This is a genomic window from Pseudomonas sp. Y3 TE3536, from assembly GCF_053629175.1.
In genome coordinates this window covers 5,040,616-5,098,286 of the sequence record NZ_JBRJHU010000001.1, presented here as the reverse complement: position 1 = coordinate 5,098,286, position 57,671 = coordinate 5,040,616, and the positions used below count along the sequence as shown (strand labels likewise).

The following is a 57,671-nucleotide window of genomic DNA, read 5'->3' as shown; positions in this document are numbered from 1 at the left end:
CGGGTCGGCGTAGCGGATGACCACGTCCAGGTCGGGCAGTGTGGCCAGCGCTGCGCCGTACAGCAGCGCTCGGCGGCCCTGGATGCGACCGAGCACAGTGCCCTGTAGGGCGGCGCCGAGTACGGCTTGGGTCAATGAGTCCAAGGCGGGATTTCCTGAGAGGATGACGCGTGAAAGCTAACCCCCTCTACCCTCTGGGTGCAAATGCGGCTCAGTGACAAAAGATGGCAGCTGGGTTTTCACAACAACTGCCAGGTGTACACCAGGGTCAAGCGATTCTCGTCGATATCACTGCGGTAGTTGGACCGTGCCATGGCATTTCTCACGCGAATGCCCAGGCCTTTCAACACCCCACTCTGCACCGCATAGCCGATATCCAGGTCGCGCTCCCGGTCACGGCCCTCGTAGCCCTGCCCGGTATCGACATTGTTGCCGGTGATGTAGCGCACCGTTGCCGTCAGCCCCGGCACGCCCATGGCGGCAAAATTGTAGTCATAGCGCACCTGATAGGAACGCTCGTCGGTGTAGGCGAACTCGTAGGTTGGCACCTCGTTGCCCAAGGGGGAGATGTTGGCAAATACCCGCGGGAACGGGCTGTCGCCATAAATGCCCTGATACCCGGCATGGAAGCTGTGCCCGCCATGGCGGGCGGTGAACAGCGAGAAGAATGCCTGGTTATCGATACTGCCCAGCAGGGCGTCGCCGTCCTCGCGGGCGGTGAAATAGCCAAGGTTGGCGCTCAGCACCCAGTCGCCGACAGGTTTGCTGTGTTTAAGGCCGACAAAGCCTTGCTCGTAGATATCTTCCAACTGCCCGTACCACAGGCTGACACTGCTTTGGTTCGCATTGAACGCGTAGTCGCCCCCCACATAGTTGAACGCATCACCTTCAGCCTGACGCATTGGCACGTGGCCGAGCATGGCATTCATCTTGCCGTCGCCGCCCTCGTTGCGCAGGTGGGTTGAGGTCAGGTGCCCGGCTTGCAAGGTCAGCCCCTGCAGCTCGGTCGACAACAGGCTGGCACCTTGGTAAGTCGGCGGCAGCAGGCGGATATCACTGAACGTCAGCACTGGCAGGTTGGGCTGCAGTTCGCCCACCCGCAGCTCGGTTTTCGACAGCCTGGCCTTGAACGTCGGCGCCAGGCGGCTGTATTCGTCTGCGGCGCGGCCATCGCCATGCACCGGCAACAGGCCGGTATTGACCCGGTCGGGGCTGCTGTCGAGTTTGATGCCCAGCAGGCCGAGTGCATCCACCCCGAACCCCACCGTGCCAGGCGTGTACCCCGATTTGAAGTCAAGTATGAAGCCCTGGGCCCACTCCTCGGCCTTGGACCGTTGATTGGCGCCGACAATGTCGGAGAAGTCGCGGCTGAAATAGTAATTACGGGCACTGAGGCTGGCCTTCGAATCCTCGAAGAAGCCGCCTTCAGCAGCCAGCAGCGGTGGGCTGAGCAATGTCAGGCCAATAGCGACGCAAGGGGTGTGGTTCATTCCGAAGCTCTCTTGATCTTGTTTTTATGGAATAAAGCGCTGGGAACACAGGCATCATGGGGTGCGGCGCATTACCTCCCGCGCTTGAGGCCGCCGCAGAACAAGCAGCGCGTGGGCCAGCAGGCCGAACAGCAGCCCCCAGAACGCCGCCGACAGGCCAAGGAAGGACACCCCCGAAGCGGTGACCAAAAAAGTGAACAGCCCGGCATCACGCTCAGCAGGCTCGGCGAGGCTGCGTGCCAGGGCTTCGCTGATTGCCCCGTACAGGGCCAGCCCGGCAAGGGCCGCGATCAGTGCCGCCGGAAATGCCGCGAACAGCGACATCAACGTGGCCCCAGCAACCCCAAGCAGCAGGTACAGCACACTGCCGGCGACGGCCGCGACATAGCGCCGGCGCGGGTTTTCATGGGACTCATGGCCTGTGCACAGGCTGGCGGTGACGGCCGCCAGGTTCAGGCCGTGGCAACCAAAAGGCGCGAGCACGGCGCCACCGATGGCGCTGGCACTGATCAGCGGGCTGGCCGGCGTGGCGTAACCGGCGTTGCGCAGCACGGCCATCCCCGGCATGAATTGCCCGGTGAGGGCCACCAGCACCATGGGCAACGCCAGGCTGAACACCGCCGCCAAGCTGAATTGCGGGGCAATCCATTGCGGCGAGGCCAGTTGCAGCACCAACGCCTCGCTGCGAAACGCCCCGCTGGCCACGGTCACGACGGCGCCCACGCACAGTACGGCGGCCACCGCATAGCGCGGCTGAAGCCTGCGCATCAGCACATAGGTGATGAACATGGCCACCACCAGCAGCGGCTGTACCGGCAAGGCGCGGAACACCTCGATGCCGAAACTGAACAAGATGCCGGCTTGCATGCCGGCGGCAATGGAGCCTGGCAGGCGCGCGATGATGCGGTCGAAGGCCCCGCTGATGCCAATCAGCAGCAGGACCAGGTTGGCCACCAGGTACGCCCCCACGGCCTGCTCCAAGCCGAGTTCAGGCAGGGCCGTGACCAACAGCGCCGAGCCTGGGATCGACCAGGCGATCACGACCGGCACTCGGTAGCGCAGGCTGAGTACAGCGCCGAGCACTCCGCTGCCCATGGAAACGGCCCAGACCCAGGAAGACAGCTGGCCATGGGACAACTGCGCGGCCTCGGCAGCGTGAAAGATGATCACCAATGGGCCGGCGTAGGAGATCATCGTCGCCAGGCAGCCGGCGACGATGGCGGACAGCGAGCTGTCCTTGATCAGGGTTTTCATTACGCTTGCGCCGCCGTGGCCAGGCCATGGCGCTTGCCACTGACCAGGTGCACGGCCATGGCCAGCGCGGCAATCGCGCCAGGGATGGCGAACGCGATGAAATTCAGTTGCAACGGCAGGTTGATGCCCATCAGCGCGCCACCCAGCAGCGGGCCGACAATGGCGCCATTGCGGCCAATGCCCGAAGCCCAGCCCAGGCCGGTAGAGCGCACCGCCAGGCCATACATCTGTGCCGCGCCGGCATACAACAGGATCTGCGTGCCGATGGTGGTGGCGCCGGCGATGAAGATCAGCAGGTACAGCACCGGCATCGGGCTGTTCACCCCCAACAGGCTGATCGACAGCGCAGCTGCAATGAAGAAACCGACCTTGACCTTGACCAGGTTGTAGCGGTCGCCCAACCAGCCCCCCAAAATCGCCCCGGCCATGCCACCGAAGTTCAGCGCCAACAGGAACGACAGGCTCGAACCCAGGCTGTAACCCGCGTTGGCCATCAGCTTCGGCAACCATGAACTTAGCGCGTAGACCATCAGCAGGCAGCAGAAGAACGCCAGCCACAGGGCCAGGGTGCGCACGGCCAGGCCGTTGCGGAACAGCTCGACGACCGAGCTGCCAGCCCCCTTGCGGTCGGTTGCCTGAAGCACGTCACCAGGCTGGATGTCGCACTCGGGGTCAAGCTGTTTGAGCAGCTTGCGGGCTTCTTCGGTGCGCCCTTTACGTACCAGGAAGCCAATGGATTCTGGCAGGTAATAGAGAATCACCGGCAACAGCAGCAGCGGTACCGCCGCAGCGAAGAACATCGACTCCCAGCCGAAACGCGGCAGCATGAAAATACCGACGCCTGCCGACAGCATGCCGCCCAGCGAATAACCACTGAACATGATCGCCACCAGCGTGCTGCGCAGGCGTTTGGGGGCGTATTCGTTCATCAATGCCACGGCGTTAGGCATCAAGCCGCCACACCCGAGACCGGCGATGAAGCGGTAGATGCCGAACTCGCTGGGGCTGGTGGCAAAGCCGTTGAGGATAGTCGCCGTGGAAAACAACGCGAAGCAGATGGCGATCCCCTTCTTGCGCCCGATGCGGTCGGCCAGGCTGCCGAATACCAGGGCGCCAAACATCATGCCGAACAGCGCATAACTGCCCAGGGCGCCGGCCTGCAGGGGCGTCAGGCCCCACTCTTTCATGATTACCGGCAGCACCACGCCGTAAATGAACAAGTCATAACCGTCGAAGATCAGCAGCAGGCCGCACCAGGCCATGACCATCCAGTGGAACGCGGTAAAGCGCGCATTATCGATGATCGGGTGCACGTCAAGGGTTCGCATGGCATCTGTCTCTGTTGTTTTTGTTGTGGAGGAAAACGGTTGCCGGGGGGGCTGGCTCAGCCGAGGTCGCCGCCCCCTACCGGCAGCGTTACGCCGGTGATGTAGGAGGCTTCGTCGGAGGCCAGGAAGAGGATGGCGCCGACCTGCTCGTCGATGCTGCCGTAGCGGTGCATCAAGCTGCTGTCGAGGGTCTGGTCGACGATTTGCTGGTACCAGGCCTTTTCCTGCGCGCTCTGCTCGGCGGCGTTGCGCTGCACGCGCCGTGGCGGTGCCTCGGTGCCGCCAGGGGCAGTGGCATTGACACGGATACCGCGCCCGGCGGTTTCGAAAGCCAGGCAGGCGGTAAGCGCGTTGACGCCACCTTTGGCCGCGCCGTAGGGCACGCGGTTGACGCCACGGGTGGCGATGGACGAGACGTTGACAATGGCCCCTGCCCCGTGTTCGAGCATGTACGGCAACGCGGCATGGCAACACCACAAGGTGGGGAACAACGAGCGGCGCACTTCGGCCTCGATCTGTTCCACTTCGTAGTGTTCAAAAGGTTTGGCCCAAATGGTGCCGCCGACATTGTTGACCAGGATGTCGAGGCGGCCGAACGCTTCGACCGCAGCGGCCATGACGCGGGCACAATCGCTGTGCAGTTCGAGGTCGGCGGTGAGGGTCAGCATGCCCTCGCCGGCCAATTCGTGGACCAGCTCTGAGCGGTCCACCGCCACCACCTGCGCGCCTTCGGCCTTGAGCCGCCAGCACACGCCGCGGCCAATGCCTTGAGCGGCGCCGGTGACCAGGGCGACTTTGCCTTGAAATCTTGTGTTCATCAGTATTTCTCCATGCTGACGCGGACGCTGTGGGAGCGGGCTTGCCCCGCTAGCAGACCCCACGGTGGATGGCACGGGCTGCGCCCGTGTTCGCGGGGCAAGCCCGCTCCCACAAGGGCGGCCCCAAGGAAACTCAGGCCGCGGCGGCGAACTTCTCGTAGTAGAAGTTCGCCGGCGTAATGCCCTGCTCGCGAACGTACTGGCTGACTGCCTCGACCATCGGCGGTGGCCCGCACAGGTACACGTCCACATCGCCGTCATTGAGGTGGCGCGGTTCGATGTGCTGGGTGACATAGCCTTTCTGCGGGTACTGGCTGTCTGGGTTGGCCACGCAGGCGCTGAAGGTGAAGTTTGCAATGCGCGCCGCCAAGGCCTGCAGGCGGTCCAGCTCGACCAGGTCGAAGTCGTTGGTGACCCCGTAGATCAGGTGCACCGGGTATTCGCTGCCCTGCTCGGCGATCTTCTCCAGCATCGCGGTGAACGGTGCCAGCCCGGTGCCACCTGCCAGCAACAGCAGTGGGCGCTGGATCGGCCGCAAGTAGAAGCTGCCCAGCGGCCCTGCCAGGCTCATGCTGTCGCCGGCCTTGGCCAGGTTGGTGAGGAAGCTGCTCATCAAGCCGCCCGGCACATTGCGGATCAGGAAGCTGACCTCGCCGTCCTTTTGCAGCGAGCTAAACGAGTAAGCGCGGCTCTGCTCGCTGCCGGGCACCTTGAGGTTGACGTATTGCCCTGGCAGGAATGCCAGCCGGCTCAGCGCCTCGCCCTTGATCGACAGGGCAATGGTGCTCGCCGACAACTGGCGCACGTCGCTGATGGCGGCTTCGAAACTGGCCTGTTCGGTCTTGCACACGTGCGAAGAGGCCGGAATGCGCACCACACAGTCGGATTCTGCCCGCATCTGGCAGGTCAGCACATAGCCTTCGGCGATTTCGTCCTCGCTCAGGGCGTCTTCGATGAAGTTGTCGCCCAAGTCGTAGCGCCCGGACTCGGCCTTGCACTTGCAGGTGCCGCAGGCGCCGTCGCGGCAGTCCAGCGGGATGTTGATGCCCTGGCGGTAGGCGGCGTCAGCCACGGTCTCATGGCCAGTGGCCTCGATGAAGCGGGTTACCCCGTCCTCGAAATTCAGTGCGATCTGGAAGCTCATGTTGCACCTCGCGGGCGAGCCTGCCCGCGGCGCGCCATGCGGCACACCGGGCGGCTCGCGTTACCTCGGTTCAGATGTGGTAGATGTCGATGACCTGACGCACGTAGTCGTTCTTCAGGACCACCTTCTTGGCCTTGATCAACGGCTGCTCGCCGCGCAAATCGAGGGTGTAGAAGCTGCTGCCGAAGTAGCTGTCGGTGGTCTTGTAGCGAAAGCTCAGGGTGTGCCAGTTGAAGCGCACCTGGCAGTAACCCTCGCCCTGCTCGACGATCTCGATGTTGCTGATGTTGTGCGAGGTACGGGTGTCCGGCACGGTCGCGCTGGAGCGCTCGGTCTTGATGCGGAACACCCGGTCCTCGAGGCCACCTCGGTTGCCGTACCAGATCAGCGATATTTCGCTTTGTGGGTCTTCGGTGAGGCGGTCGTCATCGTCCCAGGAGGGCATCCAGAAGCTGGCATCGGCTGCGTACAGCTCCAGCCACTGGTCCCATTCGGCGTCGTCCAGGTAGCGCGCTTCGCGGTAGAGGAAGTCGCGCACGGTTTCGTAGAGGCTCATTGCACGGCCTCCACGGGGATCAGTTGCTGCTCATCCTTGAGCGCCTGGATCATGGTGTCCTGCCAGTACTTGTGTTGCAGCACGAACAGGCCTTCGTCCTCGGTGCGCACGCCTGACAACAGCGGCTTGAGCTCGATTTCCTGGGCCGCCTCGTCAGCGCCCTCGACCCAGTGGGCAGCGCCGCGTGACATATCATTCCAGCCAGTGCCGCCGCCGTAGCCGGTCTGGCACGAGCGGAACTCTTCAAGGTCGTCCGGGGTGGCCATGCCGCTGACGTTGAAGAAGTCCTCGTACTGGCGGATGCGCTTGGCACGGGCGTCAGCGCTCTCGCCTTTGGGCGCGATGCAGTAGATGGTGATTTCGGTCTTGTTCACCGAAATCGGCCGGGCAATACGGATCTGCGAACTGAATTGGTCCATCAAGTACACGTTGGGGTACAGGCAGAGGTTGCGCGAGTTCTCGATCATCCAGTCGGCGCGTGCCTGGCCGTAATCGGCGGCCAGCTGGTCACGTCGCTCGTAGGCCGGGCGGTCTTCTGGGTTGGCCCAACGGGTCCACAGCAGCAGGTGGCCATGGTCGAAGGAATAGAAGCCCCCGCCCTGCTTGGCCCAAGCGCCTGCGCTCATGGTCTTGATCTCGTCACCCGCCTCGCGCTGTTTGCGCTGGTTCTGGGTGGCGGCGTAGTTCCAGTGCACGGAGCTTACGTGGTAGCCGTCGGCGCCGTTCTCGGCGGTGAGCTTCCAGTTGCCTTCGTAGATATACGAACTGGCGCCACGCAGCACTTCCAGGCCTTCGGGCGACTGGTCGACGATCATGTCGATGATCTTGGCCGACTCGCCCAGGTGCTCTACCAGCGGTTTCACATCGGCATTCAAACTGCCGAACAGAAAGCCCCGGTACGACTCGAAGCGCGCGACCTTGGTCAGGTCGTGGGAGCCGTCGCAGTTGAAACTGTCGGGGTAGCCGGCGTTGCTCGGGTCTTTGACCTTGAGCAGTTTGCCGCTGTTGTTGAAGGTCCAGCCATGGAATGGGCAGGTGTAGCTGGCACGGTTACCGCGCTTGTGCCGGCACAGCATGGCGCCGCGGTGGCTGCAGGCATTGAGGAAGGCATTGAGTACCCCGTCCTTGTTGCGCGCGATAAAGATCGGCTGGCGCCCCATGGTCAGGGTGAGGAAGTCGTTCTTTTCGGGGATCTGGCTTTCGTGCGCCAGGTAGATCCAGTTGCCCTCGAAGATGTGTTTCATCTCCAGGTCGAACAGGCGTGGGTCGGTGAACATCTCGCGCTTGCAGCGGTAGATGCCCTGTTCACGGTCGTCTTCGAGCATGGCATTGAGGTAGTCGAATCCCAGGGACATGGCCAGGGTCTCCATTGTTATTGTTCAGACCGGGTCAGGTTAGGGATTCGACGGGTGGGGGACTATCCGGATTGTGCAGAGTGCTATCCAGTCATTCAGGCCTTTCTAATCGCTGTATTTGCTTCTAGCCATTTTTCCCTATTGGCTTTTGCTCTGCTCTGAGCCTCCAAGGTTAATCCAATCCTTGTTTTGAGGGGTTCGAGTTTTTCCACTCCCTCAGCAAGCCAGTTTGCGGCGATAAATCTGGTATCGGTGTACGATTTGATTGGGTGAGTTTTCATATTGGAGATCAGCGCTAGCCCATCCCGATGAAGGGACACCGTCACACTTTGAACAAGCTGTAGATCCTCGGGAAGGAATTTATCGCGCGCAAACAGCTTGTCAATCCGCGCTCCAGTCCCCTTGCCCTGATAGGCAATGAGATCTGCAAATTTGTCTTTGTCGCGGCTTGTTATGTGATGCGCGAACGAATAACTATCTCTACTAGTATATTTGGTCGGTAGTTCATCTATTGAAAATGGGCCTTGATAGATGAGGTCCGGTATGGAGCTTCGCCGCGGCCGAACTCCAAAAAAAGACTTCCAATCATGCCCACTGGGGTCTGCCCTATTCACAGGATCGGCGCCACAGTAACAGTACGTATTCACTCCCCCCGCCCCAAATGGACTGAGACTGTCGGGGCTATTGAACCTCATCAACACAGGGTTGAACCCCCGGTATCCATCCCCCAACAAATAATGACCCGTCGTAGATTCTTTGCGCTGCCCATTGAATCGCAACAATGAGGAACCCGTGCTATCACCTTCATAGCCGTAACCCGTGTATTTCATCGACGATGCTTGCCCTCCCATACATTCCAAGACCGAGTCTTTTAGGTCAGTCAAGTAAAATGCAACATGTTCAGCACCCCGCTGACCGAGCACCTGGCCTGCCGCACGCAATAGCGTCAATGCCTGCGCACCAGGATATCTGACCATCGCCAGACCCTCCGGCGAGTAAAAATACAACTGCTGCAAAGTAGACATAAGTGCCACCATTTTATCCATGAAGGCAAATGGTGGATCCGCGCTAATCTGCTCGCAACTGGCAGAAATAACAGGTACAAAGTACGGCTCCGCTTAACCGCGTCGCTTGAAGGTCTGCGATGGCAGCTCACCAAACTGCTGCCGGTACACCTCGGAAAACCGCCCCAAATGCAGGAAGCCGTAATCCAGAGCAAGCTCCGTCACACTCCGCACCCCACACGTGGCATCACTCAAACACGCCTGCACCCGCGCTAGCTTGCGTTGCCGCACATACTGCTTAGGCGTGGTACCCAAGTGCCGATCAAACAAGGCATACAACGACCGCACGCTCATGCAGGCCTGCTCTGCCAGCACTTCAGCTGAAAGCTCAAGTTTCAGGTTGCGCTCGATGTAATCCAGAATCCGCTCCAGGCTAGCCGCCGGTGCACTCAGGCTTTCGCGCCGAATGTTAGTGCTCATCAAGGTCAGCAGTTTGCTGGCCACAATCTGGTTGTAATGCCCCTGCACCCGCGGCAACGACTCATTCACCTCGGCTTCATGGCACACCATTGCCAGCAGGTTTACAAACCCTTCCAGCTCTTCCAATCGGTAGTGGTTACGCAGGAACCGCACGCCGCCATCCGGGCGATGCCAGCGTTGTTCTTCGCAGATCGAGTCGAGCAGCCGGGTCGGTACCTTGAGGATAAATTTCTCGCAGTCTTCCGAGTAGGTCAGGTCAACCGGGTCGTCTGGGTTGATCAGCAACAACTCGCCCGGCACCAAGTGATGCTCACGCTGGGGCCCGCGCCACAGGCAGTTGCCGTTGAGCAACACTTGCAAGTGGTAGATGGTTTCCAACGCAGGCGAGGTGACGCGCACGCTGCCGCCGTAGCTGATGCGGCACAGGTCGAGTTCGGCGAACTTGCGGTGGCTGAGGCTGGCCTGGGGGTGGGTGGTGCGCGACAAACCGATGCAGTGCTGGCCCACGTGCTGGTTCACATAATCGGACACAGCATAAGGGTCGGCGTGGTGAAACACGCTACTGCGCTCGCTCAGCAGGCGGCTTTCCATAGGCAAGGCACTCGGTTTCGTTATTGTTCTGGGCGCCGCTTCCTACGGGCCTTGGGGCCGGTGGTTGCGGTCGATCACGGTTATTCTATCGGGCTGGTCGCTGGGTACAGAGGCAGGCGACAGCCGGTGAATAGGCACACACTAAGCAAAAAGGCGGGGATTGGGCAATGCGACCATTGGAATCGTGGGCGGATAGCGGACAATAGGGCACGGTTAACCGTGCGATTATCGAACACTATTTCATTTTTACGGTATCGCTATCTCCTGCCGCCCTGCCCACCCCTGGCTCCTCGCCCGAAACTGGCGCGGCGCAACGGCGAACAGCTCACGAAAACGCCGGTAGAAATGCGGAAAACTGACAAAGCCGCTGGCAACGGCCACTTCGGTCAAAGACTTGCTGGTGTGTTGCAGCAACTGCCGGGCATGGGTCAGGCGCAATTCCAGGTAGTAGCGCGGCGGTGTCGCCTGTACATGGCGGCGGAACAGCCGCTCCAGGTGCCGACGCGACAAGCCTGCATGTTCGGCGATTTCGTCGATGCCGATCGGGTCTTCGATATTCGCATGCATCAGCTCAAGGGCCAAGCGTATGCCCTTGGGCAGGCTGGGGTCGATGTCCGCTGCAGTGGCCGGGGCGTCGCTCATCACCCGTGCGCGATCGCACGCCAGCATCTGCTCCACCGCCCGGCGCAACCCGTTGCCACCCCTGTGTTCGAGCAAGGCCAGCATCATGTCCAGGGCACTGCTAGCCCCTGCGCAACTCAGACGCCGACCATCCAACACATGGGCTTGGCGGCTGACACGTACCTTGGGGAACAGCTCGCTCATCATTGCCCGACCATCGGGGTGGAAGGCGCAGGCGTGGTCATTGAGCAGGCCCGCTTCGGCCAGGAAGTAGGTGCCGTTCCATAGACCACCCAGCTGGCAGCCATGCTGGTCGGCCTGGCGCAGCTTGGCGCGCAGCAGCGGTGCGCTTTCCAGGCGCACTCGGAGCCCACCGCATACCAACAAGGTGGCTAGCACCTGCACATCGAGCTCGGCCAGTGGCGTGTTGACCGGCAAGGCGATGCCCAGGTCGCTCATGACCTGTGCTCCATCACCCACTACCTGGATCTGGAACAGTGGCGTGGCGCTCATCAGGTTGGCGGTGACCAAGGTGTCCATGGCCGCAGTAAAGGCCATCATGGAGAAATGCTCACGTAATACGAAGGCGACGCGTTGGCACGGCATCGACAGCGAGGTACGGCCTGCGGTGTCCAGGTGGGCCAGGTTGGCGTTCTTGAGGGTGCTTTCGAAATGGCTCATGGCTTTGACTCAACTGCAAAAATCGCGTTGGCTTCTTCGCGAGCAAGCGCGCGCCTACAGGCAGCGCGCAAAACCAACGCTGGCACGAACCCTGCGGGCTTGCCCGCGAAGAAGCGCTCACCGATGGAACAGGTTACTTGCTGGCCTGTGTCGCCGCCGCGCGCGACGCTTGCAGCCACGCGTCGAACTGCTGGCGATGCGCCGCAACCCATTCTTTGGCATGGCGGGTGATGTCAGCAGGCTTTTTCTCACCTTGCTGCATCTTGAGGTTCTGCGCGCTCTCGTCCGCCGTGGTGATCTGCATCAGCGACAGGAATTTGGTGGCTGCCGGGTTTTCCTGGGCGAATTCCTTGTTCAGCACCGCCTCGACCTTGTCGACCGCAAAGCCCAGGTTCTTGCCCTTGTACATCGTGTCGACATCGTTGTTGCCATCCGGCAGGTCGGTCTTCGGTACTTCCAGCCAAACCACGTCCTTGTCCTCGACCAGCACGGTGGAGATCCACTGTGGCACCCAGGTGAAGTACAGGATCGGCTTGCCTTCCTTGTAGCGGGTGATGGTGTCGGCCATCAGCGCGAAGTACGACCCCTGGTCGACGTGCACGCTGCTGTCCAGGTCATAGGCTTTGATGTGGTGCGAGATGATCAGCTCGCAGCCCCAGCCCGGGTTGCAGCCGGTCAGGTTGGCCTTGCCGTCGCCGTCAGTGTCGAACAGCTTGGCGATTTCGGGCTTCTTCAGGTCGGTGATGTACTTGATGTGGTACTGCTCGGCGGTCTTCTTGTCGATCAGGTAGCCCTGCAGCACGCCGGGCATGATGTCGCCGGCCTTGACCATCACGTCATCGCCGCCGGCCTGCTGGTAGAACTTGTCGTGCAGCTTGTCCCACAGGTGCACGGTGAAGTCGGCATCGCCGTTGGCCAGGGCCACCATCATCACGCCGTACTCGGTTTCCTTAGGCTCCTGGACCTTGTAGCCCAGCTCGCGCAGGCCTTCCATGGCGACTTCGCCACGGAAGCGTTCTTCGGCGATGGAGGGGAAGATCGGCGTTACCTTCACGCCCTCGCCCGGCTTGTCGGCCGAGGCGTTGGCGCACAGCGAGGCGATTACCAGGGCCAGCGCGCTGGCGCCTTGCAGGATGCTGCGGGAGAACTTGGATTCCAACATCGTCGCGTACCTTCTTCTGGTTTTTATGTCGTGTGCGGCAGTACGAATGTGTTTGCGTCAGGCGGTCTTGCGCCGCCCTGCAGCGTGCCCTGAGCCGCATAGGCGCAGCACCGCACCCACGGGCCCGGTGTGGTACCAGCGCAGGCTCGGGTCGGCATTGGTGCGCGCGCCCATGGCTTGGGTCAGGCGGTCGAGGAAGATCGCCAACAGCACCAGCCCCATCCCCCCGACGGTGGCCAGGCCCATGTCCAGCCGGCCGATGCCGCGCAGCACCATCTGGCCCAGGCCGCCGACCGAGATCATCGAGGCGATCACCACCATCGACAGCGACAGCATCAGGGTCTGGTTGAGCCCGGCCATGATGGTCGAGGTGGCCAGCGGCAGCTGTACGCGGGTCAGCATCTGGCGCGGCGTGCAGCCAAAGGCGCGGGCCGCTTCGATCTTGTCTTCCGGCACCTGGCGGATGCCCAGGTTGGTCAGGCGCACCAGCGGCGGCAGGGCAAACACGATGGTCACCAGCACACCCGGCACGTTGCCGATGCCGAACAGCATCACCACCGGCACCAGGTAGACGAACGCCGGCAGCGTCTGCATCGCATCGAGCACGGGGCGGATAATGCTTTCCAGGCGGTTGCTGCGGGCGCAGACGATGCCCAGCGGTATGCCGATCACCGCGCAGAAAAACACCGAAGTGAGCACCAGCGCCAGGGTGGTCATCGACTCCGACCACACGCCGATCAGCCCCAGCAAGGTCAGGGTGACGAAGCACAGCAGCGCCATGCGCTTGCCCGCCAGCTGCCAGCCGAGCAAGGACGACAGCAGGATGCCAATGGTGGGCGGGATGCTCTGCAGGGTGAACTCGATGCCATTGAGCACTTGGTCGATCGGCCAGCGGATGGCGCGAAACACCTCGCGGAAGTTGTGCACGAGGAAGTTGAGGGTAGCGGTGACCCAGTCGCCCAGGGGGATGGTGGCCGCCTGGAACGGGTCGAGCAGGCTGAATTCGGACATGGGGCAAACCTCGCGGGGGTCAGTGGCGGCTCAGGGACTGCAACGGCGTGCTGTTGGCCAGGCTGGAACACTGGCAGCGGCTGTTGAAGGTCTTGAAGAACGCGCGCACGTAATCGTTGGCCGGCTGGTTGATCAGCTGCTGCGGGGTGCCGATTTGCACCACCCGGCCGCCCTCCATGATCGCGATGCGATGGCCGATGCGGATGGCTTCCTCGATGTCGTGGGAAATGAAGATGATGGTGCGCTGCTGCTCGGCCTGCAGGCGCATCAGCTCGCCTTGCATCTCGTTGCGGATCAGCGGGTCGAGGGCCGAGAAGGCTTCGTCCATCAACAGGATGGTCGGGTCGTTGGCCAGCGCCCGGGCCAGGCCCACGCGCTGCTGCATGCCGCCGGACAGCTGGTGCGGGTAGCTGTACTCGTGGCCGGCCAGGCCGACCTGGCTCAGCGCCTCGCGGGCACGGCGGTGGCGTTCGGTTTCGGCAACGCCGGCGATTTCCAGGCCGAAGGCGGTGTTCTGCAGCACGCTCATGTGCGGCATCAGGGCGAAGGACTGGAACACCATGCCCATTTCCTTGCGGCGCACATCGAGCAGGGCTTTATCGGACAGGCCGGTGATTTCGCGGCCGTTGAGGTGGATGCTGCCGGCGGTGGGTTCGATCAGGCGGTTGAACAGCCGCACCATGGTCGACTTGCCCGAGCCCGACAGGCCCATGATGACGAAGATCTCGCCACGTTTGACGGAAAAGCTTGCATCGAACACGCCGACGACGTGGCCGGTCTTGCTGAAGATTTCGTTCTTGTCGGCGCCCTTGCGGAGCATCTCCATGGCCATGTTCGGGTTGGGGCCGAACACTTTGAAGATGTTGTTTACCGAAAGAATCTCATCGGCATGGCTCATACGACCCTCGTTATTATGCTTATTAACCAATCTATCAACATCGCACTGTTCGGTAAGGCGGGTAGATCAGAGCGAGTACGCTTGGCAGTCCGTTCAAGAGCGAACGTGAGTCAACACCGGCACGCAGAAAGTCCTGCTTCAAAAAGTTATTCGACATCGATGTCTCAATGTCGCGCCGTGGGATTTACGTTATGCCTTGGCCCAGGGTGGGTCCAACGACATTTGCAGGGCGCTAATCATTACCTGAAGTTATCAATCAAGGCCTGAACCCCACCCTGCACTTGTAGGAGCAGCCTTGTGCTGCGAAGAGGCCCGCTCATACACTGGCTATGGGTGCCTGTACGGGCCCTTTCGCAGCACAAGGCTGCTCCTACACAGGACCTGAACCCTACCGACATGGTCAGACACTCTGAACCCGATCAGACCTTGATCAAGATGCCTTCGCTGCGCGCGGTCAAAGTCTTCGTCGCGGCCGCCAAATACCAGAATTTCACCCGTGCCGCCGAGGCCCTGTGCGTCACCCAGGCGGCCGTGAGCCGGCAGATCCGTGAACTGGAAACCTACCTGGGCGCCGAACTGTTTACCCGTGTCGGCCGCGCGGTAGAGCTGACCGTGGCGGGTTCAATCTTCTTCGATGCGGTGCAGTTATCGTTCGTCAACATCTCCCAGGCGGCCGAGCGAATCCGCAGCAACATCAACCCCAAGCACGTGGTTACCCTGTGCTGCTCGCCAGCGTTTGCCGCCCTGTGGCTGGGGCCAAGGATGCCGAAGTTCTTCGAGCAAAACCCGGACATCGACATCAACCTGGTGACCACCCAGAACTTCCTGTCGATGGAGCCTGGCGTACGGCCGGACATCTACATCACCAAGCTGGGCAAGATCCAGGCCGGCTACAGCTGCCACCCGCTCAACCATGATGTGGTCTACCCGGTATGCAGCCCGCAGTACCTGGCGCAGCACCCACAGCTGGCTACCTTGGAAGGAATTCGCGATGGCTCGCTGCTCAACCTCAGCCCCTATGGGCGCTCACAGGTGGCCGAGCACGTCGACTGGAATGTCTGGTTGGCGTTCCATGACGTCGACCTGAAGAGCCGTGCCAGCACGGCGCCGCATTTCTTCAATGCCAATGACTACAACCTGCTGGTGCAGCTTGCCCTGAGTAGCCAGGGCGTGGCATTGGGTTGGCACCACCTGGTGGGCCCGCTGGTGGAGCAAGGCTTGCTGGTGCGGCCGGTCGAACAGCAGTTGGTGCTCAAGGACACCTTCCATTTCCTGGCCTTCAACGAAGACAAGGAGCATGACGCCAGTTGCCGACGGTTGCGTGACTGGTTGTTGGCGGAGTTTCAGCCGTTGCTGACGGCCGCCACTTAAGGCCCGGGTCACTGCACCGGCAAGAAATTCATCAACAGCAGGCTTTGCGCATAATTGAGCCCTATCCGCCGATAGCGCTCGTCCAGCAGCTCTGCCAGCAAATCCAGCCGCGCCACGATCTTGCCGAACTCGACGGCGAAACTCAGGTTGCTGCCCTCCTCCGAAATCTCGTTGGAGAACAGCAACAGCACGCCGTTGGCATCCTGCCGCTGGCTAAGCATCCAGGTGGCTTTCTCGATATTGCGTGCCGCGTTATTGACGAACAGCGGGTCGATGGTGTCCGTCATGTAGAACTCGGTGCGCCCGCCATGGGCGGTAATCAGCATGCTGCCGATGGCATAGATGAACGCGCCGACCCGGTCCCCGCGAAACTCCGGGCTCAGCGCGTAACTCAAGGCGGCAAGGTCGCGGCGATTGCCCAGTTGCGCCAACGGTTGGCGCTGTTCGATGGCGATGCGGATCTGCCGCTCGGCCGTGGCGGCATCGACGTAGCCAGACATCTTCCACTGGTTGGGGTTGCGCAGGTACAGCTTGTTCATCAGCAGGTACAAGCTCTGCAGGTTGTCGCGCATCGACAGTGTCGCCAGGCGGTCGACACTGGTCTGGAACAGCTCGCTGGGCTTGCCATTGCCGAACTGGCTGACGATGTCACGGCCCTGCTCTTGGGTACAGGCGCACAGGCACGTCAGTGCGCCTGCCAACAGCAGGCCGGGGACTATTCTGGAAGGGCTTGCAACCATCGGCACCGGGTCGATATTCGGCGGCCGCACCGGGGATCAGTGCAGCCTGGCCAAGCATAGAGCCCAAGAAACCGAAAAAGTGCGATGGTCACATGGCGTGACGCAACATCTCCACCACCTGCGCATGCAACGCCGGGTCACCACAGGCCACCACACACCCGCCATGCTGCGCCGAGCTGCCATCCCAGGCCGTGATCACACCGCCCGCCCCTTCGATGATCGGCATCAAGGCCTGCACGTCATACGGCTGCAGGCTCGCCTCCACAATCACATCGACAAAGCCCGACGCCAGCATGCAATAGGCATAGCAGTCGCCGCCGTAACGCATCAGCCGAGCCTTGCCGGCCACGGTCTCGAATGCCGCCTTGCGCGCTGCGGTGTCGAACATGTCCGGGGTGGTGCACATCAGCGTGGCCGAGGCCAGGTCGGCGCAGGCACGGGTTTTCAGCGGCGTGCCACTGCGCCAGGCCCCTTCCGGGGTGCCGACGAAGCGTTCGCCGGTAAAGGGCTGGTTCATCACCCCCACCCGCGGACGCGTGCCATCGTTCAAGGCAATCAAGGTGCCCCACAGCGGCAGGCCGGTGATGAACGCGCGGGTACCGTCAATCGGGTCGAGTACCCAGGTCAAGGGGCTGGTACCCACTGCCACGCCTTGCTCTTCACCCAAAATGCCGTGCTCGGGATAGCGCGCCTGGATCAGCGCGCGCATGGCATCTTCAGCTGCCTTGTCGGCCACCGTCACCGGGTCGTACAACCGCCCGCCTTTGTCCTCGACGTCCAGGCTGGCACGGAAATACGGCGTGATCGCCACAGCGGCGGCATCGGCCAACTGCTCGGCAAAGGCGCGGAATTCGCCAATCTGTTCAGCACTCAGGGACATGGGGCAGGCCTCTTGAAGATGATGGAGGCCAGCATCATACCCGACAACCCGCGCCACAGCAGTCGCCTGCCATAGAAGCCATTATTATGCCACTATCGCTACTTCATTTAACCGTCACTCAATCGTTGTACTAGGATACCCATCACCTCCCGAATGCGGCCCAGGATGCGGGCCAACAGCCAGACGGGAAATTGCACCACCGGACCTCATGGACGACACGATGAATTCGCACCTGCTCTACCCACAAATCGGCAAAGTCATTGCCAGCACCGGCAGCCGCCAATTCCCGCGCATGCTGCACGACCTGATCCAGGCCCACCTGACCATCGACGCCACGCACATACGCCTGCTGCCCGTGGCCCCGGCCGGCCCTGACGCCAACGCGCCCGTAATCAACGAGACTGTATTTTCCTCGGACGTGCAGCCAAGCAGGGACTGCAGCGACCCGACGCGCTTGCACCTGATTCGCCGCAAAGGCGACGCCCGCTACGAAATCCAGGTGCTGCGCGCTGACTCCACCTACGGCTTCTCCGCCTTCGAGCGCAACCGCCTGGACGACATCTCGCCCCTGCTGTTGCCGATGCTGGAAAAGCACATCGATGCCCTGCAACCCGCCGCCGAGCGCGCCACGCAAGAGAGCCTCGAACAGCGTTTTCTCGACCGCCTGGCGCAATCGGGGCTGAAGCTGTCCGAACGGGAGCGCCAGGTGTGCCTTGGCCTGCTGGCCGGGCATACCGCACCGGAGCAGGCCGAGCGGCTGGAGTTGAAGGTGAATACGGTCGAAAGCTATTTGCGCCGGGCGGCGATCAAGCTTGGCATCAGCGGGCGGCATTCGTTGATGCGCTGGATGTATACGGCAGTTTGATCTTGTAATCCCCACTGGGGCACGAATCGCCGTGTAGGAGCAGCCTTGTGCTGCGAAGAGGCCGGTGATAACACCGTGAATCTTCGTTGCTATTACCGGCCTCTTCGCAGCACAAGGCTGCTCCTACAAGGGTTGAGGTACAGGGCACCTCAATCCCGTGCCAGCGCTTCGATCGGGTCAAGCCGGGCCGCGTTGCGCGCTGGCACAAAACCGAACACCACCCCAATCAACGTCGAACAGGCAAACGCCATCACGATCGACGCCGGTGAGAACACCATCTCCCACTGTTTGACGAACAACTCGAACAGGTAGCCGATCCCATACGACAAGCCAATACCGACCAGCCCGCCAAACAGGCAGACCATCACTGCCTCCACCAGAAACTGCTGACGAATGTCCGACTGCCGTGCCCCCACCGCCATGCGAATGCCAATTTCGCGGGTACGCTCGGTCACCGACACCAGCATGATGTTCATTACCCCGATACCGCCCACCACCAGCGAAATCACCGCGATCAGCGACAGCAGCAGGGTCAGCGAGCGGCTGGTCTTTTGCACGGTCTGCATGATGCTGTCGAGGTTGTTGGTGAAAAAGTCCTTGGTGCCATGGCGTTGCAGCATCAGCTTGGTCACCTCCTCTTCGACCCGCTTGCTGGGTACGCCGTCCTTGATGCGCACGCTGATGCTGTCCAAGTGGCGTTGGCCAAGCACGCGGCCGGCAGCAGTCTCGTACGGCACCCAGATATTCAGCTGGTTGCTGGGGACGAACAGGTTCTTGTTCTCGGCGGTAACGCCGATCACCGTGCACGGCAGGTTCCCCACCAGGATCACCTGCCCCAGCGGATCTACGTTGGGGCCGAACAGGCGCTTGCGGGTGTTGTGGTCGATCACCACCACCTGGGCCTGGCGCCGTGCGTCCTCGGCACTGAACACGATACCGGCGGCCAGGGGAATGTTGCGCACCTGGAAGTAGTGTTCGCTGACGCCATTGAGCTGCACATCGACATCGAGGTTGCGGTAGCGTACCAAGGTACTTTGGCCGATCACCGGGGTGGCGCTGTCGACGTAGTACAGCGCGTTGAGCGCCGTGACGTCGGCGGGCACCAGGGTTTCGATGGTCTTCGCCCGGCTGTCTCCGAAGTTGCTACCCGAATAGATATCGATGGTGTTGCTGCCAATTGCCTGGATGTCCTTGAGCACGTAGCCCTTGGCCCCTTCGCCGATGGCCGAGATGGACACCACCGAGGTGATGCCAATGACAATCCCGAGCATGGTCAACAAGGTGCGCATGCGGTGCGAGATCAAAGCGATCCAGGCCATCTTGAAGGCCTCGCGGAACATCCCCAGGCTAGCGACCAGGCGCCTTGCTGGCGAAGCGGCCGGTGCTGGCTCGGCCACCGGGGTGGGCATGGCTGCGGTGCCCGTGCGCCGGTCGCTGACGATTTGACCGTCGCTGACCTCGATGACCCGTTCAGCATGCGCGGCGACCTTGGGGTCGTGGGTCACCAGGATCACCGTGTGCCCGGCTGCGTGCAGCTCCAGCAGAATATTCATCACCTCTTTTCCGCTGGCCGTGTCCAGCGCACCGGTCGGCTCGTCGGCGAGGATCACCTGGCCACCGTTCATCAGCGCCCGGCAGATACTCACCCGCTGCTGCTGCCCGCCGGACAACTGGCTGGGGCGGTGCTCCAGATGCCCGGCAAGGCCCAAGCGCGTGAGCAGCTCACGTGCCCGGTCGTGGCGTTGCCCGTGCGCAGTGCCGGCATACACTGCTGGAATCTCGACGTTGTGCAGGGCATCCAGGTGCGGCAGCAGGTGGTAGCGCTGAAAGATGAAGCCAAAATGGTCGCGGCGCAGCGCCGCCAGGGCATCGTCGTCCAGCGTGCGCGTCTCTTGCCCGCCGACCTGGTAGCTGCCACTGCTGGCGTTGTCCAGGCAGCCGAGGATGTTCATCAATGTGGACTTGCCGGACCCGGAGGCGCCGATGATCGCCACCAACTCGCCACTGTGGATCTGCAGATCGATACCCTTCAGCGCCAGGAACTCGCGGTCGCCGGCCAAGAAACTGCGGCTGACCCCCTGCAGGCGCAACAACGGCTCGCCGTTGCTGCAGGCAACGGCGCTGTGTGCGCTCAGCTCGACATTCATGTTCATGCTCACGCCCCTGCTTCGCCAGACACCGGTTCGCCGATCACCACACGGTCACCTTCAGCCAGGCCATCCTTGATCTGCACTTTGACGTTGTTGTTGATCCCCGCCTGCACGTTGCGCACCTGGGCGAAGCCCTTGGCATCGAGCACCCGCACCGGGAAGCTGCCGTCGCCATTGCGCGCGCCCAGGGCGGCCACCGGCACAGTGAGCACGCCTTCGGCCGTGTCGAGCACGATGTGCACCTGCGCGGTCATCGAGATGCGCAGGCGGTGCTCGGGGTTCGCCACCTCGAACAGGGCGTTGTAAAACACCGCGCCATTGGGTTTCGTGGCGCTGCCATCGCTGTTGTCGGTGCTTTGCGCGTAGTTCTGCGGGGCCGGTTCGGTGCCGCGCAGCTTGGCGTAGTAGCGTTTGTCTTCACCGAGGATGGTGAAGTACACCGGTTGGCCTGGGCTGATGTGGATCACATCGGCTTCCGACACCTGCGCCTTGACGGTCATGGTGTCGAGGTCGGCCAGCTTGAGCAGCACGGGCGCCAACTGGTTGGCGATCACGGTCTGCCCTTCTTGCGTGACGATGCCCACCACATGGCCGTTGATCGGTGCATTGATACGGGTGTAGCCCAGGTTGACCTTGGCCGTGTCGATCTCGACCCGGGCACTCTGGATTTGCGCATCGAGCGAGCGCACGGCGGCCTGCTGCACCTCGTATTCGGACTCGGCGTTCTCGAAGTCCTGGCGCGATACCGACTCGTCGGCCTGCAGTTCGCGATAGCGCTCATACACCCGCCTGGCCTGCTTGAGCTGGGCCAGGCTAGAACGGCGCTCGGCCTGCAATTTGTCCTCGTCGACCTCAGCCTGGCGCAAGGTATTGCGCAGCACCAGCGGGTCGATTTCGGCCAGCCACTGGCCCTCGGTGACCTTGTCACCCAGTTTGACCTTCAACGAGCGCAACTGGCCCGACACCTGGGCGCCGACGTCAACCTGCTTGATGCCCTGCAACGTGCCGGTGGCCAACACGGCGTTTTCGATGTCGCCACGCTCGACCGTGGCGGTGATGTATTGCGGCGGCTTGGCCGGGGCCTGGACGGCATACAGCGTGATGCCGGCGACCAGGGCCACGGCGATGCCGAGGCTGTATTTGCGGAATCTGGACTTTTCCATGAACACTCACTATCTCTTCGGATTCGCATAACCCGGCCCCAGTGGGGCCGGGAAGGCCCATCTTTAAGGGGTAACCTTGCCGTGGTGCAGCGCCTGCCCGTCGTGCCACCAGGCCGCCAGGCTGAACACATCCGGCACCTTGAGGATGCTGAAGTGGTCACCGGGCCCCTGCCACAGCGCAAGCTTGGGCATCAGTTGCTGCCAACCGGCCTGCATGGCGGCATGCTCGCGGGCATTGCCCAAGGCATCCAGGCCCGGGTCATCTACCAGCACCAGGCCGACCGGCCCGTGGTAGCTCAACGTTGGCCGGTAGGCCGTGCGCAACGCCGTGGCGAAGGTCCGTACGGTGCCGTCCAGCGCCCCTGGCTGCGACCGCGCCGGCAGTAATCCGACCCGCACCATGGCCGCGTGCAGCTGGCTCAACTGCTGGTCGTCGCTGGCCTCGGCAAAGGCGCGTGGGTCCATACCCAGGGTTTTGCCGGTGGACAGCTGCAACGCCTCGATCAGCCGCTGCAAGGCTGCGCCCAGGGTGTAGGGCTGGCCACAGGTGCCGCCCTCACCCGGCGCTTCGCTGTCGATCAGTGTCAATGAACGCACCTGCCGGCCCTTGGCCTCGAACCGGGCAGCCATGGCATGTGCCACCCAGCCGCCAAACGAATGCCCGACCAGGTTCAGCGGCCCTTGCGGATAAAGCGCCTCGATGGCCTGCACATGGCAATCGGCAGCAGCCTCCACCGAAGTGTGCGGCACCGAGCAGCCGTCCAGCCCCCGCGCCTGCAGGCCGTACAGCGGCCAGTCCGGGCCCAGGGCCTCGGCCAGGCCTATGAAGCTGGTGACGCTGTCGCCAGCCCCCGGCACGCAAAACAACGGTGCATGCCCGTGCTGACCGGTCTGGATCGCCACCAAGGGCTGATAAGCCGCTGCCTTGGTGCTGCTCGTGCTAGGCACAGTGTCCAATAGTTGGCCAAGCGCCTGACCGAGCGCGGCCACGTGGGGCGCCTGCATCATGCTGCGGTGGTCCCCCGGCACGCCCAGGAGGATCAGGGCCTGGGACGGCAAGGTCTCGCGCCAGCCCAGAGTCGACTGGCTGTCACTGCCCTGTTCGGCGCGCAGCAGGTGCACCGGCACGCTCAACGGTGAAGGGCGGTAATGTGCCAGCGCATGGCCGTGTGCCAGTTCACGGGTGAAGTAGTGCAGCAGTTGCGCGTCGCTCATGCTCGCCCACAGCCCATAGAGCAACTGGTGCTCGCGGCAGCTGGCGACCAGCGTGGCAAAATCGGCCTGACCGGCCTCCAGTTGCTGCAGGCGTGCCAGCTTGTCGGCGCCTGCCGAGTCTTGCGTGCGCCAGAACGTGCTGCAGTTCAACAGCAACTGCCGTTCGAGTGCACGTGGCCCCTCCCAGCGCGCCTTGCCCTGGTCGGCCAGGCGCGGCACATAGGTGTCGATCAAGCCGAGGAATTCGACCTCCTCGTCCACACCCAGCAATTGGTTAGCCATTTCGAAGGCCACTACCCCACCGAATGACCAGCCTGCCAAGCGATACGGCCCCTGTGGCTGCACGCTGCGCATCTGTTCGATCTGGTAGCGGGCCAGGCACTCGAGCGTCTGTGGCTGCGGTTGATCGGCCGGGATGCCGGGCAGTCCATAGAGCGCGAAATCACCGGGAAGGTGCTGGCCCAGCACCGGGAAGTAGAAATCCAGGCCGGTGAATTCGTGAACCAGGAACAGCGGCGTCTGGCTGCCCCCTGCACGCACCCGGATCACCCCGCGGTGCGCAGCGTCAGGGCTGCCGAGCCTGGCCGCCAGCAACGCTACGCTGGGGTGCTGGAACACATCGTTGATGGCCACCTTCAGGCCCGCCTTGGTCATCTTGTCGACCAGCCGGATTGCCGCCAGGGAGTGGCCGCCCAGCTCGAAGAAGTTGTCGTGCCGCCCTACCCGCTCCACGCCCAACAGTTCGGACCAGATCGTTGCCAACAGGGTTTCGGTTTCACCTTCTGGCGCTTGGTACTCGCGGTTCTGCAAGGCCTCGCTATCCGGTAATGGCAAAGCCTTGCGGTCGAGCTTGCCGTTGGGGCTCAAGGGCAGTGCCTGCAGGTGGACGAACAGCGCCGGCACCATGAAGGTCGGCAGGCGCCCGAGCAATGCCGAGCGCAGCGCCTCCACCGGGAACGACTCGCCCGTGTAGTAAGCGAGCAACTGCTGATCATGAGCGATCACCACGGCCTCCTTGACCCCCTCTATTCGCGTCAGGCAGGCCTGAATTTCGCCCAGTTCGATGCGCAAGCCGTGGATTTTGACCTGGTCATCGTTACGGCCCAGGTATTCGATGTTGCCATCGGCCAGGTGACGCGCCAGGTCGCCGGTGCGGTACAGGCGTGCACCAGGGCGGGTGCTGAACGGGTCGTCGAGGAAGCGTTCGGCGGTCAGTTCGGCGCGGTTGAGGTAGCCTCGGGCGACTTGCACGCCGCCGATGAACAGTTCGCCGGCCACGCCTTGCGGGACCGGCTGGCCTTGGCTGTCGAGTACGTACAGCGTCGTGTTGGCGATGGGTTTGCCGATGGGGGTGTTGTCTGGTGCGGTCACGCAGTGCCAGGCACTCACGTCCACCGCTGCTTCAGTCGGGCCGTACAGGTTGTGCAGTTCAACGGTTGGCAATTGCGCGTGGAAGCGTCGGACCAGGCTGCCCGGCAAGGCCTCGCCGCTGCACAGGACGCGTTTGAGGCCTTCGGCCGAAGCGTCGCCATGGGCCAGGAACACATCGAGCATCGAGGGCACGAAGTGCAAGGTGGTGACGTTTTCGCTGCGGATCAGCTGACGCAGGCACTCCGGATCGCGATGGCCGCCGGGACGCGCCATGACCAGGCGCGCGCCGGTTTGCAGGGGCCAGAGGAATTCCCATACCGACACGTCGAAGCTGAACGGGGTCTTCTGCAAGACCACGTCTTCAGCGCCGAGGTAATAGGCGTCTTGCATCCACAACAGGCGGTTGACCACGCCGGCATGCTCGTTCATCACACCCTTCGGCAAGCCGGTGGAACCTGAGGTGTAGATCACGTAAGCAAGGTGACGCGGGGTCAAGTTGGTGACAACTGGGTTGCTGGACGGCTGGGCGTTCCAGGTCGGCTGATCGAGGTCGATAACCTGGGCCGAATCCGGTACGTGCCGCGTAGCACTGTGCACCAGCACCGCCACCGGCGCGCTGTCGCTCAGCATATGCCGCACGCGCTCAGCTGGGTAATCCGGGTCAACCGGCACATACGCGCCACCCGCCTTGAGGATGGCCAGCAAACCAACCACCATCGACAGCCCACGCTCGACGCAGATCGCCACCCGATCATCAGGTTTAACACCCAGTTCAATCAGGTGATGCGCTAATCGGTTGGCCTGCTCATTCAGCTGGCAATAGCTCAGTACCCCTTCTTCGGCTTTAACCGCGATCGCATCCGGCGTACGCAACACCTGCGCCTCGATCATCCCGTGCAGGGTCTGCTCAAGGTCATAATCCACCGCCGTGTCGTTAAAGCCCTGCAACAACCGCTTGCGCTCATCGGCATCCGGCAAACCGACATGGCCCGGAATGGCCCGATCGCTCTCCACGAAGGCCCACAGCAGTTGTTGGAAATACCCCGCATAACGCGCGATGGTCGAGCGTTCGAACAGGGCTGTGGCAAACACGATACCGCCGGCAAAACCTTCGGCGCGCTCACCCAGGCTCAGGCTCAGGTCGAACTTGGCAATGCACGCAGGCCCACTCACTGCGCTCACCGACAGGTCGGCCAGTTGCAGCGCCTGGCGCTCCGGGCTGGCGTCCCAGTCCAGGGTGGCCTGGTACAGCGGCGTATGCGCAAGGCTTCGGCGCGGGCGCAGCAACTCGACCACCTGCTCGAACGGCAAGTCCTGATGCGCCTGCCCGCCCAGCACCACGGCCTTTACCCGGGCCAGCAGCGTGGCCACATCCGGTGCCCCCGAGGTGTCCACGCGCAACGCCATGGCATTGACGAACATGCCGACCAGGCCATCCACTTCAGCCTGCCTGCGGTTGGCTACCGGCGAGCCGATCACCACTTCATCCTGGCCGGCCAGCCGGCTCAATAGCACCGCCCAGGCCGCCATGAACAGCATGTAAGGCGTGACGCCATGGCGCCGGCACACGGCTTTGAGCTCGATACTCAGGCGCGGGTCCAGGCTCAGCGCGACACTGTCACCGGCATACTGCTGACGCTCTGGCCGTGGGTGATCCCAAGGCAAGCTGAGCAGCGCCGGTGCCCCGGCCAGCTGGCCAACCCAGTAATCCGCCTGTTGGCGCAGCGCATCGCCGCTCAGCCAGCGCCGCTGCCACAAGGCATAGTCGATGTACTGCACGGGCAAGGCCGGCAAGGGGTCGTCGCCACCGCAACTGAAGGCTTGGTACAACTCGCCAAGCTCGCGCACCAACACCCCCAGCGACCAACCGTCGGCCACCAGGTGGTGCAAGGTCAGCAGTAGCAGGTGGTGGTCCTCGGCCAGCTGCAGCAGGCGCCCACGCACCGGCAGGTCGCGGCTAAGCACGAAGGGTTGGCTCGCCTCCTGGCGGATCAACGCCGCAATAGCGGCTTCATCCAGGCCCTGGCAAAGGTCCCGGCCAAACAGGAAGCCTTCGCTGCCGGTTGCCAGCACCACCTGCGGCTCGCCTTCCTGTTCGACAAAATGGCTGCGCAAGCTTTCATGGCGCTCGACCAGGCGCCTTAACGCGCGCTCCAGCGCCCCAGAGTCCAAACGGCCCTCCAGGCGCAGGGCCAGGGGAATGTGATAGGCCGCGCTGGCCTCCTCCATCTGCGCCAAAAACCACAGCCGCTGCTGGGCGAACGAAAGCGGTAAAGCACCGTCTCGCAGGCCCGGCTGGATGGCCGGCAAGGTATCACCGTCACGCGCAAGGCAGGCGGCCACCGCTGCCAGGCTGTCATCGGCAAACAGGTCGCCCAATGCCAGCTCCAGCCCCAGGCGTTGGCGAACTTGGGCCAGCATGCGCATCGCCAGCAGTGAATGGCCGCCCAATTCGAAGAAGCGGTCGTGACGCCCGACGCGTTCCAGGTGCAGCAGTTCGCCCCACAACGTGGCCAGCGCCTGCTCGCGCTCGCCTTCCGGTGCTTCGTACGCTGTCACCGCCAAGTCCTGGGGTGCCGGCGCCGGCAAGGCCTGGCGATCAACTTTGCCATTGTTGTTCAGTGGCATCCGCGGCAATGCCACAAATGCGGTAGGCACCATGTAATCCGGCAAGCGCCCACGCAGGAAGGCTCGCAGGTCAGCGGCCTCCACTGGGGCCTCGTGCCGGGTAAACCAGGCCACCAGCCGCAGTGGGCCCTGCTCGTTCGGCACAGCCATCACCACGACTTCACCGACACCCGGTGCCAGTGCCAACTGCTGCTCGATTTCGCCCAGCTCGATCCGGTAACCGCGAATCTTGACCTGGTCGTCATTGCGCCCCAGGCACTCCAGTTGGCCGTCGGCCTGCCAGCGCACCAGGTCGCCGGTGCGGTACAGCCGAGCGCCCGGCTGCGGGCTGAACGGGTCATCGATAAACCGCTGCGCCGTCAGTTCTGGGCGGTTCAGGTAACCCAGGGCCACGCCGTCGCCGCCGATATACAGTTCACCGACCACGCCTTGCGGCACGGGCTGTTGCCAGGCGTCCAGCACATACACCTGGGTATTGCCGATCGGCCGACCAATCGGCACTTGGGCTGCATCGGGCGCCAATTCACGCACCTCGCAGGTAACCGCGAACGTGGTGGTTTCGGTGGGCCCGTAGCCATTGAGCAGGCGCAGCCCAGGTGCTTTGTGCAGCAGCGTGCGGAAGGCTGCAGGTTCGGCACGCTCACCGCCGCTGATCAGCACACGCAGCGCGGCCAGGGCCTCGGGGATCAACTGCACGTACTGGTTGAACAACGCCGTGGTCAAAAACAGAACGGTGATGCCCTGCTCCGCCAGCGCCTTCGCGAAAAGTGCCGGGTCGACCAGCGTGCGGTGGTCGATCACCCGCACCTGCCCGCCATTGAGCAATGCGCCCCACACCTCCAGGGTGCTGGCATCGAACGCCGGGTTGGAAGCGAAAGCGATGCGGTCGCTGGCCAGCAACCCGGCATACCGCTCGTTCAGCACCAACCGCGCAATACCCCGGTGCGGCACGCACACGCCCTTGGGTTTGCCTGTGGTGCCAGAGGTGTACATCACATAGGCCGCACTGCCAGCGTCCTGGGCCACCCCAGGGTTGTGGCCAGGCTGGTCATCGAGGACCAGTTGGTCCAGGTCGACCCGCGGCACCGCATACTCAACCGGTGTGCCAGCAAGCGTCAGCAGCGCGGAGGCCTGGCAATCCTCGACGATGAAGGCCTGGCGCTCGGTCGGGGCATGAATGTCGAGCGGTACATAGACCGCGCCACACTTGAGCACGGCCAGTTGCGCCACCAGCAAGTGCAACGTGCGCGGCAGCAGCACGGCCACATAGGCACCCGGTACCACACCTGCGCCCATCAGGTAATGGGCCAGGCGGTTGGCGCGTTCGTTGAGTGCCCCGTAGCACAGCGCCTGGTCGCCCTGCACTGCCGCCACGGCCAGGGGATGGCGCGCCACGCGCTGCTCGAACACCTGCTGCACGGCCAGGTCACGGGGGTAATCGCGTTGCGTGGCATTGAAACTGTGCAGCAAGGTCTGGCGCTCGGCGTCGCCAAGCAACGGCACCTGTGCCAGCGGCTGTTGATCATCGCCGATCATGGCCCAGAGCAAGGTCTCGAAGTAGCCGACATAGCGCCGCACGGTTGCTTCGTCGAACAGCGAGGTGGCGTAGTCCAGGCTGCCGGCCAGCGTGTCGCCGAACTCGCCGAGGTTCAGCGTCAGGTCGAACTTGGCGACCTGGCCAGCCTGGGCCACGGCCTCCAACTGCAGGCCCGGCAGTTGCAAGGCTGCACCTTCGATCGCCTGCCAGTTGAGCGTGGCCTGGAACAAGGGGGTGTGGCCGAGGCTGCGCACTGGGCGGACGATTTCCACCACCTGCTCGAATGGCAGGTCCTGGTGCGCCTGAGCCTCCAGCACGCGCGTACGGACCTGCTCCAGCAGGGTTTGCGCCGTCGGTGCGGCAGCCGTGTCGATGCGCACGGCCAGGGTATTGACGAACAAGCCAACCAGCGGCTCCAGCTCGGCACGGCCGCGGCCCGCCACAGGGCAACCGATGACGATTTCGCCCTGGCCGGACAGCCGCGTCAGCACGGCGGCCCAGGCGCTGAGCACGGCCATGTACAGGGTTACCCCGTGGCGCTGGGCCAGGCTGCGCAGGCCAGCCGCCAGGCGGGGCTGCAACTGCAGTGGCAGGCTTGCGCCGGCAAAGTCCTGGCGTTCGGGGCGTGGGCGATCACTGGGCAGCTTGAGCAGGCTGGGTGCACCGTCCAGGGCCTGGCGCCAGTAATCGGCCTGGCGCTGCAACTGGGCGCCGGCCAACCAGCGGCGCTGCCACACGGCATAGTCGCCGTACTGGATGTCCAGGGCCGGCAGCGGATTATCCTGGCCCTGGCAGCAGGCCGTATACAGCGCGCTCAGTTCGCGGGTCAGCACGCCCAGCGACCAGCCGTCGGAAACGATGTGGTGCACGGTCAGCGCTAGCACGTGATGCTCTGCGCTCAAACGCAGCAAACGCGCACGCAGCAGTGGCCCGTGGGCCAGGTCGAAAGGCGCGCTGGCCACTTCATGCAAGCGGGCCGGCAGCGCCTCGACGCTCAGGTCTTCACGCTGGAACCAATCGGCACCCGCAGTGGTAGCCAGCACCACCTCGGCACTGTCATCGCGTGGTACGAAGCGGCTGCGCAAGGTCTCGTGGCGCTCGAGGATGCCCAGCAAGGCCGCTTCCAGCGCATCGGCATCCAGTGCCCCGCGCAGGCCCAGGGCCAGCGGCACATTGTAAGCCTGGTTGCCGCCTTCCATTTGCGCCAGGAACCACAGCCGCTGTTGGGCGAACGACATCGGCAGCGGCGCATCGCGCGGCACCGGGCGTATCGCTGGCAGCTCACTGCGCCCGGCATGGGCCAGTACCTCGGCCACCGCGGCCAGCTCGGGGTTGGCGAACAGGTCGGCCAGGCTCAGTTCGACACCCAGGCGCAGGCGCACCTGGGAGACCATGCGCATCGCCAGCAGTGAATGCCCGCCCAAGCTGAAAAAATGGTCGCGACGGCCGACTCGCTCAACGTGCAGCAACTCGGCCCATAGTGTTGCCAGCGCCTGCTCCAACGCCCCTTCGGGGGCCTCGTAGCCCTGCTCGAACAGCGCCGAGCGCTCCGGGCGTGGCAATGCGCGGCGGTCGAGTTTGCCGTTGGCCGTCAGCGGCAACGCCGGCAGCTCGACATAGGCCACCGGCACCATGTATTCCGGTAAGTGCGCCTGCAATTGGCTGCGTAGGCCTTCTGGGGTGAGCGGTTCGACACCTGCCTGGGCGGTGAAGTAGGCCACCAGTCGCGGCTGGCCGGGCTGGTCCTCACGGGCCAGTACTACGGCTTCATCAATGCCAGCCAGGGCGTTCAGCCGACTTTCGATCTCGCCCAGTTCGATGCGCACGCCGCGGATCTTGACCTGGTCGTCGTTGCGCCCCAGGTAGTCCAGGGTGCCGTCCGCCAGCCAGCGCACCAGGTCGCCTGTGCGGTACATGCGCCCACGGGCGGCGAAGGGGTCGTCGAGGAAGCGCTCGGCGGTGAGCGCCGGGCGGTTCAGGTAGCCCCGGGCAACCCCCGCGCCACCAATGTACAGCTCACCTGGCACACCCAGCGCGACAGGCTGCAGGTGTGGGTCGAGTACGTACAGACGGGCGTTATCGACCGGCCGACCGATGTGCAGCGCCCCGCCCGCTTCCACCACGCCGGAGCTGGCCACCACCGTGGTTTCGGTCGGGCCGTAGTTGTTGACCACGGCAAAGCGCTGGGTGCGGTTGAACTGGCGCAGGCGGTCACCGCCGATCAACAGGGTGCGTAGGGTCGGGTGTTCGAGCTGATGGTTGAAGGCATACTCGGCCACCGGCGTCGGCAAGAAGCTCACGTCCAGGGGCTGCGCCTGCCACCAGGCAAGCATGGCATCCAGGTCGTCGTTGCCCTCCGACGCCGGCGCCAGGTGCAACGTGGCCCCGGCGCACAACGCCGGCCAGACTTCCCAGGCCATGGCGTCGAAACCAAAACCGGCCAGGCTCGAAGTGTGTCGGCCATGGCACAGGTCGAAGGCGCGGCAGTGCCAGTCGACCAGGTTGTTGACGGTCTGGTGCTCGACCATCACGCCCTTGGGCTGCCCGGTGGAACCGGAGGTGTAGATCACATAGGCCAGGTGGCACGCGCTCAGCCCCGGCACAACCGGGTCGCTCTCGCATACAGGCCAGTGCGGCTGGTCGAGCAGCACCACGGGCACCGCGACAGGCCCCAGGCGCTCACGCAGCGCCTGCTGCGTCAGCACCGCTACCGGGCCGCTGTCATTCAGCAGGTAGTGCACGCGCTCATCCGGGTGGGAGGGGTCTACCGGCACGTAACCGGCTCCGGCCTTGAGTACCGCCAACAAGCCGACCAGCGTCTGAAGGCTGCGCCGCGCCACCACGGCGACGCGGTCGTCAGGCCGCACGCCCAGGTTGATCAGGTGCTGCGCCAGGGCATTGGCCTGGCGGTTGAGCTCGGCGTAACTCAAGCGCGTACCGTTACAGGTGGCGGCGACGGTGTCAGGGTGCAGCTCGGCGCGGTGTGCAATGCGCTGGTGCAGGGTCAGTTGCCGCTCATACGGGGCCGGATAATCGTTGAACGCTTCCAGCAGCTCCGTGCGCTCGCTGTCGGGGAGCATGGCCAGCGCCAGGACCGACGACTGCGGTGCCTGCACCAGGCTTTCGAGGGTCTGCTGCAGGTAAGCACAGACGCGCTGCGCCGGCACTTCGGGGCTGGCCAGCAAGGTCAGGCGAAACGCTTCGCCCAAGTCGTCGACGCTGAGCGTCAAGGGATAGTTGGTAGCCTCGGCAGACTCGACGATGTCGATGCCGGCCAGGGCTGCGCGGCGTGGCTGGGTGCTGTCCACTGCGCTGTGGCGGTAGTTGAGCAAGGCATTGAACAGCGGCGCCGGCGCCGCCACGCCGCTGCACCGCTGGGCCAGGGCCAGTGGCGCGTGTTCATGGCGCATCAATGCGCTCAGCCGCTGGTGGGTGGCGCGGATCGCCGTCGGCAAGTCAGCACTGTCCAGGTCAACGCGTACCGGCAGGGTATTGATGAAAATCCCCAGCGCCCGGTCGGTGGCTTCGGCGCCCTGCAAGCGCCCCATCAGCACTGTGCCGAACACCACCTGCTCGCGCCCCGTCAGCCCGCCCAGCACGCGGCCCCAGGCCAGGTGGAAGAGGCTGGCGACGCTCACGCCCAGGCTACGCGCCTGGCTGCGTAGCTGCTGGCACAGCGCAAGTGGCAGGTCGAGCGCGTGCTCGTTGTGCACCTCGCCCACGCCTTGCACATCCTGGATGCCGTAGGCCAGGGTCGACGCGTCGATCCCACCCAGCATGTCGCGGAAAAACGCCTCGTGTTCGGCCTCGCTGATACCCAGCACGGCTTGTGCCACATAATTGCGAAACGGCACCGGGGTGCCCAGCCGATCACCCTCGCCGGCCAGAAACGCGATCAGTTCGTGACGCACCACTTCCAAGGCACTGTGGTCCATGGCGATATGGTGGAACTGCAGGGTGGCGGTCAGTGCGCCATCGGCTTGCTCGGCCTCACGCAGCAGGCGGATTAGCGGTGCCTGGGTCAGGTCGAGCCTGCTGCGCATGGGGTCGTTGTCGGGTAACGTCGCCACCTGCAGGTCAGCGCGGCGCCAGACCACCTGCACCGGCGTTTCCAGGCCTTCCCAGTGAACCGAGGTGCGCAAGATGTCGTGGCGGGCAATTACACCACGCAGCGCATCGGCAAACGCCTGCAAGCGGGCCTCGTTGGCAAACACGAAACGCGCCTGCATCACGTACGGGTCGCTGTCGGTGGCACTGGCGTGGTGGAACAGCATGCCCTGCTGCAGCGGTGCCAGTGGGTAGATGTCTTGCACGTTAGCCGCGCCGCCGGGGATGCAAGCGACGATGCGGTCAAGGGTGCCCTGGTCCAGGTCGATCAGGTTGAGGTGCTGCGGCGTAATGCGCGTGCAGCCCGGCTCGATGAGGTTGGACGGCCCGTGTACCGCGCCCTGTTTCACGGCCACGTACTCGCCGCGCTCGATCATCGCCACCAGCGTTGGCTTGTGTTCACGCAGTTGCGCCACCAACGCGGGGTCGGTCAGGGCCTGACGGTTGCCCTGGACGGCCAGTTGGCCGTCCTTCAACGCCAGTTGCACGTTTTTGGCCGTCAGTGTTGCCAGTAGTTGGTTGATGCTCACAGGACGATCTCCATTCTGTCTGTGATGGCTGCGTAGCCCGCCAAGGTCGGTTGGTCGAACAGGGCGCGCACGTCGGCTTCCAGGCCTTGATCACGCAGGCGGGAGGTGAGGGTCACCGCCAGCAGCGAATGGCCGCCCAGTTCGAAGAAGTTGTCGTGGCGCCCTACCCGCTCCACGCCCAGCAGCTCAGCCCATATCGTTGCCAGCAGGGTTTCGGTTTCGCCTTCTGGCGCTTCGTACACGCGGCTTTGCAGGGCGTCGGTATCCGGCAGTGGCAAAGCCTTGCGGTCGAGTTTGCCGTTGGGGCTCAGGGGTAGTGCGTCCAGGTGCAGGAACAGCGCGGGCACCATGAACTCCGGCAGGTGGGCCAGCAATGCCGTGCGCAGAACGTCTGCGGCTTGCTGTTCACCGGTGTAATACGCCACCAGACGCTGGTCGCGGGCAACAACGACGGCTTCCTTCACGCCTTCGATGGCCGTCAGGCCAGCCTGGATTTCACCGAGCTCGATGCGCAGGCCGCGCAGCTTCACTTGGTCATCGTTGCGGCCCAGGTATTCGATGTTGCCATCGGTCAGGTGCCGCGCCAGGTCGCCGGTGCGGTACAGGCGTGCACCAGGGCGGGTGCTGAACGGGTCGTCGAGGAAGCGTTCGGCGGTCAGTTCGATGCGGTTCAGGTAGCCTCGGGCGACTTGCACGCCGCCGATGAACAGCTCGCCAGCCACGCCTTGCGGTACGGGTTGACCCAGCGTATCGAGTACATACAGCGTGGTGTTGGCGATGGGTTTGCCGATGGGGGTGTTGTCTGGTGCCGTCACACAATGCCAGGCGCTCACGTCCACCGCTGCTTCGGTCGGGCCGTACAGGTTGTGCAGTTCAACGGCTGGCAATTGCGCGTGGAAGCGTCGGACCAGGCTGCCTGGCAAAGCTTCGCCGCTGCACAGGACGCGCTTGAGACCATCTGCCGATATTTGGCCGTGAGCCAGGAACACATCCAGCATCGAGGGCACGAAGTGCAAGGTGGTGACGTTTTCGCTACGGATCACTTGACGCAGGTACTCCGGATCGCGATGGCCGCCGGGGCGCGCCATGACCAGACGTGCGCCGGTTTGCAGCGGCCAGAGGAATTCCCATACCGACACGTCGAAGCTGAACGGGGTCTTCTGCAAGACCACGTCTTCAGCGCCGAGGTTATAGGCGTCTTGCATCCACAACAGGCGGTTAACCACGCCGGCATGCTCATTCATCACGCCCTTCGGCAAGCCGGTGGAGCCTGAGGTGTAGATCACGTAGGCCAGGTGACGCGGGGTCAAGCTGGTGACAACTGGATTGCTGGAAGGCTGGGCGTTCCAGGTCGGCTGATCCAGGTCGATAACCTGGGTCGAATCCGATACATGACGGGTAGCACTGTGCACCAGCACCGCCACCGGCGCGCTGTCGCTCAGCATATGTCGCACGCGTTCAGCTGGGTAATCGGGGTCAACCGGCACATACGCGCCGCCCGCCTTGAGGATGGCCATCAGGCCAACCACCATCGACAGCCCACGTTCGACGCAGATCGCCACCCGATCATCAGGTTTAACACCGAGCTCAATCAGGTGATGCGCAAGGCGGTTGGCCTGCTCATTCAGCTGGCGATAGCTCAGTATGCCTTCTTCGGCTTTAACCGCGACCGCATCCGGCGTACGCAACACCTGCGCCTCGATCATCCCGTGCAGGGTCTGCTCAAGGCCATAATCCACCGCCGTGTCGTTGAAGCCCAGCAGCACACGCTCACGCTCCTGCGCTTCCAGCACCGGCAAGCGCTGCACCGGCAGTTCCGGCGTCTGCTCCAGCGCCTCGACCATGGCCTCCAACACCTGGTTCATCTGCCCACAGATACGCGCCGCGCCTACGTCGGCCGGGGTCATGGCAACCAGGCGGAAGCCCTCCCCCAGGTCGTCAACGTTCAAGCCCAGCGGGTAGTTGCTGCGTTCCTGGCTTTCCAGGTTGTCGATACCTTGCGTCGCCTGCCGCTGGCTGTCAGTGACCTGCGTGCTGTGCCGGTAGTTGAGCATGGCGCTGAACAACGGCAAGGGCGCAGCCACGCCACTGCAGCGCTGGGCCAACGCCAGCGATGCATGCTCGTGGGCCAGCAAGGCACTGAGGCGCTGATGGGTAGCACGGGCCCCTTCACGCAGGCTGATACCGCCCAGGTCGAGCCGCAGCGGCAAGGTGTTGATGAACATGCCCAGCGCCCGCTCGGCGCCTTCACCGCCTTGCAGGCGGCCCAACAGTACGGTGCCGAACACCACGCTGTCCTGGCCACTGGCGGCCGCCAGCAGGCGCGCCCAGGCCAGGTGGAACAGGCTGGCGACGCTGATACCCAATTGCCGGCCTTGTTGGCGCAGCCGTTGTGCCAGGTCGTCACGCAGCCACAGCTGGGCCTCCTCGATGTCACGGCCGTCACCCTGCACATCGCTAAGGCCGAACGGCAGCGTTGGCGCGTCGATATCCGCCAGTTGCCCGCGGAAGAACGCTTCATGCTCGGCCTGGCTGATACCCAGCCGCGCCTGGGCCACGTAGTTGCGGTACGGCACCGGTGCCTGGGCCGGCTCGGCCGCACCCTGCAGGTAACCGATCAGCTCCTCGCCGACCACTTCCATGGCCGTGTGGTCGAGCACGATGTGGTGGAACTGCAAGGTGGCTTCGATGCGGGCCGCGCCCGGCTGCTGCGTGTACAGCAGACGGATCAGCGGTGCCTTGCTCAGGTCGAGCATTGCCTCGCTGTCGCGACCACGCGCCATGACCAACAACGGCGCCTGCCGCCAGACCACCTGCACCGGCTGCGGCAGGCCTTCCCAGAGTACCGCTGTGCGCAGCACGTCGTGGCGGGCGATGACCTTGTCCAATGCTGCCGCGAAGTTGTTCAAGTGTTCGCGGCTGGCGAACCCGAAGCGCGACTGCAGCACATAAGGGTCGTGCCCCTGCGCGCTGAGGTGGTGGTACAGGATGCCCTCCTGCAAGGGTGCCAGCGGGTAGATGTCCTGCACATTGCGGGCACCGCCGGGTACCTGGGCAACGATACGGTCGATGGCCGCCTGCTCCAGCGCCACCAGCGGCAGCATGCCGGGAGTGATGTGCGGGCAGCCGGCCGGGATCAGGTTGTCCGGCACCTGCACCTGTTGCACCTGGCCCAGGGTCGTCGCCAGTGCCGCCACCGTCGGCTGGCCAAACAGCGTACGCACATCCACCTGCACGCCCTCGCGGCGCAAGCGCGCGGTCAGGTTCACCGCCAGCAACGAGTGGCCACCCAGCTCGAAGAAGTTATCGTGCCGGCCCACTCGCTCAACGCCTAGCATGTCAGCCCACACCCGCTGCCAGGGCCATTTCCACTTCGCCCTGCGGGGCGACATAGGCCTGGCCTGCAAGCAGCGCCGGATCCGGGTCGGGCAACGCCTTGCGGTCGAGCTTGCCATGGCTGGTCAACGGCAGTGCTGGCAGGCAGGTGAAGGCCAACGGCACCAGGTGTGCGGGCAGGCTTGCCTGCAAAGCCTGGCGCAGTGTGTCCACTGCCACCGGTGTGGTTTCGGTGAACCAGGCCAGCAGCCGCTCGCCACGCACCAGCACCACCGCATCGCCGATACCAGGCTGCGCGGCAAGTACGCTTTCGATCTCGCCAAGCTCCACCCGTACGCCGCGGATCTTCACCTGGTCGTCGTTACGGCCCAGGTAATCCAGGGTGCCGTCAGCGTTCCAGCGCACCAGGTCACCTGTGCGGTACAGCCGCGCATGGGGTTGGGCGGCGAACGGATCGGCAATGAAGCGCTCCTCGGTCAGTGCCGGGCGGTTGAAGTAACCGCGGGCCACCCCGGCGCCGCCAATGTACAACTCGCCCACGGCGCCCACCGGCACCGGCTGGCGGCGCTCGTCGAGCACATACACCTGGGTGTTGGCGATAGGCTTACCGATATGCAGCGCCCCCGCGGGTAGCAGTTGCCCGGACGTGGCCACCACGGTGGCTTCGGTCGGGCCATAGTTGTTGACCAGGGCAAAACCTGGGTCGCGCTCGAACTGGCGCAGGCGATCGCCGCCGACCAGCAGCGTGCGCAGGGTTGGGTGCTGACGCTCGCGGCGCAGCGCCTGTTCGGCCACGGGTGTGGGCAGGAAGCTGACGGCCAGCGGCTGCTCCAGCCACCAGTCGAGCAATTCGTCGACGTGCTCACCGGCAATGCGAGCGGGCGGTACGTGCAGCACGGCCCCCGTGCACAGCGCCGGCCACACCTCCCAGGCCACCGCATCGAAGCCAAAACCGGCCACCGTGCTGGTATGGCTGCCGGCTTTCAAGGCAAAGGCCTCACAGTGCCAGTGCACCAGGTTGGCCAGGGTCGCATGCTCGACCATCACCCCTTTCGGCTGGCCGGTGGAGCCGGAGGTGTAGATCACATACGCCAGTTGGCGATCATCCAGGCCTGCCACGCAGGGGTTGCTGTCGGCTGCGCCCTGCCAGGCATCGCGGTGCAGCTCGACACGTGGGGTGTCCCCCACCAGCGCCAGGGTGGCCGCATCGACCAGCACCAATGCCGGCGTGCTGTCTTCAAGCAGGTAGGCGATGCGTTCGCTTGGGTAGGCCGGGTCGATCGGCACATAGGCCGCACCGGCCTTGAGGATGGCCAGCAGGCCGACCAGGCGCTCAAGGGTGCGCGGCAAGCACAATGCCACCCGGTCGCCGACCTTCACCCCGCGGCTGATCAGGTGATGCGCCAGGCGGTTGGCGCAGCGATTAAGCTCGCCGTAGCTCAGTACCTGGCCATCCTGCACCAGCGCTGCCGCTTGCGGTGCGCGGGCCGCCTGGGCCTCGACCAAGGCGTGCACGGCCTGCCCTTTCGGGTAGTCGCGTGCAGTGGCATTGAACGCTTCCAGCACCTGCTGCCGTGCCACCGGGTCCAGGATCGACAATGCCTCGACCGGCTTGGCCGCAGACTGCGTCAGCGCCTGCAGCAGTTCGACCAGGGCCTGGTTCATCCAGCCAGCGACCCGCTCGGCGCCAATGCCTGCCTGGGCCAGCACACTCAAGGCAAAGCCTTCGCCCAGGTCGTCGACACTGAGGGTCAGCGGGTAGTTGCTACGCTCCTCACCGCCCAGCAGGCGAACACCCTGGCTGTGGGTATCGCCGTCGGCAGGCACCCCTGCCGTGCTGTGGCGGTAGTTGAACAAGGCGCTGAACAACGGTGTGGACGCCGCCACGCCACTGCAGCGCTGGGCCAACGCCAGCGAGGCATGCTCGTGCGCCAACAGCGCCGAGAGCCGCTGATGAGTGGCGCGCACTGCCTGCGCCACCGGTGCAGTCAAGTCGATGCGCAGCGGCAAGGTGTTGATGAACACGCCCAATGCCCGGTCGGCCCCTTCACCGCCCTGCAAGCGCCCCATCAGCACGGTGCCAAACACAACATCGGTGCGGTTGGCGAGCACACCCAGCACCCGTGCCCAGGCCAGGTGCGCCAGGCTCGCGGCACTCACGCCAAGCTGCCGAGCCTGTTCGCGCAAGCCGCGCGCCACGATGGCGTCGATGACCAGGTGGGCTTCTTCGATGGCGTGGCCGTCACCCTGTACGTCGCTCAGGCCAAACGGCAAGGTCGGGGCATCAAGGTCCCCCAGCATCTCGCGGAAAAACGCTTCATGGCTGGCATCGTCGGCCCCAAGGCGGGCTTGGGCAACATAGGTGCGATAAGGCACTGGCGCCGGCAAGCGTTCGCCCTGGCCCGCCAGCAACACCTGCATCTCGCTGGCGATGACTTCCATGGCGGTATGGTCCAGTGCCAGGTGATGGAATTGCAGAATCGCCACCACGCGCTGGTTGGCCGGGTCATCGGCATGCAGCAGGCGCAGCAAGGGTGCCCGCGACAGGTCGAGGCGCTGGTGACGGGCGTCGAAGCGCGCCTGCAAGGCATCGATCACCGACCCGGTAGCCAGGCCTTCGATTGCGCTCACCTGCATCCTCGCTTCCCGCCAGACTACTTGTACTGCGTGCGCAAGCCCTTCGCTGACCACTGCGGTGCGCAGAATGTCGTGCCGGTCGATGACCTGCTGCAAGGCGCCCGCCCAGCGCTGCAAGTGCGCCAGGCTGTCGAAGGCCAGGCGCGACTGCAGCAGGTACGGGTCGCCCTGTGCGGCGCTCAAGTGGTGGTACAGGATGCCCTCCTGCAGCGGGGCCAGCGGGTAGATCTCTTGCACATTAAGAGCGCCGCCCGGCACCGTGGCGACGATACGGTCGATACTGGCCTGGTCGAGCTCGATCAGGCTGAGCATGTCCGGGGTGATGTGGCGGGCCGTGTGTGGCACACGGTTGGCGGGCACCTGCACCTCGCGACCGCTGCCCACCGCGGCGGCCAGCGCCGCCAGGGTGGGCTGGGCAAACAGCACGCGCACATCGGCGCTGAGGCCGGCCTTGCGCATGCGCTCAACCAGGGTCACGGCCAGTAGCGAATGGCCGCCCAGCTCGAAGAAGTGGTCGTGGCGCCCGACCTGCGCGACCTTGAGCAGGTCGGCCCAGATCGCCGCCAGGGTGGTTTCGACCTCACCCTGTGGCGCCTCGAAGGCACGGCTGAGTACCGCCTCGTTGCCGGGTTGCGGCAAGGCACGGCGGTCAAGCTTGCCGTTGGCGGTCAGCGGCAATTCATCCAGGCACACGTAGGCCGCTGGCAGCATGTAGTCCGGCAACTGGCCTTGCAGCTGTTGGTGCAGTTCGGCAATGCCAAGGGCCGGATTGTTGGCGGTGAAATAGGCCACCAGGCGCTTGTCACCGGGCACGTCCTCACGCACCACCACGGCCGTGTCACGCACACCGGCACACGCGCCCAGGCGCGCTTCGATTTCACCCAGCTCGATGCGGAAGCCTCGCAGCTTGATCTGCTGGTCGGCACGGCCCAGGTAACGCAACGTGCCGTCGGCCTGCCAGCAGGCCAGGTCGCCACTGCGGTACATGCGCGCACCCGGCTCACGGCTGAACGGGTCGTCGAGGAAGCGCTCAGCGGTAAGAGCCGGCTGTCCGAGGTACCCCAAGGCGACGCCAGCGCCGCCGATGTACAGCTCACCGACCGCGCCAACCGGCAACGGCTGCTGACGGGCGTCGAGCACATAGCAACGGGCATTGCCGATCGGCCTGCCAATCGGGATGCTGCCCTCGCCGACCGTGGCGATGAGGTGGGTGGTGCTGAAGGTGGTGGCTTCAGTCGGGCCATAGCCATTGAGCAGGTGTTGTGGGGCGCCTTCGCGCAGCACCCGGCCGACGATGGCCGGGTCCAGCACATCGCCGCCCACCATCAGGTAGCGCAGCTTGGCGAATGCCGGCAGCAGGTCATCGGCAAACTGATGGAACAGGCCGGCAGTCAGCCACAGCACGCTGACGCGCTGCGCCAGCAACACCTCACGCAATGCCTGACGCGACAGCACCTGATCCTGGTCGATGACCACCACCGTGCCGCCGTTGAGTAGCGGTGCCCAGACTTCCAGGGTACTGGCGTCGAACGCAGGGTTGGAGGCGAACGCGACACGGTCCTGGCAGGTAAATTCGGCAAAGCCGTTGTTGATCACCAGGCGCACGATGGCCCGGTGCGGCACTTGCACGCCCTTGGGGGTGCCGGTAGAGCCGGAGGTGTACATGATGTAGGCGGCGCTTTCGGCAGCTACCGCCAGGCCCGGCGACTGCTGCGCATACCCGGTGAGGTCGAGGCGGTCCAGCTCGACGCGCAGGGCATTGCCTACCCGCTGTTCGCTGCTGAAGGTGAGCAAGACACGCGCCTGGCTGTCTTCGATCATAAAGGCCTGGCGCTCGGCAGGCGCGTTGCTGTCCAGCGGCACGAACACCGCCGCGCATTTGCTCGCCGCCAGTTGCGCAGCCAGCAACTCGATGCTGCGGGGCAGCAACAGGGCCACACGATCGCCAGGGCGCACGCCCAGGGCGAGCAGGTGGTGAGCCAGGCGGTTGGCGTGCTGTTCGAGCTGCTCATAGCTCCACTGCCGGCCACCGTGAACCACCGCCGGTGCAGCCGGGCTGAGCGCGGCATAGGTGCCAAACAGGGTGTGCAGCGCATGTTCCCGTGGGTAATCGCGGCGGGTGGCATTGAAGCCTTGCAACACCAGTTCGCGCTCGGCAACTGCCAGCTGGCTCACCTTGTGCAGGGCCGTGGTCGGCGCCTGCGCAAGGGCCTGGGCCAATTGCTCAAGGGCGGTGCTGAGCAGGCGGCAGACCTGCGCGCCATCGACTTCCGGCACCGCTTGCACGGTCAGCACAAAGGCGTCGCCCACGTCGTCGACGTTGACCACCAATGGGTAGTTGCTGCGCTCATGCGCGGCCAGTTGCTCGATACCCTGCCAGGCCTGGCGCAGCTCGGCCTTGGCCGGTGCACTGTGGCGGAAGTTGAGCAGGCTGGTGAACAGCGCCTGAGACACCGGCACTGCGCTGCAACGCTGAGCCAACGCCAGCGAGGCTTGCTCATGGGCCAGCAGGCGGGCCAGCCGCTGGTGGGTCAGGCGTACGCCCTCGGTCACCGCCGTGGCACCCACGCTCACCCGCAGCGGCAAGGTGTTGATGAACATGCCCAGGGCCCGTTCAGCCCCCTCGCCGCCTTGCAGGCGACCGAGCAACACCGTGCCGAACACCACTTCCTCGCGCCCTGACAGTTGCGCCAGCACCTGCCCCCAGGCCTGGTGCACCAGGCTGGCGACGCTGATGCCAAGCAGGCGGGCCTGCTCGCGCAAGCGGCCGGCCAGCGCCGTGTCCAGGGCCAGACGGCTGTCCAATACACGGCTGCCGTCACTGAGCGCATCGCGTAGGCCGAATACCGTGATGGGTTCGTCGATGTCACCCAGCAGCTCGCGGAACAGTGCCTCGTCAGCCTGGGTATCGGCGCCCAGACGTGCCTGCGCCACATAGTTGCGGTAGGGCACGCTGGCCTGCGACAGGGCCTGGCCTTGCAGCACAGCGGTGATCTCGGCCACCAGCTGTTCGACGGCTGCGTGGTCGAGGATGATGTGGTGGATCAGCAGCGTGGCTTCCACGCGCCCCTCGCCGTGGCTAGGGAGCAGGCGGATCAAGGGGGCCTTGTTCAAGTCGAGCGTGGTGCTGCTTTCATCACCGCGCACGGCTGCGCCGACTGCCGGCACAGTGCGCCAGACGACCTGCACGGGCTCCTCAAGGCCCTGCCAGTGGATGCTGGTGCGCAGGATGTCGTGACGGGCGATGACCTGGTCGAGCGCTGCGGCAAAGGCATCGAGCTCGGCTTGCGTCGGGAAGGCAAAGCGTGCCTGCAGCACGTAGGGGTCTGCGCCTTCGCTGGCCAAGTGATGGTAGAGGATGCCCTGCTGCAGCGGGGCCAGGCCGTAGACATCCTGGACGTTAGCCACGCCACCGGGGATCTGCGCGACCAGGGTGTCGATGGCCGCCTGGGACAGCTCGGCGAGCGGTAGCATGTCCGGCGTGATGCGTGTGCCCTCTGCCGGAATGCGGTTGGCTGGCACGCTGATGCGGGTTTCACCGCCCACCGCAGCGGCGAGCGCTGCCAAGGTCGGCTGGCCGAACAGTACGCGGATATCGGCATGCAGGCCTTGTTGGCGCAGGCGCGAGGTCAGGGTCACCGCCAGCAGCGAATGGCCGCCCAGTTCGAAGAAGTTGTCATGCCGCCCTACCCGCTCAACGCCCAGCAGCTCAGCCCAGATCGCAGCCAGCAGGGTTTCGGTTTCGCCTTCTGGGGCTTCATACACACGGTTTTGCAGGGCTTCGGTGTCCGGCAGTGGCAAAGCCTTGCGGTCGAGTTTGCCGTTGGGGCTCAGGGGCAATGCGTCCAGGTGCAGGAACAGCGCGGGCACCATGAACTCCGGCAGGTGGGCCAGCAATGCCGTGCGCAGAACGTCTGCGACCTGCTGTTCACCGGTGTAGTACGCCACCAGGCGCTGGTCGCGGGCGACAACAACTGCCTCCTTCACGCCTTCGATGGCCGTCAGGCCAGCTTGGATTTCACCCAGCTCGATACGCAGGCCGCGCAGCTTCACCTGGTCATCGTTACGGCCCAGGTATTCGATGTTGCCATCGGCCAGGTGCCGCGCCAGGTCGCCGGTGCGGTACAGTCGTGCACCAGGGCGGGTGCTGAACGGGTCGTCGAGGAAGCGTTCGGCGGTCAGTTCGATGCGGTTGAGGTAGCCTCGGGCGACTTGCACGCCGCCGATGAACAGTTCGCCGGCCACGCCTTGCGGGACCGGCTGGCCTTGGCTGTCGAGTACGTACAGCGTGGTGTTGGCGATCGGTTTGCCGATGGGGGTATTGTCCGGCGCCGTCACGCAGTGCCAGGCACTGACGTCCACCGCTGCTTCGGTCGGGCCGTACAGGTTATGCAGTTCAACGGTCGGCAGTTGCGTGTGGAAGCGTCGGACCAGGCTGCCCGGCAAGGCTTCGCCGCTGCACAGGACGCGCTTCAACGAAGCCGCGGAGGCGTCGCCATGGGCCAGGAATACATCCAGCATCGAGGGCACGAAGTGCAAGGTGGTGACGTTTTCTCTACGGATCACCTGACGCAGGTACTCCGGATCGCGATGGCCGCCGGGGCGAGCCATGACCAGACGTGCGCCGGTTTGCAGCGGCCAGAGGAATTCCCATACCGACACGTCGAAGCTGAACGGGGTCTTCTGCAAGACCACGTCGTCAGCGCCGAGGTTATAGGCGTCTTGCATCCAAAGCAGTCGATTGACCACGCCGGCATGCTCGTTCATCACGCCCTTCGGCAAGCCGGTGGAGCCTGAGGTGTAGATCACGTAGGCGAGATGACGCGGGGTCAAGCCGGTGACAACTGGGTTGCTGGACGGCTGGGCGTTCCAGGTCGGCTGATCGAGGTCGATAACCTGGGCCGAATCCGGTACGTGCCGCGTAGCGCTATGCACCAGCACCGCCACCGGCGCGCTGTCGCTCAGCATATGCCGCACGCGCTCCGCTGGGTAATCGGGGTCAACCGGCACATACGCGCCACCCGCCTTGAGGATGGCCAGCAAACCAACCACCATCGACAGCCCACGTTCGACGCAGATCACCACCCGATCATCGGGTTTAACACCCAGACCGATCAGGTGATGCGCCAGCCGGTTGGCCTGCTCATTCAGCTGGCAATAGCTCAGTACCCCCTCTTCGGCCTTAACCGCGATCGCATCCGGCGTACGCAACACCTGCACCTCGATCATCCCATGCAGGGTCTGCTCAAGGTCATAATCCACCGCCGTATCGTTGAAGCCCAGCAGCACACGCTCACGCTCCTGCGCTTCCAGCACCGGCAAGCGCTGCACCGGCAGTTCCGGTGTCTGCTCCAGCGCCTCGACCATGGCCTCCAGCACCTGGTTCATCTGCCCACAGATACGCGCCGCGCCTACGTCGGCCGCGGTCATGGCAACCAGGCGGAAGCCCTCCCCCAGGTCGTCAACGTTCAGGCTCAACGGGTAGTTGGTGCGCTCCTGGCCTTCGAGCACGTCGATGCCTTGCCACGCCTGCCGCTGTTCGGCGCTGGCTTCTGCGCCATGGCGGTAGTTGAGCATGGCGCTGAACAACGGCAACGGTGTAGCCACAGCGCTGCAGCGCTGGGCCAACGCCAAGGACGCGTGTTCGTGCGCCAGCAGTGCACTGAGGCGCTGATGCACGGCCTGCGCCCCTTCGCGCAGGCTCACCTCGCCCAGGTCGACCCGCAGCGGCAAGGTATTGATGAACATGCCGAGCGCCCGCTCGGCGCCCTCACCGCCTTGCAGGCGCCCCAGCAACACCGTGCCGAACACCACGCGGTCCTTGCCGCTGGCAGCGGCCAACAGGCGCGCCCAAGCCAGGTGGAACAGGCTGGCGACGCTGATGCCCAGGTGCCGTGCCTGGCGCCGCAGCCCTGCGGCCAGCTCGGCCGACAGCGCCAGCTTGGCTTCTTGCATGCCAAGGCCATCGCCTTGCACATCGCTAAGGCCGAACGGCAATGTCGGCTCGTCGACATCCGCCAACTGCTCGCGGAAGAACGCCTCATGCTCGGCCTGGCTGACACCCAGGCGCGCCTGGGCCACGTAGTTGCGATACGGCACGGGGGTTTGGACCGGCGGCGTGCCCTGCAGGAAGCCAATCAACTCCTCACCGACTACCTCCAGGGCGGTGTGGTCGAGGACGATGTGGTGGAACTGCAAGGTGGCTTCGATGCACTCGCTGCCCGGTGCCTGGCGATGAAGCAGACGAATCAGCGGCGCTTGGCTCAAGTCCAGGCCAACGGTAGCCGCATCGTCGTCGCGCAGGACCTGCAGCGGTGCGTGACGCCAGACCACCTGCACAGCCTGCGGCAGGCCGTCCCATAGCACAGCTGTGCGCAGCACGTCGTGGCGGGCGATGACCTGGTCCAGCGCGCTGGCGAAGGCTTGCAGGCGTTCGCCGTTGTCAAAACGCAGCCGGGAATACAGCACATAGGGATCGTGCTCGGCGCTCAGGTGATGGTAAAGGATACCTTCCTGCAGCGGGGCCAGCGGGTAGATGTCCTGCACATTGGCCGCACCGCCCGGCACGCGCGCGACGATGTGATCGATCGCGGGTTGGTCGAGGTCGATTAGGCTCAGCAGGCCCGGGGTGATATGAGTACAACCGGCAGGGATGCGGTTTTCAGGTACCAGCACTTGCTGGTTGCGACCCAAGGTCTCGGCCAGGGCCGCGACGGTAGGCTGGCCGAACAGGGTCCGTACATCGACTTGCAGCCCTTCCAGGCGCAGCCGCGCAGTCAGGCTTACCGCCAGCAGCGAGTGGCCACCCAGCTCGAAGAAGTTGTCGTGACGGCCCACGTGCTCGACGCCCAGCAGTTGCGCCCACAGTTGGGCCAGCAGGGTTTCGGTCTGCCCCTGCGGCGCCTGGTAGGGGCGTTCATGCAGGGCGGCATCCGGCGCGGGCAGCGCTTTACGGTCGAGCTTGCCATTGGGCGTCAACGGCAGCTGGTCGAGGTGGATGTACTGTGCCGGCAGCATGTATTCCGGCAGGTCGTGCAGCAGCGCCTGACGCAGGCTGTCCGCCACGGGCGGCTCACCGGTGAGGTAGGCGACCAGGCGCGGCCCACTGGCCGGGGCATCGTAAGCCAGTACCACGGCCTCGCGCACACCGGGCACACGCACCAGGCAGGCTTCGATCTCGCCCGGCTCGATGCGCAGGCCGCGGATTTTGACCTGGTGGTCGTTACGGCCGAGGAAGACCAGGTTGCCATCCTCGCGCTGGCGCACCAGGTCACCGCTGCGGTACAGGCGATCGCCGTCAACGAAGGGGCTGGCGATGAAGCGTTCGGCCTGCTGTTCGGGCAAACCCAGGTAACCCCGCGCTACGCCCGCGCCGCCGATATGCAGGTGGCCGACCACGCCCCACGGCACGGGTTGGTCGTAGTGGTCGAGTACATACAGCCGGGTATTGTCGATGGCGGTACCAATCGGCAACGCCCCGTGCGGCAGGTCCGCGCCCGGTTCCAGCGTCCAGGCGCTGCAATCGACGGTGGTCTCGGTCGGGCCATATACGTTGTGCAGGCGCACACCCGGCAGACGCTCGCGTACCTGGGCGGCCAGCGCCTGGGTCAACTCACCGCCACCGCAGACGATATCGCTGAGGCTGGCGCAGCGAGCGCTGGCAGGTGCTTCAAGGAACTGCTGCAGCAACGCCGGCACGAATTGCACCACGCTGACCTGCTGCGCCTCAATCAATTGCGCAAGGTAGTGCGGGTCACGCTGGCCGTGCGGGCGCGCCAGTACCAGGCGTAGGCCGCTGCACAACGGCCAGAACAGTTCCCACACCGAGGCATCGAAGCTGACCGGGGTCTTGTGCAGCACAGCGCCTTTGCCAGGTAGCTGGCAAAGGCGCTGGCTCCAGCGCACCAGGTTGACCACGTTGCGGTGTTCGACCATCACCCCTTTGGGTTGGCCTGTGGAGCCGGAGGTGTAGATCACGTACGCCAGGTGGCTCGCGTTCAGCGCGGCTACGCGAGGGTTGCTGATCGGCTGGGCTTCCCAGCAAGGCTGATCGAGGTCGATCAACTGCACCGGGGTGCCGTGTAGGACCTCACGGGTAGCGCTGTGCATCAGCACGGCCAGCGGCGCACTGTCGCTCAGCATGTGGCGGATACGTTCAGCCGGGTAACCCGGGTCGACTGGTACATAGGCGCCGCCTGCCTTGAGGATGGCCAGCAACCCGACCACCATCGACAGCCCGCGCTCGACGCAGATCGCTACACGATCATCCGGTTTGACGCCCAAGCCAATCAAATGATGGGCAAGCCGATTGGCCTGCTCATCGAGCTGGCGATAGCTCAGCTCGCCTTCCTCGGCGACCAGTGCAATGGCAGTGGGCGTTCGCCGTACCTGGGCCTCGAACAGCCCGTGCAGCGGTTGCGCCATGTCGTGAGGCGTTTGCGGGGCATTGGCCAGCAGTCGCCGGCGCTCATCAGGCGTCAGTACCGGTAACTGCTGCACTGGCGTGTCAGGCGCGTGCTCAAGTGCATCCAGCAACCCGTGCAGCACCTGCAGCAGTTGGTCGCAGACACGCTGCGCGCCCACTTGGGCGCTGACCTGGGCCGTCAGCCGCAGGCCGTCGCCCAGGTCGTCCACGTTGACACTCAGCGGGTAGTTGCCGTGGCCGCCGCTGGGCAGTGCCTGGATGCCTTCCAGGGCTTCGCGTTGCGCTTGCTGCTCGGGCTGGCTGGCGCCATGCCGGTAGTTGAGCATGGCACTGAACAACGGCGTCGGCGCAGCCACGCCGCTGCAACGCTGGGCCAAGGCCAACGAAGCGTGCTCGTGCACCAGCAACGCACTCAGCCGCTGGTGGGCCAGGCGCACCCCTGCACGCACGCCTAGCCCTTGCAGGTCCAGGCGCAGTGGCAAGGTATTGATGAACATGCCCAGGCCCCGATCAGCGCCGGCACCCCCTTGCAGGCGCCCCAACAGCACAGTGCCGAACACCACGCGGTCGTTGCCACTGGTGGCGGCCACCAGCCGCGCCCAGGCCAGGTGCAGCACGCTGGCAGCGCTCACGCCCAACTGCTGGGCATGGCTGCGCAGGCGCTGGTACTGCTCGGGCGCCAGTTGCACCGTGGCCAACTCGAAGGCGCTGGCCTGGCCCTGCAGGTCGGCCAGGCCATAGGGCAAGGTCGGTTCGTCGATGTCGGCCAGCTCGGCGCGGAAGAACGCCTCGTGCTCGGCCTCGCTGATGGCCAGGCGCGCCTGGGCCACGTAGTTGCGGTACGGCACGGCCGGTTGGCTGGGCTGCTGGCCGCGCAGGTGATCGCGGATTTCTTCCAGCACCACCTTCATGGCCGTGTGGTCCAAGGCGATGTGGTGGAACTGCAGGGTGGCTTCGAGGCCTTCGGTGCCTGGCTGTGGGGTCTGCAGCAGGCGGATCAGTGGGGCTTGGCTCAGGTCGAGAGGGCCGGTGGCTTCGCTGCTATTGACCAGCACCGAGCCCGGCACGCTGCGCCATACCACCTGCACCGGCTGCACCAGGCCGTCCCAGAGCACGGCGGTACGCAGGATATCGTGGCGCGCGATGACCTTATCCAAGGCCCGGGCGAAGGCCAGCAGGCGGGCGTGGCTGTCGAATGCGACGCGCCACTGCAGCAGGTACGGGTCTTCGTCTGCGGCACTCAGGTGATGGTAGAGAATGCCCTCCTGCAGCGGTGCCAACGGGTAGATGTCCTGCACGTTGGCAGCACCACCTGGCACCGTGGCGACGATGTGCTCGAGGGTACTGGCGTCCAACGTCAGCAAAGGCAGCATGGCGGGGGTGATGTGGGTGCAGCCCGCTGGAATACGGTTCTCGGGCACGCTGACCTGGCGACCTTTGCCCAGCGCGGCAGCCAGTGCAGCCACGGTGGGCTGGCCGAACAGCACCCGCACGTCGGTCTGCAGGCCCTGTTGGCGCAAGCGTTCGATCAGGGTCACAGCCAGCAGCGAGTGGCCGCCCAGCTCGAAGAAGTTGTCGTGCCGCCCTACCCGCTCCACGCCCAGCACGTCGGCCCAGACGCTGGCCATGGCCGCTTCGGTCTCACTGGCAGGGGCTTCATAGCCCTGACTGATCAGTTGGGCCGCGTCCGGCTCAGGCAGGGCCCGGCGGTCCAGCTTGCCATGGCTGGTCAACGGCCATTGGTCCAGGCGGATGAGCGCCTGCGGCACCATGTGCCCCGGCAAGCTGGCCTGCAGCGCGTGACGCACAGCGTCGACCGCCACCGGTACTTGTTCGGTGAACCAGGCCACCAGGCGCTCGCCGCGCACCAATACCACGGCATCGGCAATACCGGCCTGGGCCGTCAGCGCCGCCTCGATTTCACCCAACTCCACGCGCACGCCGCGGATCTTCACCTGGTCGTCATTGCGGCCGAGGTAGTCCAGCGTGCCATCGGCGTTCCAGCGCACCAGGTCGCCACTGCGGTACATGCGCGCGCCGGGCTTGCGGCTGAACGGGTCGGCGAGGAAGCGCTCTTCGGTCAGTTCAGGGCGATTGAAATAGCCCCGCGCTACCTGCGCGCCGCCGATGTACAGCTCGCCCACGACGCCCACGGGCACCACTTGCCGATGGGCATCGAGCACATAGACGCGGGTATTGGCGATGGGCGTGCCAATGTGCAACGCCGCGCCCGGCAAGACCTGGCCAGAGGTGGCGACCACCGTGGTCTCGGTCGGCCCATAGTTGTTGACCAGGGCGAAGCCTGGATCGCGGTCGAACTGGCGCAGGCGGTCGCCACCGATCAGCAAGGTGCGCAAGGTCGGGTGTTGCCGTTCGCGGCGCAGCGCCTGTTCGGCCACCGGCGTGGGCAAGAAACTGACCGCCAGCGGCTGCTCGAGCCACCAGTCGAGCAGTTCATCCACATGTTCATTGCCGATGTGCGCAGGTGGCAGGTGCAGCGTGGCACCGGCACACAGCGCCGGCCATACTTCCCAGGCCATGGCGTCGAAGCCAAAGCCTGCGACGCTCGAGGTACGCACACCGGCCTCCAGCGCGAAGGCCTGGCAGTGCCAGTGCACCAGGTTGGCCAGGGTGTGGTGTTCGATCATCACGCCCTTGGGCTGGCCGGTGGAGCCGGAGGTGTAGACCAAGTAGGCCAAGTGGTGCGCATCCAGCCCAGGTACGTGCGGGTTGCTGTACAGGGCATCATCGGCGGCGGCCTGGTCGAGGTTCAGGCGGGGTATGTCAGCAGGCAGGCCGGCAATGCCCGTTTCGCTCAGCACCAGGGCGGGCACGCTGTCGGCCAGCAGGTAGGCAATGCGCTCGGCAGGATAGCCCGGGTCGACCGGCACATAGGCAGCGCCGGCCTTGAGCACGGCCAGCAGGCCGATTACCCGTTCGGCGCTGCGGCCCACGCACAATGCCACGCGGTCACCGCCGCGCACGCCGCGTGCGATCAGCTGATGCGCCAGGCGGTTGGCCCGCAGGTTCAGGTCACCATAGCTGAGTGCCTGGCCATCCTGGCTCACGGCCGTGGCATCCGGAGTCTCGGCTGCTCGGGCTTCCACCAGCGCGCGCACCGTCAGCCCTTGCGGGTAGTGCTGTGCGGTGGCGTTGAAACTGCCCAGCAGCTGTTGGCGCGCTTCGTCGCTCAGGATCGACAAGCTGTCGACCCGCGCCTCCTGCCCTTGCTGCAATGCTTGCAGCAGCTGGGTGACGGCATTGACCATCCAGGCGGCGACCCGCGCCGCACCAATTCCTGCGATAGCCAGCACACTGAAGGTGAAACCTTCACCCTGGTCGTTGACGCTGAGGGTCAGCGGGTAGTTGCTGCGCTCCTCGCCACCGAGCAGGCGCACACCCTCCCAGATTGCCTCGCCGGTGGCCGCGTCGGCGCTGTGCCGATAGTTGAGCAAGGCACTGAACAACGGCGCGGACGCGGCCACGCCACTGCAGCGCTGGGCCAAGGCCAGCGGCGCGTGCTCATGGCCCAGCAAGGCCGAGAGGTTGCGGTGGGTGGCGCGCACGGCGGCACGCACGGCCAGCGTGGTGTCCACCCGCAGCGGCAGGGTGTTGATGAACATCCCCAACGCCCGGTCGGCGCCCTCGCCGCCCTGCAGGCGGCCCATCAGTACCGTGCCAAACACCACATCATCGCGGTTGGCCAGCACGCCCAGTACGCGCGCCCAGGCCAGGTGCATGAGGCTGGCGGCACTGACGCCCAGTTGCCGCGCCTGGCTGCGCAAACCGTGGGCAACTTCGCCATCCAGTGCCTGGAACGCCGTTTCGATGCCGCGGCCATCGCCCTGCACATCGGCATAGCCCAGTGGCAAGGTCGGTTCTTCGACATCCGCCAGCATCTCGCGGAAGAACGCTTCGTGGGCCGCCTGGTCACCCAGGCGAGCCTGGGCCACATAATTGCGGTATGGCACCGCTGCCGGCAGTGTGTGCCCCTGGCCGAACAGCAAGGCGCGCATCTCGCGGGCGACCACGTCCATGGCCGTGTGGTCGAGGGTCAGGTGATGGAACAGCAGAATCGCCACCACCTGCTGGTTGGCGGGGTCCAGGCTGTAATACAGGCGGGTCAATGGCGCCTGGGTCAGGTCCAACCGGTGGTGCCGCGCATCGAACCGGGCATGCAACTGTTCAACCCGCGCCAGGCCATCGTCATCGGCCAGGTCGTCGATTTCGCTGACCACCAACTCGGCCTTGCGCCAAACCACCTGCAGCGGCTGCGCCAGCCCTTGCCAAAGCACGGCGGTGCGCAGGATATCGTGGCGATCGATGACCTGTTGCAGCGCACCGGCCCAGGCCAGCAAGCGCTCGACACTGTCGAAGGCCAGACGGGTCTGCAGCAGGTAGGGGTCGCCCTGCTCGGCGCTCAGATGGTGGTAGAGAATGCCTTCCTGCAGCGGGGCCAGCGGGTAGATTTCCTGCACATTGGCGGCGCCACCCGGCACCGTTGCGACGATGTCGTCGATTGCTGCCTGGTCCAGGTCGATCAGGCTGAGCATGCTCGGCGTGATGCGTTGGGCCTGCGCGGGCACCCGGTTGGCCGGCACCTTCACTTCGTGGCCGATGGCCGCCGCGCCGGCCAGGGCAGCCAGGGTCGGTTGGGCGAACAGCACCCGCACATCGATCAGCAGGCCAGCCTTGCGCAAGCGCTCGACCAACGTCACCGCCAGCAGCGAGTGGCCGCCCAGTTCGAAGAAGTTGTCATGGCGCCCTACCCGCTGCACACCCAGCACATCGGCCCAGATCGCCGCCATCGTCGCTTCGGTTTCGCCCGTGGGCGCTTCGTAGGCCTGGCCGAACAACTGCGAGGCCTCTGGGTCAGGCAGCGCACGGCGGTCGAGTTTGCCATGGCTGGTCAGCGGCAGCTCATCGAGGCGCACGAACGCCAGCGGCACCATGTGCGCCGGCAAGCGGGCCTGCAGGGCCTGGCGCAAGGCGTCCAGGGCGACAGGGGCAGTCTCGGTGAACCAGGCCAGCAAACGCTCGCCCCGCACCAGCACCACGGCGGCGTCGATACCCGGCTGCGCCGCGAGGGTGGCCTCGATTTCACCCAGCTCAACCCGCACACCGCGGATCTTCACCTGGTCGTCGTTGCGGCCGAGGTAGTCGAGGGTGCCGTCGGCATTCCAGCGCACCCGATCACCGCTGCGGTACATGCGTGCGTTGGGCTGCTCGCTGAACGGGTCGACAAGAAAAGCCTGTTCGGTCAACGCCGGGCGATTGAAGTAGCCCCGCGCCACTTGCGCGCCGCCGATGAACAGCTCACCCGCGACGCCAACCGGGACTGGCTGCAAGCCTTCGTCCAGTACATAGACGCGGGTATTGGCGATGGGCCGGCCGATGTGCAGTGCGCCGTTGGGCAAGACCTGCCCAGAGGTGGCGACCACGGTGGTTTCGGTTGGCCCGTAGTTGTTGATCAGGGCAAAGCCTGGCGCTCGCTCGAACTGGCGCAGGCGGTCCCCGCCCACCAGCAAGGTGCGCAGGGTCGGGTGCTGGTGTTCCCGGCGCAGGGCCTGCTCCGCTACCGGGGTGGGCAGGAAGCTGACCTTCAGTGGCTGCAACAGCCACCAGTCGAGCAACTCATCGACATGCTCGTTGGCGATGTGCGCGGGTGGCAGGTGCAGCGTGGCCCCGGCGCACAAGGCTGGCCAGACCTCCCAGGCCATGGCGTCAAACCCGAAACCGGCCACGCTTGACGTGTGCGCATCGGCGTCCAGCGCAAAGGCCTGGCAGTGCCAATGCACCAGGTTGGCGAGCGTGTGGTGCTCGATCATCACCCCCTTGGGCTGGCCGGTGGAGCCGGAGGTGTAGACCACATAGGCCAGTTGCTGCGCGTCCAGCCCAGGTCGCTGTGGGTTGCTGTCGTGCGCAGTACAGGTGCTGATGTGGTCCAGGTCCAGGCGCGGCACCTCGGCCGGCAGCCCATTTACCGCAGTCTCGCTCACGACCAGTGCCGGGGCACTGTCAGCCAGCAGGTAGGCAATGCGCTCTGCTGGGTACGCCGGGTCCACCGGCACATAGGCCGCGCCCGCTTTAAGCACTGCCAGCAACGCAACCACGCGCCCGCTGTTACGCGGCAGGCACAGGGCCACGCGGTCCCCTACCTGAACGCCGCGTTCGATCAGTTGGTGAGCCAGTTGGTTGGCACGGCGGTTGAGTTCGTCGTAACGCAGCGCCTGGCCATCCTGCAACAGCGCGACCGCGGCCGGCGCAGTGGCAGCGCGGGCCTCGACCATGGCGTGTACGGTGTGCCCCTGCGGATAAAACTGAGCGGTGTGGTTGAACTGTTGCAGCACCTGATCACGCTCGGCAGGCGGCAGTATCTGCAACCCTTGTAGCGCTGTCGCAGGGGTGTGTTCCAGGGCGTCGACCAGGCTTGCCAATACCTGTTCGAACTGCGCGCACAGGCGTGACGCGCTCCACGCCGGCAGGCTCTGCACGGTCAGGCGCAGCGCGTCGCCCAGGTCGTCGACGCTGACAGTCAGCGGGTAATCGGTGCGCTCCTCGGCGCCGACGATATCGATGCCAGCAGCCACCGGGATGATTTCGGCGGCATCACCGGCGTCACTGTGCCGGTAGTTGAGCAGACTATTGAACAGCGGCGCCGGCGCGGCCACACCGCTGCAGCGCTGGGCCAGGGCCAGCGACGCCTGTTCGTGGCCGAGCAAGGCGCTGAGCCGTCGGTGGGTGGCCAGCAGGGCATCACGCACGCTGGTTGGGCCCAGGTCGATGCGCAACGGCAGGCTGTTGATGAACATCCCCAGCGCCTGCTCGCTGCCGTCGCCGGTGGTCATGCGGCCCAGCAGCACGCTGCCGAACACCACCTGCTGGCGGCCCGACAGTTGCCCGATCAACCGGCCAAAGCCCAGGTGCAACACGCTTGCCGGGCTCACGCCGAGTTGCCGGGCCTGGCTGCGCAGGCGCTGGCTGAGCGTAGGCGGCAGGGTCAGGCGTGCTTGCTCCAGTTGCACGTCACCTTTGTCCTGCAGGCCGAAGGCAAGCGTGGGCTCATCGATGTCGCCCAGCATCTCGCGGAAGAAGCGCTCATGGGCGTCCTCATCCAGTGCCTGGCGAGCGGCGGCCAGCACATTGCGAAACGGCATGGGGGCCGCCAGTCGGTCGGACTGGCCGGCGATGTGCACCTGGATTTCACGGCGCACGATATCCAAGGCGGTATGGTCCATCACCACGTGGTGGAACATCAGCAGCGCCACCCACGTAGTGCCCTCGCCTTGCGCGTGCATCAGTTGCATCAGCGGTGCCTGGCGCAGGTCGAGACGATACTGGCGCGGGTCGAAGCGCGCGCACAGCTCGGCGAGGGCTGTGCTGCCCGCGACTGGCACGGCTTCGCGGACCAGCGTCGCCTCTTGCCAGACCACCTGCACCGGTTGGTCGAGGTATTCCCAGTGCAGCGCGGTGCGCAGGATGTCGTGGCGCTGGATCACCCACTGCAGCGCCTCGGCGAAGGCTTCCAGGTGGGTTTTGCTGGCGAAGCGCAGTTGCACCTGCGACAGGTACGGGTCGCCCTCGGTGGCGGACAGGTGGTGGTACAGCATGCCCTGCTGCAGCGGGGCCAACGGGTAGATGTCCTGAACGTTGGCTGCGCCGCCCGGCACGCTGGCGACGATGCGGTCGATGGCTTCCTGGTCCAGCGTGACCAGCGGCAGCATGTCGGGGGTGATCCGGAAGGCCGGGCTGAGCCAGTCGTCATCGCGTTCGGCGAGCATCTCCAGCAACGCCGGCTTGTGCCGTGACAACGCCTCCCACAAACTGTCGTCCAGGGTATCGTCATCGCCGAGGACGATCAGGTCCTGGTCTTCACGCTGGAGTCGGATCGCACGGGTGGAAAGAGCAGCCATCAGTTCGCTGAAGTGCATCGGTAAGCATCCTGCTTTGCCTGGAATGGGAATCGTGGACACGCTAAAGGATCGTGACCGGTCGGTCTGACATGGGAAGCGGGGACAATTTCGGAAAGCGCCATCGCCGGCAAGACGGCTCCCACAGGTGCGGCGCTAGCCTTGGAGGCTAAACAGTTCGGGTGAGAGCAACTGTCTTGCGCAATTTCTGAAAAAGGAACGCATTACGTGGGAGCGGGCTTGCCCCGCGAACACCGGCGAAGCCGGTGCCATGCACCGCGTAGCCCCATTCGCGGGACAAGCCCGCTCCCACCTGAACTGTGTAGCCTCCAAGTCTAGCGCCGCACCTGTGGGGCTTGCCGGCGATGGGCCGCAACGCGGCCCCGGCGATCTTAGATGCGCCTGCGTTTACCCAGGCTGGGAATGGTGGTCTGCGGTATTACCACCTCGACCTGCTCGAGGCGGGTGCTGGCGGCCAGCGCAGCCAGGGTCGGCTGGCTGAACAAGGTGCGGGCATCCACATGCAACCCGGCCTGACGCATGCGTGCCACCAGGCTGACCGCCAGCAGTGAGTGGCCGCCCAGTTCGAAGAAGTTGTCGTCACGCCCAACCTGCTCGATCTTCAGCACATCGGTCCAGATCTCGGCCAGCGCGGTTTCCAGCTCGCCACGCGGGGCCTGGTACTGGCGGCTGATCACCGACTCGGCCCCAGGCGCTGGCAAGGCCTTGCGGTCGACCTTGCCGTTGTTGCTCAACGGCAGCTCGGCCAGGGCCACGAACGCCTGCGGCACCATGTAATCGGGCATGCGCGCCAGCACGTGGCTGCGCAGCACCTCAAGCGCGGGTGCGCTGCTGCCCTCGCGGCAGGTGAAGTAGGCCACCAGGCGCTCTTCGCGCATCAGCACCACGGCCTGCCCGATGGCCGGGTGCGCCGTCAGCGACGCTTCGATTTCCCCCAGCTCGACCCGCAACCCACGCAGCTTGACCTGGAAATCGTTGCGGCCGACAAAGTCCAGCTCACCGTCCAGGCGGTAGCGCACCAAGTCGCCGGTGCGGTACAGGCGGTCGCCCTCGACGAACGGGCTGGCGATGAAGCGCTCAGCCTGCAATGCCGGCAACCCGAGGTAGCCGCGGGCCACGCCGACCCCGCTAATGTGCAACTGGCCCACCGCGCCGAGTGGCACCGGGCGGTCATGCGCATCGAGCACATACAGGCGGGTATTGGCGATCGGCCGGCCGATCGGCGGCGCGATCAACGGCAGCGGTTCGTGCGGCTGCAGGGTCCATGCGGTGCTGTCTACCGTCGCTTCGGTCGGGCCATAGACGTTGTGCAGGCGCACCGTGGGCAGACATTCGCGCAGGCGTTGTACCAGCGCCAATGTCAGTTCACCGCCGCCGCAGAAGATGTCCGTCAGGCTAGTGCAACGCTCAACACCCGGCTCTTCCAGAAACTGATGCAGCAGCGCCGGGACGAATTTGATCGTGGTCACCTGCCTGGCCTGCACCAACTGCACCAGGTACGCCGGGTCGCGGTGCCCATCAGGGCGCGCCAGGACCAGGCGCAAACCGGCGGTCAGCGGCCAGAACAGCTCCCAGACCGAACCGTCGAAGGTGAACGGCGCCCGTTGCAGCAAAGCATCGCCCGGGCGTGGCGGGCAGATGCGCGAACCCCAGTGCATCAGGTTGCATAGGCCACGGTGCTCGACCATCACCCCCTTCGGGGTGCCGGTGGAGCCCGAGGTGTACATCACATAGGCCAACTGCCTCGGGCCCAGGCCCGGCACTTGCGGGTCGGCTGCCGAGCAGGCGTGCCAATCGCCCCGGTCAAGGTCAAGCACAGGGCCTGGCATTTGCTCGAACAGGCCCAGGGTAGCGCCGTGCACCAGCACAACCGACGGCGTGCTGTCTTCCAGCATGAAGCGCAGCCGCTCGGCCGGGTAAGCGGGGTCGAGTGGCACGTAGGCGCCGCCGGCCTTGAGCACGCCCAGCAAGGCGACCATCAGTGCAACGCCACGTTCGACACAAACCGCCACCCGCGCGTCGGGCTTAACACCCAGGGCGATCAGGTGGTGGGCCAGCCGGTTGGCCTGGGCGTTGAGGGCCTGGTAATCGAGGCAGCCGTCCTCAGCCTGCAGCGCGATGGCGTGGGGTGTACGCCGCACCTGGGCCTGGAACAGCGCCGGCAAGGTCTGCCTGACCGGGCTTTGCGGGTCTTCGGTGGCGTTGAAACCCTGCAGCAAGCGGTGCAGCTCGCCGTCTGGCACCGCGCACAGTGCATCCAGGCGCGTGCTACGGCGCTCGGCCAGGGCATTGCCCAGTTGGCGCAAGACGGTCAACAGGTAGTTCAACACCCGCTGCGCGCCAATCGCACGCGGCGCGCGCAGGGCGAATTGTAGCCCGTCGGCATGGTCGT

23 protein-coding genes and 1 pseudogene (2 of these 24 only partly in view) are annotated in these 57,671 nt (G+C 64.9%); 2 read left to right on the top strand and 22 right to left on the bottom strand.

Going from position 1 to position 57,671, the window contains the following annotated elements; all coding sequences use genetic code 11:
- The 14 genes and pseudogenes from AB7M33_RS22875 to AB7M33_RS22810 form a co-directional block, all read right to left on the bottom strand.
- Nucleotides 1–96: pseudogene (locus AB7M33_RS22875) on the bottom strand (metal-dependent hydrolase); it reaches 935 nt to the left of the window's first position.
- 143 nt (nucleotides 97–239) lie between these two features.
- Complete coding sequence (locus AB7M33_RS22870; RefSeq protein ID WP_454243684.1) at nucleotides 240–1,490, bottom strand: OprD family porin; 1,251 nt, start codon at nucleotides 1,488–1,490, stop codon at nucleotides 240–242.
- Between the two features lie 54 nt (nucleotides 1,491–1,544).
- Nucleotides 1,545–2,744, bottom strand: a complete 1,200-nt coding sequence (locus AB7M33_RS22865) for a benzoate/H(+) symporter BenE family transporter (protein WP_454243683.1) — start codon at nucleotides 2,742–2,744, stop codon at nucleotides 1,545–1,547.
- Nucleotides 2,744–4,072: an MFS transporter gene (locus AB7M33_RS22860; RefSeq protein ID WP_099454061.1), complete on the bottom strand. Its 1,329-nt coding sequence runs from the start codon at nucleotides 4,070–4,072 to the stop codon at nucleotides 2,744–2,746. The genes AB7M33_RS22865 and AB7M33_RS22860 overlap by 1 nt, the downstream gene beginning before the upstream one ends.
- A gap of 56 nt (nucleotides 4,073–4,128) precedes the next feature.
- On the bottom strand, nucleotides 4,129–4,890 hold the full coding sequence (locus tag AB7M33_RS22855) for a 1,6-dihydroxycyclohexa-2,4-diene-1-carboxylate dehydrogenase (RefSeq protein WP_454243682.1): 762 nt from the start codon (nucleotides 4,888–4,890) through the stop codon (nucleotides 4,129–4,131).
- 133 nt (nucleotides 4,891–5,023) lie between these two features.
- The gene (gene benC / locus AB7M33_RS22850; protein WP_027595426.1) at nucleotides 5,024–6,034 is read right to left on the bottom strand and encodes a benzoate 1,2-dioxygenase electron transfer component BenC; all 1,011 of its coding nucleotides are present in this window, start codon (nucleotides 6,032–6,034) and stop codon (nucleotides 5,024–5,026) included.
- Between the two features lie 70 nt (nucleotides 6,035–6,104).
- A complete protein-coding gene (benB, locus tag AB7M33_RS22845; RefSeq protein WP_027595427.1) occupies nucleotides 6,105–6,590 on the bottom strand; it encodes a benzoate 1,2-dioxygenase small subunit in 486 nt (161 codons plus the stop codon).
- Nucleotides 6,587–7,945, bottom strand: a complete 1,359-nt coding sequence (gene benA / locus AB7M33_RS22840; protein ID WP_027595428.1) for a benzoate 1,2-dioxygenase large subunit — start codon at nucleotides 7,943–7,945, stop codon at nucleotides 6,587–6,589. Before benA ends, benB begins: the two co-directional genes overlap by 4 nt.
- 95 nt (nucleotides 7,946–8,040) lie before the next feature.
- Nucleotides 8,041–8,970 carry an RHS repeat-associated core domain-containing protein gene (locus AB7M33_RS22835; RefSeq protein WP_454243681.1) on the bottom strand — a complete coding sequence of 310 codons (930 nt, stop codon included), beginning with the start codon at nucleotides 8,968–8,970 and terminating at the stop codon, nucleotides 8,041–8,043.
- Between the two features lie 93 nt (nucleotides 8,971–9,063).
- Nucleotides 9,064–10,020 carry an AraC family transcriptional regulator gene (locus AB7M33_RS22830; RefSeq protein ID WP_454243680.1) on the bottom strand — a complete coding sequence of 319 codons (957 nt, stop codon included), beginning with the start codon at nucleotides 10,018–10,020 and terminating at the stop codon, nucleotides 9,064–9,066.
- 246 nt (nucleotides 10,021–10,266) lie between these two features.
- Entirely contained in the window at nucleotides 10,267–11,322 is a 1,056-nt protein-coding gene (locus AB7M33_RS22825; RefSeq protein ID WP_454243679.1) for a GlxA family transcriptional regulator, read from the bottom strand.
- Nucleotides 11,323–11,455: 133 nt separating this feature from the next.
- The gene (gene proX, locus AB7M33_RS22820; RefSeq protein ID WP_085274396.1) at nucleotides 11,456–12,484 is read right to left on the bottom strand and encodes a glycine betaine/L-proline ABC transporter substrate-binding protein ProX; all 1,029 of its coding nucleotides are present in this window, start codon (nucleotides 12,482–12,484) and stop codon (nucleotides 11,456–11,458) included.
- 57 nt (nucleotides 12,485–12,541) lie between these two features.
- Nucleotides 12,542–13,495 (bottom strand): glycine betaine/L-proline ABC transporter permease ProW, encoded by a 954-nt coding sequence (proW, locus tag AB7M33_RS22815; protein WP_099429412.1) that lies wholly within the window; start codon nucleotides 13,493–13,495, stop codon nucleotides 12,542–12,544.
- Between the two features lie 19 nt (nucleotides 13,496–13,514).
- Nucleotides 13,515–14,393, bottom strand: a complete 879-nt coding sequence (locus AB7M33_RS22810) for a quaternary amine ABC transporter ATP-binding protein (RefSeq protein ID WP_454243678.1) — start codon at nucleotides 14,391–14,393, stop codon at nucleotides 13,515–13,517.
- A 396-nt stretch (nucleotides 14,394–14,789) separates the two neighbouring features.
- Between AB7M33_RS22810 and AB7M33_RS22805 the strand changes: the two genes are divergently transcribed.
- Complete coding sequence (locus tag AB7M33_RS22805; RefSeq protein WP_027596803.1) at nucleotides 14,790–15,764, top strand: LysR family transcriptional regulator; 975 nt, start codon at nucleotides 14,790–14,792, stop codon at nucleotides 15,762–15,764.
- Between the two features lie 8 nt (nucleotides 15,765–15,772).
- On the opposite strand, the gene AB7M33_RS22800 is transcribed toward AB7M33_RS22805, so the two are convergent.
- Entirely contained in the window at nucleotides 15,773–16,504 is a 732-nt protein-coding gene (locus tag AB7M33_RS22800; RefSeq protein WP_027596802.1) for a hypothetical protein, read from the bottom strand.
- 88 nt (nucleotides 16,505–16,592) lie between these two features.
- Nucleotides 16,593–17,384, bottom strand: a complete 792-nt coding sequence (hisN, locus tag AB7M33_RS22795) for a histidinol-phosphatase (RefSeq protein ID WP_085273361.1) — start codon at nucleotides 17,382–17,384, stop codon at nucleotides 16,593–16,595.
- Between the two features lie 220 nt (nucleotides 17,385–17,604).
- Here hisN and AB7M33_RS22790 point away from each other — a divergent pair, with 220 nt between their 5' ends.
- Nucleotides 17,605–18,249: a helix-turn-helix transcriptional regulator gene (locus tag AB7M33_RS22790; RefSeq protein WP_454243677.1), complete on the top strand. Its 645-nt coding sequence runs from the start codon at nucleotides 17,605–17,607 to the stop codon at nucleotides 18,247–18,249.
- A 149-nt stretch (nucleotides 18,250–18,398) separates the two neighbouring features.
- Here the strand turns inward: AB7M33_RS22790 and AB7M33_RS22785 are convergent, their stop codons facing one another.
- The 6 genes from AB7M33_RS22785 to AB7M33_RS22760 all read right to left on the bottom strand — a co-directional run.
- A complete protein-coding gene (locus AB7M33_RS22785) occupies nucleotides 18,399–20,402 on the bottom strand; it encodes a MacB family efflux pump subunit (protein ID WP_454243676.1) in 2,004 nt (667 codons plus the stop codon).
- 2 nt (nucleotides 20,403–20,404) lie between these two features.
- Nucleotides 20,405–21,562 carry a macrolide transporter subunit MacA gene (macA, locus tag AB7M33_RS22780; protein WP_027596798.1) on the bottom strand — a complete coding sequence of 386 codons (1,158 nt, stop codon included), beginning with the start codon at nucleotides 21,560–21,562 and terminating at the stop codon, nucleotides 20,405–20,407.
- A gap of 63 nt (nucleotides 21,563–21,625) precedes the next feature.
- On the bottom strand, nucleotides 21,626–32,950 hold the full coding sequence (locus tag AB7M33_RS22775; RefSeq protein ID WP_454243675.1) for an amino acid adenylation domain-containing protein: 11,325 nt from the start codon (nucleotides 32,948–32,950) through the stop codon (nucleotides 21,626–21,628).
- Nucleotides 32,947–36,270 carry an amino acid adenylation domain-containing protein gene (locus AB7M33_RS22770; RefSeq protein ID WP_454243674.1) on the bottom strand — a complete coding sequence of 1,108 codons (3,324 nt, stop codon included), beginning with the start codon at nucleotides 36,268–36,270 and terminating at the stop codon, nucleotides 32,947–32,949. Before AB7M33_RS22770 ends, AB7M33_RS22775 begins: the two co-directional genes overlap by 4 nt.
- Nucleotides 36,271–36,289: 19 nt before the next feature.
- Nucleotides 36,290–55,279, bottom strand: a complete 18,990-nt coding sequence (locus tag AB7M33_RS22765) for an amino acid adenylation domain-containing protein (RefSeq protein ID WP_454243673.1) — start codon at nucleotides 55,277–55,279, stop codon at nucleotides 36,290–36,292.
- A 371-nt stretch (nucleotides 55,280–55,650) separates the two neighbouring features.
- Nucleotides 55,651–57,671, bottom strand: partial view of an amino acid adenylation domain-containing protein gene (locus tag AB7M33_RS22760; RefSeq protein WP_454243672.1) — the final stretch only. The gene runs 4,348 nt beyond the window's last position; the window shows 2,021 of its 6,369 coding nt (coding positions 4,349–6,369); its start codon lies beyond the right edge, outside the window — the gene reads right to left on this strand; it ends in the stop codon at nucleotides 55,651–55,653.

What these genes read in the sequence shown, in the direction of transcription:
- AB7M33_RS22870 (WP_454243684.1), bottom strand. Translation starts at nt 1,490, where the DNA reads ATGAACCACACCCCTTGCGTCGCTATTGGCCTGACATTGCTCAGCCCA.
- AB7M33_RS22865 (WP_454243683.1), bottom strand. Translation starts at nt 2,744, where the DNA reads ATGAAAACCCTGATCAAGGACAGCTCGCTGTCCGCCATCGTCGCCGGC.
- AB7M33_RS22860 (WP_099454061.1), bottom strand. Translation starts at nt 4,072, where the DNA reads ATGCGAACCCTTGACGTGCACCCGATCATCGATAATGCGCGCTTTACC.
- AB7M33_RS22855 (WP_454243682.1), bottom strand. Translation starts at nt 4,890, where the DNA reads ATGAACACAAGATTTCAAGGCAAAGTCGCCCTGGTCACCGGCGCCGCT.
- benC (WP_027595426.1), bottom strand. Translation starts at nt 6,034, where the DNA reads ATGAGCTTCCAGATCGCACTGAATTTCGAGGACGGGGTAACCCGCTTC.
- benB (WP_027595427.1), bottom strand. Translation starts at nt 6,590, where the DNA reads ATGAGCCTCTACGAAACCGTGCGCGACTTCCTCTACCGCGAAGCGCGC.
- benA (WP_027595428.1), bottom strand. Translation starts at nt 7,945, where the DNA reads ATGTCCCTGGGATTCGACTACCTCAATGCCATGCTCGAAGACGACCGT.
- AB7M33_RS22835 (WP_454243681.1), bottom strand. Translation starts at nt 8,970, where the DNA reads ATGTCTACTTTGCAGCAGTTGTATTTTTACTCGCCGGAGGGTCTGGCG.
- AB7M33_RS22830 (WP_454243680.1), bottom strand. Translation starts at nt 10,020, where the DNA reads ATGGAAAGCCGCCTGCTGAGCGAGCGCAGTAGCGTGTTTCACCACGCC.
- AB7M33_RS22825 (WP_454243679.1), bottom strand. Translation starts at nt 11,322, where the DNA reads ATGAGCCATTTCGAAAGCACCCTCAAGAACGCCAACCTGGCCCACCTG.
- proX (WP_085274396.1), bottom strand. Translation starts at nt 12,484, where the DNA reads ATGTTGGAATCCAAGTTCTCCCGCAGCATCCTGCAAGGCGCCAGCGCG.
- proW (WP_099429412.1), bottom strand. Translation starts at nt 13,495, where the DNA reads ATGTCCGAATTCAGCCTGCTCGACCCGTTCCAGGCGGCCACCATCCCC.
- AB7M33_RS22810 (WP_454243678.1), bottom strand. Translation starts at nt 14,393, where the DNA reads ATGAGCCATGCCGATGAGATTCTTTCGGTAAACAACATCTTCAAAGTG.
- AB7M33_RS22805 (WP_027596803.1), top strand. Translation starts at nt 14,790, where the DNA reads ATGGTCAGACACTCTGAACCCGATCAGACCTTGATCAAGATGCCTTCG.
- AB7M33_RS22800 (WP_027596802.1), bottom strand. Translation starts at nt 16,504, where the DNA reads ATGGTTGCAAGCCCTTCCAGAATAGTCCCCGGCCTGCTGTTGGCAGGC.
- hisN (WP_085273361.1), bottom strand. Translation starts at nt 17,384, where the DNA reads ATGTCCCTGAGTGCTGAACAGATTGGCGAATTCCGCGCCTTTGCCGAG.
- AB7M33_RS22790 (WP_454243677.1), top strand. Translation starts at nt 17,605, where the DNA reads ATGAATTCGCACCTGCTCTACCCACAAATCGGCAAAGTCATTGCCAGC.
- AB7M33_RS22785 (WP_454243676.1), bottom strand. Translation starts at nt 20,402, where the DNA reads ATGAACATGAATGTCGAGCTGAGCGCACACAGCGCCGTTGCCTGCAGC.
- macA (WP_027596798.1), bottom strand. Translation starts at nt 21,562, where the DNA reads ATGGAAAAGTCCAGATTCCGCAAATACAGCCTCGGCATCGCCGTGGCC.
- AB7M33_RS22765 (WP_454243673.1), bottom strand. Translation starts at nt 55,279, where the DNA reads ATGCACTTCAGCGAACTGATGGCTGCTCTTTCCACCCGTGCGATCCGA.